This is a genomic window from Brachyspira alvinipulli ATCC 51933, assembly GCF_000518245.1.
Classification (GTDB): domain Bacteria; phylum Spirochaetota; class Brachyspiria; order Brachyspirales; family Brachyspiraceae; genus Brachyspira; species Brachyspira alvinipulli.
Window position 1 is genome coordinate 1 of sequence record NZ_KI912408.1, and the last position, 57671, is coordinate 57671.

At 25.6% G+C, this 57671-nt stretch carries 54 protein-coding genes, 1 tRNA gene and 1 pseudogene (1 of these 56 running past the window's edge); 41 read left to right on the plus strand and 15 right to left on the minus strand.

The features are described from left to right. Positions 1-202 precede the first annotated feature (202 nt). From T324_RS0115405 to T324_RS0115440, 8 genes and pseudogenes are all read left to right on the plus strand, one after another. Positions 203-2134, plus strand: a complete 1932-nt coding sequence (locus T324_RS0115405; protein ID WP_028331065.1) for a lysozyme inhibitor LprI family protein — start codon at positions 203-205, stop codon at positions 2132-2134. 124 nt (positions 2135-2258) lie between these two features. Next, positions 2259-3193: pseudogene (locus T324_RS17550) on the plus strand (Rpn family recombination-promoting nuclease/putative transposase). Between the two features lie 175 nt (positions 3194-3368). Then, entirely contained in the window at positions 3369-5072 is a 1704-nt protein-coding gene (locus T324_RS0115415; protein WP_028331066.1) for an ankyrin repeat domain-containing protein, read from the plus strand. Positions 5073-5211: 139 nt separating this feature from the next. Then, the gene (locus tag T324_RS0115420) at positions 5212-6414 is read left to right on the plus strand and encodes a hypothetical protein (RefSeq protein ID WP_028331067.1); all 1203 of its coding nucleotides are present in this window, start codon (positions 5212-5214) and stop codon (positions 6412-6414) included. A 35-nt stretch (positions 6415-6449) separates the two neighbouring features. Continuing rightward, positions 6450-7532 carry an ankyrin repeat domain-containing protein gene (locus tag T324_RS0115425; protein ID WP_028331068.1) on the plus strand — a complete coding sequence of 361 codons (1083 nt, stop codon included), beginning with the start codon at positions 6450-6452 and terminating at the stop codon, positions 7530-7532. A 113-nt stretch (positions 7533-7645) separates the two neighbouring features. Further along, the gene (locus T324_RS0115430; protein WP_028331069.1) at positions 7646-9574 is read left to right on the plus strand and encodes a lysozyme inhibitor LprI family protein; all 1929 of its coding nucleotides are present in this window, start codon (positions 7646-7648) and stop codon (positions 9572-9574) included. Between the two features lie 127 nt (positions 9575-9701). Continuing rightward, positions 9702-10802: an ankyrin repeat domain-containing protein gene (locus T324_RS0115435; RefSeq protein ID WP_028331070.1), complete on the plus strand. Its 1101-nt coding sequence runs from the start codon at positions 9702-9704 to the stop codon at positions 10800-10802. A gap of 138 nt (positions 10803-10940) precedes the next feature. Then, positions 10941-12893, plus strand: a complete 1953-nt coding sequence (locus tag T324_RS0115440) for a lysozyme inhibitor LprI family protein (RefSeq protein WP_028331071.1) — start codon at positions 10941-10943, stop codon at positions 12891-12893. Between the two features lie 66 nt (positions 12894-12959). Here the strand turns inward: T324_RS0115440 and arsS are convergent, their stop codons facing one another. From arsS to T324_RS0115460, 4 genes are all read right to left on the minus strand, one after another. Then, positions 12960-13913: an arsenosugar biosynthesis radical SAM (seleno)protein ArsS gene (arsS, locus tag T324_RS0115445; protein WP_028331072.1), complete on the minus strand. Its 954-nt coding sequence runs from the start codon at positions 13911-13913 to the stop codon at positions 12960-12962. A gap of 21 nt (positions 13914-13934) precedes the next feature. After that, entirely contained in the window at positions 13935-14849 is a 915-nt protein-coding gene (locus T324_RS0115450; RefSeq protein ID WP_028331073.1) for a hypothetical protein, read from the minus strand. Further along, positions 14846-16222 (minus strand): SLC5/6 family protein, encoded by a 1377-nt coding sequence (locus T324_RS0115455; RefSeq protein ID WP_028331074.1) that lies wholly within the window; start codon positions 16220-16222, stop codon positions 14846-14848. Before T324_RS0115455 ends, T324_RS0115450 begins: the two co-directional genes overlap by 4 nt. A 193-nt stretch (positions 16223-16415) precedes the next feature. After that, on the minus strand, positions 16416-16844 hold the full coding sequence (locus T324_RS0115460) for a rhodanese-like domain-containing protein (RefSeq protein WP_028331075.1): 429 nt from the start codon (positions 16842-16844) through the stop codon (positions 16416-16418). Positions 16845-17284: 440 nt separating this feature from the next. On the opposite strand from T324_RS0115460, the gene T324_RS0115465 reads away from it, so the two are divergent. From T324_RS0115465 to T324_RS0115505, 11 genes are all read left to right on the plus strand, one after another. Next, positions 17285-18046, plus strand: a complete 762-nt coding sequence (locus T324_RS0115465) for a TVP38/TMEM64 family protein (protein WP_028331076.1) — start codon at positions 17285-17287, stop codon at positions 18044-18046. Then, on the plus strand, positions 18030-18707 hold the full coding sequence (locus T324_RS0115470; protein WP_038375360.1) for a TVP38/TMEM64 family protein: 678 nt from the start codon (positions 18030-18032) through the stop codon (positions 18705-18707). Before T324_RS0115465 ends, T324_RS0115470 begins: the two co-directional genes overlap by 17 nt. A gap of 27 nt (positions 18708-18734) precedes the next feature. Then, complete coding sequence (locus tag T324_RS17555; RefSeq protein ID WP_051436871.1) at positions 18735-19454, plus strand: YdjY domain-containing protein; 720 nt, start codon at positions 18735-18737, stop codon at positions 19452-19454. Between the two features lie 33 nt (positions 19455-19487). Next, positions 19488-19817: a hypothetical protein gene (locus T324_RS18660; protein ID WP_245580745.1), complete on the plus strand. Its 330-nt coding sequence runs from the start codon at positions 19488-19490 to the stop codon at positions 19815-19817. Positions 19818-19852: 35 nt separating this feature from the next. Further along, positions 19853-19999 carry a hypothetical protein gene (locus tag T324_RS18665; protein ID WP_245580746.1) on the plus strand — a complete coding sequence of 49 codons (147 nt, stop codon included), beginning with the start codon at positions 19853-19855 and terminating at the stop codon, positions 19997-19999. Beyond that, the gene (locus tag T324_RS18670) at positions 19965-20180 is read left to right on the plus strand and encodes a hypothetical protein (RefSeq protein WP_425387444.1); all 216 of its coding nucleotides are present in this window, start codon (positions 19965-19967) and stop codon (positions 20178-20180) included. The genes T324_RS18665 and T324_RS18670 overlap by 35 nt, the downstream gene beginning before the upstream one ends. A 118-nt stretch (positions 20181-20298) precedes the next feature. Next, positions 20299-21000, plus strand: a complete 702-nt coding sequence (locus T324_RS0115485; protein ID WP_028331078.1) for a YdjY domain-containing protein — start codon at positions 20299-20301, stop codon at positions 20998-21000. A 20-nt stretch (positions 21001-21020) separates the two neighbouring features. Continuing rightward, entirely contained in the window at positions 21021-21422 is a 402-nt protein-coding gene (locus T324_RS0115490) for a hypothetical protein (protein ID WP_028331079.1), read from the plus strand. Between the two features lie 2 nt (positions 21423-21424). Further along, positions 21425-22087 (plus strand): TIGR04282 family arsenosugar biosynthesis glycosyltransferase, encoded by a 663-nt coding sequence (locus tag T324_RS0115495; RefSeq protein WP_028331080.1) that lies wholly within the window; start codon positions 21425-21427, stop codon positions 22085-22087. Position 22088: 1 nt separating this feature from the next. After that, positions 22089-22769: a TIGR04283 family arsenosugar biosynthesis glycosyltransferase gene (locus tag T324_RS0115500; protein WP_028331081.1), complete on the plus strand. Its 681-nt coding sequence runs from the start codon at positions 22089-22091 to the stop codon at positions 22767-22769. Positions 22770-22777: 8 nt separating this feature from the next. Beyond that, positions 22778-23779, plus strand: coding sequence for a heterodisulfide reductase-related iron-sulfur binding cluster (locus tag T324_RS0115505; protein ID WP_028331082.1), 1002 nt, complete (start codon positions 22778-22780; stop codon positions 23777-23779). A 1-nt stretch (position 23780) separates the two neighbouring features. Here T324_RS0115505 and T324_RS0115510 read toward each other — a convergent pair whose 3' ends face one another. Both T324_RS0115510 and T324_RS0115515 read right to left on the minus strand, forming a co-directional pair. Then, positions 23781-24104, minus strand: coding sequence for an STAS domain-containing protein (locus tag T324_RS0115510; RefSeq protein ID WP_028331083.1), 324 nt, complete (start codon positions 24102-24104; stop codon positions 23781-23783). Between the two features lie 41 nt (positions 24105-24145). After that, positions 24146-24228 (minus strand) — tRNA-Tyr (locus tag T324_RS0115515). A gap of 149 nt (positions 24229-24377) precedes the next feature. Here T324_RS0115515 and T324_RS17565 point away from each other — a divergent pair. The 3 genes from T324_RS17565 to T324_RS0115530 all read left to right on the plus strand — a co-directional run bounded on the left by T324_RS17565 (position 24378) and on the right by T324_RS0115530 (position 30029). Beyond that, positions 24378-26042, plus strand: coding sequence for a hypothetical protein (locus T324_RS17565; RefSeq protein WP_051436872.1), 1665 nt, complete (start codon positions 24378-24380; stop codon positions 26040-26042). 67 nt (positions 26043-26109) lie between these two features. Beyond that, entirely contained in the window at positions 26110-29388 is a 3279-nt protein-coding gene (locus tag T324_RS0115525; RefSeq protein ID WP_028331084.1) for an AsmA family protein, read from the plus strand. 29 nt (positions 29389-29417) lie between these two features. Then, positions 29418-30029: a YdbL family probable chaperone protein gene (locus T324_RS0115530; protein WP_028331085.1), complete on the plus strand. Its 612-nt coding sequence runs from the start codon at positions 29418-29420 to the stop codon at positions 30027-30029. A 65-nt stretch (positions 30030-30094) separates the two neighbouring features. Here the strand turns inward: T324_RS0115530 and T324_RS0115535 are convergent, their stop codons facing one another. Further along, entirely contained in the window at positions 30095-31684 is a 1590-nt protein-coding gene (locus T324_RS0115535) for a helix-turn-helix domain-containing protein (RefSeq protein ID WP_028331086.1), read from the minus strand. Positions 31685-32108: 424 nt separating this feature from the next. Here T324_RS0115535 and T324_RS17820 point away from each other — a divergent pair, with 424 nt between their 5' ends. The 6 genes from T324_RS17820 (at position 32109) to lysA (ending at position 37756) form a co-directional block, all read left to right on the plus strand. Further along, positions 32109-33245 (plus strand): HPr family phosphocarrier protein, encoded by a 1137-nt coding sequence (locus T324_RS17820; protein ID WP_051436873.1) that lies wholly within the window; start codon positions 32109-32111, stop codon positions 33243-33245. A gap of 120 nt (positions 33246-33365) precedes the next feature. After that, the gene (locus T324_RS0115545) at positions 33366-34538 is read left to right on the plus strand and encodes an HPr family phosphocarrier protein (RefSeq protein ID WP_028331087.1); all 1173 of its coding nucleotides are present in this window, start codon (positions 33366-33368) and stop codon (positions 34536-34538) included. After that, positions 34539-35234, plus strand: a complete 696-nt coding sequence (locus tag T324_RS0115550) for a metallophosphoesterase (protein ID WP_028331088.1) — start codon at positions 34539-34541, stop codon at positions 35232-35234. It begins immediately after the preceding gene. Positions 35235-35250: 16 nt separating this feature from the next. Next, entirely contained in the window at positions 35251-35532 is a 282-nt protein-coding gene (locus tag T324_RS0115555) for a hypothetical protein (RefSeq protein WP_028331089.1), read from the plus strand. A 58-nt stretch (positions 35533-35590) separates the two neighbouring features. Continuing rightward, positions 35591-36499, plus strand: coding sequence for a divergent polysaccharide deacetylase family protein (locus T324_RS0115560; protein WP_028331090.1), 909 nt, complete (start codon positions 35591-35593; stop codon positions 36497-36499). Between the two features lie 18 nt (positions 36500-36517). Then, entirely contained in the window at positions 36518-37756 is a 1239-nt protein-coding gene (gene lysA, locus T324_RS0115565; protein ID WP_028331091.1) for a diaminopimelate decarboxylase, read from the plus strand. 43 nt (positions 37757-37799) lie between these two features. Here the strand turns inward: lysA and T324_RS0115570 are convergent, their stop codons facing one another. Beyond that, positions 37800-38228, minus strand: coding sequence for a metal-dependent transcriptional regulator (locus tag T324_RS0115570; RefSeq protein ID WP_028331092.1), 429 nt, complete (start codon positions 38226-38228; stop codon positions 37800-37802). A 211-nt stretch (positions 38229-38439) separates the two neighbouring features. Between T324_RS0115570 and T324_RS0115575 the strand changes: the two genes are divergently transcribed. From T324_RS0115575 to T324_RS0115605, 7 genes are all read left to right on the plus strand, one after another. Continuing rightward, positions 38440-39123: a response regulator transcription factor gene (locus T324_RS0115575; RefSeq protein WP_028331093.1), complete on the plus strand. Its 684-nt coding sequence runs from the start codon at positions 38440-38442 to the stop codon at positions 39121-39123. Positions 39124-39139: 16 nt separating this feature from the next. Continuing rightward, positions 39140-40930, plus strand: a complete 1791-nt coding sequence (locus tag T324_RS0115580; RefSeq protein WP_028331094.1) for a sensor histidine kinase — start codon at positions 39140-39142, stop codon at positions 40928-40930. Between the two features lie 77 nt (positions 40931-41007). After that, positions 41008-41217, plus strand: a complete 210-nt coding sequence (locus T324_RS0115585; protein ID WP_028331095.1) for a heavy-metal-associated domain-containing protein — start codon at positions 41008-41010, stop codon at positions 41215-41217. A gap of 3 nt (positions 41218-41220) precedes the next feature. After that, positions 41221-41805, plus strand: coding sequence for a Holliday junction branch migration protein RuvA (gene ruvA, locus T324_RS0115590; RefSeq protein ID WP_028331096.1), 585 nt, complete (start codon positions 41221-41223; stop codon positions 41803-41805). A 95-nt stretch (positions 41806-41900) separates the two neighbouring features. Beyond that, the gene (locus tag T324_RS0115595; RefSeq protein ID WP_028331097.1) at positions 41901-42404 is read left to right on the plus strand and encodes a GNAT family N-acetyltransferase; all 504 of its coding nucleotides are present in this window, start codon (positions 41901-41903) and stop codon (positions 42402-42404) included. A gap of 69 nt (positions 42405-42473) precedes the next feature. Beyond that, complete coding sequence (locus T324_RS0115600) at positions 42474-42884, plus strand: rhodanese-like domain-containing protein (protein WP_028331098.1); 411 nt, start codon at positions 42474-42476, stop codon at positions 42882-42884. A gap of 96 nt (positions 42885-42980) precedes the next feature. Further along, positions 42981-43934, plus strand: coding sequence for a peptidylprolyl isomerase (locus T324_RS0115605; protein ID WP_028331099.1), 954 nt, complete (start codon positions 42981-42983; stop codon positions 43932-43934). Positions 43935-43999: 65 nt separating this feature from the next. Here T324_RS0115605 and T324_RS0115610 read toward each other — a convergent pair whose 3' ends face one another. The 3 genes from T324_RS0115610 to T324_RS0115615 form a co-directional block, all read right to left on the minus strand. Further along, a complete protein-coding gene (locus tag T324_RS0115610; RefSeq protein WP_028331100.1) occupies positions 44000-46228 on the minus strand; it encodes a glycoside hydrolase family 2 protein in 2229 nt (742 codons plus the stop codon). A gap of 82 nt (positions 46229-46310) precedes the next feature. Continuing rightward, positions 46311-46424: a tryptophan-rich sensory protein gene (locus T324_RS19010; RefSeq protein WP_156920184.1), complete on the minus strand. Its 114-nt coding sequence runs from the start codon at positions 46422-46424 to the stop codon at positions 46311-46313. Positions 46425-46695: 271 nt separating this feature from the next. Beyond that, entirely contained in the window at positions 46696-47124 is a 429-nt protein-coding gene (locus tag T324_RS0115615) for a hypothetical protein (protein ID WP_028331101.1), read from the minus strand. A gap of 212 nt (positions 47125-47336) precedes the next feature. On the opposite strand from T324_RS0115615, the gene T324_RS0115620 reads away from it, so the two are divergent. Continuing rightward, on the plus strand, positions 47337-48416 hold the full coding sequence (locus T324_RS0115620; protein WP_028331102.1) for an ankyrin repeat domain-containing protein: 1080 nt from the start codon (positions 47337-47339) through the stop codon (positions 48414-48416). Positions 48417-48454: 38 nt separating this feature from the next. On the opposite strand, the gene T324_RS0115625 is transcribed toward T324_RS0115620, so the two are convergent. Beyond that, positions 48455-49435, minus strand: a complete 981-nt coding sequence (locus T324_RS0115625) for a Gfo/Idh/MocA family protein (RefSeq protein ID WP_028331103.1) — start codon at positions 49433-49435, stop codon at positions 48455-48457. Positions 49436-49557: 122 nt separating this feature from the next. Between T324_RS0115625 and T324_RS0115630 the strand changes: the two genes are divergently transcribed. From T324_RS0115630 to T324_RS0115645, 4 genes are all read left to right on the plus strand, one after another. Continuing rightward, on the plus strand, positions 49558-50547 hold the full coding sequence (locus T324_RS0115630) for a segregation and condensation protein A (protein WP_028331104.1): 990 nt from the start codon (positions 49558-49560) through the stop codon (positions 50545-50547). Between the two features lie 22 nt (positions 50548-50569). Next, positions 50570-52936 (plus strand): BspA family leucine-rich repeat surface protein, encoded by a 2367-nt coding sequence (locus tag T324_RS0115635; RefSeq protein WP_028331105.1) that lies wholly within the window; start codon positions 50570-50572, stop codon positions 52934-52936. A gap of 21 nt (positions 52937-52957) precedes the next feature. Continuing rightward, on the plus strand, positions 52958-53458 hold the full coding sequence (locus tag T324_RS0115640; protein ID WP_028331106.1) for a BspA family leucine-rich repeat surface protein: 501 nt from the start codon (positions 52958-52960) through the stop codon (positions 53456-53458). Positions 53459-53553: 95 nt separating this feature from the next. Then, positions 53554-54357 (plus strand): Cof-type HAD-IIB family hydrolase, encoded by an 804-nt coding sequence (locus T324_RS0115645; RefSeq protein WP_028331107.1) that lies wholly within the window; start codon positions 53554-53556, stop codon positions 54355-54357. On the opposite strand, the gene T324_RS0115650 is transcribed toward T324_RS0115645, so the two are convergent. Then, the gene (locus tag T324_RS0115650) at positions 54352-55365 is read right to left on the minus strand and encodes a hypothetical protein (protein ID WP_028331108.1); all 1014 of its coding nucleotides are present in this window, start codon (positions 55363-55365) and stop codon (positions 54352-54354) included. The two genes, T324_RS0115645 and T324_RS0115650, sit on opposite strands and share 6 nt — an antisense overlap. Before the next feature lie 78 nt (positions 55366-55443). On the opposite strand from T324_RS0115650, the gene T324_RS0115655 reads away from it, so the two are divergent. Next, positions 55444-56658 (plus strand): M20 metallopeptidase family protein, encoded by a 1215-nt coding sequence (locus tag T324_RS0115655; RefSeq protein ID WP_028331109.1) that lies wholly within the window; start codon positions 55444-55446, stop codon positions 56656-56658. Between the two features lie 46 nt (positions 56659-56704). On the opposite strand, the gene T324_RS17825 is transcribed toward T324_RS0115655, so the two are convergent. After that, a complete protein-coding gene (locus tag T324_RS17825) occupies positions 56705-57190 on the minus strand; it encodes a prolyl oligopeptidase family serine peptidase (protein ID WP_084548686.1) in 486 nt (161 codons plus the stop codon). Continuing rightward, on the minus strand, positions 57184-57671 hold the 3' portion of the coding sequence (locus tag T324_RS17830) for an alpha/beta hydrolase family protein (protein WP_156920183.1). Its footprint extends 10 nt past the window's final position; only the last 488 of its 498 coding nucleotides appear in the window; its start codon lies off the right edge, out of view; it ends in the stop codon at positions 57184-57186. Before T324_RS17830 ends, T324_RS17825 begins: the two co-directional genes overlap by 7 nt.

The following is a 57671-nucleotide window of genomic DNA, read 5'->3' on the forward strand; positions in this document are numbered from 1 at the left end:
CTGACATTCGTTAGAATGGCAGGAGCTTATTAACGAACAAGTTTTTATAAATGATATAAAAACTATAGTAATAAAAATAAATAAAAAATATTGAAGTGCCAGCATTATATATGTATGTACTTTTTTTATTAATATTTTGTAATTGAAATTTTGATAATTTTAATTTATTATACAAAAATAAAATACTTATGGACGGTTTAATATGAAAAATGTTATTTCTATAATTGCATCATTTATTTTAATGATTGCTATAATTTCATGCGGCGGCGGAAACAAAGAAGCAAATCAAACATCACAAAATACCAACTCTCAAACTTCATCAGACAATCAAAGTAAACAAACAGATAATCAAAAAGAATTTTTTGATATGAAATATGTTTATAAAGGTGTTAGAGTAGATAAAGCTAAATTTGATGAAGAGCTTAAAAATTTAAGAGAAAATAATGAAAAAGCAAAAAGAAATTTTGATTTTCTTAATAGTAAATTTGCAAATGATGATGAAAGAAAAAAATATTCTATAGAGTTTATATCAAATGTTAATTATGATCCATTTAGTGAAACATTCAGCACTTGGGATAAATATAATGAAGATTTGACAGATTATTATGCTGATGAACATTTATATGTAGATCAGAATTTAGCATTAAAAAAAGCAAGAGAAGAATTATTAAAATTAAATAAAAAAGATGCTGATGTTTATTTAGCTTTGTTCTTATCTCATTTTGCTTGCGATTCGCTTTATTATTTTGAAGAAGAAAAAAAGTATTTAACAGAATGGAAAAAAGCAGGCGGAACTAATATATCTATGATGATAGCAAAGTATGATGATGATAATGCTTACAGCAATAAAATGAAATTAGTTGATTATATAATAGAAGCTCCTGATTCTTTAAGAGCAGAAAAATTAGTTGCTGATGCTTATAACAATGGTTTCTCTAGATATATTGCAAAAAATAATGGATATATAGATTTATTTAATGAAAATAATTATTCTTTAAGTTCAATTGAATTGGAAGGTACAGCTCATATAGCTGCAGTAAATATAGTACAGGAAATACTTAATACGAATATAATAAATAAATATTTAAAAACCTATGTTATAAATAGACTCAGCAATGATAAATTATATTTTGATGATGCGGAGTATTTTAGAAATTATTACGGAATTGATTTGATGGAGTATTATGACGGATGGAATGGACTTAGTTTTCTTCAGTTTAAGAAAAATACATTCTTAATTGAATCAAGAGTAAATATGCATTATTATAATCCTGAGTTTATGAATGATCATATATACGCTTCATTTGAAGAAGTAAAAACTTATAATTTCAGACTTGGAGATATAGATAAAGTAGAATCTGCTGAAATTAATTCAATTTCTACAAATGATTTGAAAGATTATACTAAAAGCTCTAAATTTATAAGTTTCGGTAAATTTGATGGAGAAAAATATTTGGAGTATATAGATGAAACAATGGGTTGGCGTATATATTTTCCATCTTTCTTTTTATGCGACATAAATAATGACGGCAAAGAAGAATTAATGCTTTCAGGGGATTATGATTATGGCGGAGGAAGAGGCGGTACAGTGAATTTTACTTTACTTTTGAAAGAGAATTTGGAAGTAGATTTTGATTCAGAAATAGGACAGCTTATTAATAATAATGATTTTCAAAATTTAAACTGTATTCAAAAAATATATACTGAAGACGGTAAAAATAAAATGTTTTTATTAGATAAATCTTATAATAAAGCACTTGATATATTCATTGATAATAATGAAATAAAGAATGCAGAAGTTTTTAATTATATTACATATAGTTATCAGCCAAAATTGAAATGGAAAGGAAGTATACTTGACGGAGTACCTGAAGGAGCTTTAAAAACTGATGCCAGCTTTGATATGTCTAAAGCAGAAAATTCATCAGATAAAGCAATAGTTTCAGACAGAACTTTGAGAATGGCTGACAGACTTATAAGCGATGCATATTTTGCTAAAAAAGAAACTTTGGATAAACAAGGTCAGGAAGAATTGTTGGAGCAAAGAAGAGCAGAAATCAAAACTATTCAGGAAGCAAAAGGCGATATTAAAGCAATAGAATCTGAAATGCTTAAGATTTTGAATATACAATAATTTTTTGTAAGAAATATATTTAATAAAAAGTGTATGCATTATATATGTGTACACTTTTTTATTGTAAAAAATATCAAAATTTAATGAACTTTACTTTTATAATTATTTTTTGTATAATAATATTATGAGAGATTTTGATAAATTAAGACAAATATTAAATGAACCTGTTACAGTTGAAAATTTAAATAGAATTAATGATTATTTTGTACGCTATTTGTTTTCGCATGCTGGCAATGAAAATATAGCTTTAAATTTTATTAATGCCGTATTTAAAGATTTAGACTTTGAAACTTTTAAGAAAATAGAAATATTGAATCCATCGCCGAAGGCGGGCAGTCGCCTTAATATAGCAGAAAATTATGATGAAAAAGAATCTATAGTGGATATTAAGGCTACTACAGAAACAGGAATAACTGTTTTAATAGAAATACAATCCAGAGGCAATGAAGATTTTATAAAAAGAGCTTTATATTATTGGGCTTATAATTATAGTTCTAGTTTAAATAGAGGTTCTTTTTATGATGAGTTAAAACCTGCGGTAAGTATAAATATTACTAATTTTATATTAACTGATGAGGATAAAGTACATACTTGTTATATTTTAAAAGAATTAACTAATAATAAAATTCTAACAGATCATTGTCAATTACATTTTGCACCGGAGGTGGGCTGTGCCTAGAGCTTCCTAAATTCAATTTAAAAAATATTTCTGAAATAGAAAGTTTAGATAATATACATAAAGAATTTATTTCTTGGGTCAAGTTTTTTAAGGGGGAAGATATGTCTATCTTAATGAAAGAAAATACTATATTTGAAGAAGTAGAAAAGAAATGCCGTACTTTTGTTAATGATAGTCCTGTAATGGATAAGTATAAAAAACGAGAAGTAGATACATATTTCTTTAATAAAAGTATGGAGTTAGATATAAAAAAGGCTAAAGAAGAAGGTATTAAAGAAAATCAAATATTGACAGCTAAAAATATGAAAAATAAAAATATGGATATTAAACTTATTAGTGAATTAACAGGATTAAGTATAAAAGAAATAGAAGAATTATAATAAAAATTATGAGTGTATTTTAATTTTACTTAAAATACTATAAAAAATAATTTTTTATAAAAGTGCATGCATTATATATGTATGCACTTTTTTTATTATAGTAATATTCCATAATTGAAATTTTGATTATTCTAATTTATAATGCGAAAACAACAATACATACAGAGGGTTTACTATGAAAAATTTTATTTCTATAATTGCATCATTTATTTTAATTACTGCTATAATTTCCTGCGGCGGAAACAAAGAAACAAATCAATCAGAACAAAATACTCAAACTAATCAAACTCAAACAAATGAACAAGTATATATCAATCCAACAACTACAAATAATAATAATAATAATACAGATATTGATATCAATATTAATGAAAATAATGATATTAATAAAACTAAATATACTAATGAATATATTCAAGGTACAGAAATGGATCCTATACCTACAGGATATAAAAAAATAGATGAAATACTCAATGAACATAAATATAAAGCACCAATATACGAAATATCAGAATTATTGTCAGAGGAAGGACTAGAAGGAAAAATCACTGAATATACAAATTTTAGTGATAAATATATATTTAAAGATTCTACTCCTTTGTTTTTGGCAGTACAATTCGGATACAATGATTTAGCAAAAGAGCTTATAAAAGAAGGTGCTGATGTTAATGCCAGAGTAGATGATATGGAAACAGAAGGCGGTATTGATATGCTTTATCATGCTGTTAGAAACAATAATGTTGAAATGAGTAAAATATTAATTGATGAAGGAGTTGATGCAGGCAGAGAATATGGTTATGAATATCCTTATTATTTAACAGATATTGCTATTAGAAACAATAATCTTGATATGCTTAAAATACTTCTACAAAGCGGAGATATTGATTTGGAATCAAGCTTAATTCCTGATGCCATAGAAGAAAATAATATAGAAATGGTTAAATATTTAATATCTATAGGACAAGATGTAAATGCTCAAATATTTGCAGATGGATTTTGGATTAACTCTCCTATGAAAGTAGCAGCTCAAAATGGCAATATAGAAATAGCTAAGCTTTTAATTGATGAAGGCGCCAATTTAAACTCAAGCGATGATTATATAGGTTCAGCTATTGATTATGGTAATTATGATATAGCTAAATTATTAATAGATAATGATGTTTTTAATCTTAATACTAATACAACTATAGAGCAAGCTATAGAATTAGCAAAGGAGAAAAAATATTATGAAATAGAAAAATTATTATCAAGCGAAGATTCAAACAATATAGCTGGATATGATGAATTAATGAATGCTGTATCAAAAGGAGATATGAAAGCATTAGAAAAACTTATAAAAGATGATACTGATTTAAATAAACAATATGATAAGATTACGCCTCTTAATTTAGCTGCTGCTAGAAATGATAAAGAAATGGTTAAATTCCTAGTAGAAAAAGGTGCTGATATAAATTTAGAAGATGGATACGGATATACTCCTTTAATAATAGCAATTAAGTATCGTAATATAGGTTTAGCTAAAAATATTATTGATTTGAAGCCTGATTTAAATGCTATATGTTCAGCAACAGGAGATACTCCTTTAACATATTTGGTAAATGCCAAGAAGTACGGCGGCGTAGCGTATCTTTGTTATTATATGATAAAAAATGGTGCTGATATAAATAAAAAGAATAAGGAAGGAAATACTCCATTAATGATTGCAGCTGCAAGTTATAATTATGCTATTGTTGGAGTTCTTGTAAATATGGGTGCCGATTATAATATTAAAAACAAAGAAGGACAAACAGCCATTGATATTGCTTCAGCTAGAGATGATAGTTCAGCGCTTCATCACATGACTAATCCAAGCGATTTAGAACATTATCTTAGTTATTAATAAATAATAAAAAAGTGTATGCATTATATATGTATGCACTTTTTATATAATCATTTTAACTATATACTTTACAATTTATAATTATAAGTTATAATTCATTTTCAAATATTTATAAAATACCTATAAGGGGTTATGAAAGATGTCTGAAAACAAGTTAATGAATTGGAGCAGTAAAAAAATAATATATTTTATATTAGTACTTGTATTAATGCTAATTTCTTCTATTCCTGCTAATATATATGTATTATTATTTGATACTGAATATAATGCTGAAAGATTAATTTACAATATGATTTTCAATAGTTTTTATTTTCAACTTTTTTTATTTTTTTGTTATTCATTTTTATTCAGCATAAACAGCAATTTTGAAAATGTTAATAAAAGAACAATACTAATAACATTTTTGTCATTTTTACTTTTATTTTTGCTTAGCATATTTACTTCATCGCCTTTAAAAAATGAAATACCTGATATGCTTGAATTTTTTAAATCTAATATAATGATTAATAAAAGTATATTATCCTATATAATGTTTTTTATTATAATACTTTTAGCTGATAATAATTTTAATATAAAAAACAATACATATAATAGTTTTACTAAGCTAGGAGATATAATTTTCTTTTCTATAATAGCTGCAATTATTGCATTTATATTTTGGATATTTATTGTTTTTTTATGTGATAAATTTATTTTTAGAACTAATATAGCAGGTGATTTAGAACCTTTAATTGAAAAGCTTATTTTTATGTCTATTATATTTGTTCTTTCTATAATACCTTTTATATTTTTCTTTGTGCAAAAGAGATTTAAAACTGTTTTATCAATATATATTTCTCGAGGATTATTATTTTTATATTCATTTTTAATATTCGCTTTATTTTTTGCCTTACTATATGAACCTATAAGACCATTTGAAAATACGAAGTCTTTTATAATTTATAATGTATTATTAATTTTATCCATTTTTACTTTATACTTTATAAGAGCTGACTATAAAGCTGGAGTCATAACAAAAGCAATGTATATAATATTTCCAATACTGGCATTTTTATTTAATATATTAGTGTTAAGTGCAAGCGTATATAGAGTGATTATTTCAGAAGTAAAAATAAATGAAATTTCTATTGCAGTTCTTAATATAATAATAGCTGTTAATTTAATATATATAATAGTACAAAATATAAAGTCTATATTAAAAATATTAAAGAACAATATCAATATAAATGAGGCAGTTATTGGAAATAATAAAATATATAGCTTCATTTATATTTATGGTATTTATTCATTTATTTTTTCTTTTATAGCTCCTATTGTAATGGTATTTTTATTAAAAAAATAAATAAAAGTTTAATAATTTAAAGAGGTTTATGAATTATGAAAAAATTAATATTTATTTTATTTTTATTTAGTCTGTACTTATACAGTCAAACTGATAATAAAATTAAAGCTTATGAAAAATTAAGAGAATATGTGAATGAAGGCAATGTTAAAGAAGCTGAGAATATTCTTAAGAAATATAATGTCAATATAAATGATCTTGATTATGAAGATTTTACATTATTATCACATGCAGTTATGGATAATAATATAGAAATGGCTAAACTTCTTCTAAAATATAAAGCGGATGTTAATACTGTAGTAAATGATGGCGATACTGCATTGATACTTGCAGTTGATAATAATAATATGGAAATGGTTAAACTACTTTTAAGTCATGCTGCTGATATTGATTATCAAGGCTTTAGAGGAAGAACAGCATTATTTTGTGCTTTAGAATATAATAGAAAAGAAAATATTGAAATGGTAAAACTCTTAATCAAAAATAAAGCAGATGTTAATATAGCTTATGATGGAGATTATGAGAATGAAGAAACACCTTTAATGTATGCTGTTATGAAAGGCTATAAAGAAACGGTAAAAATTTTGATTGCAAATAAAGCCGATATAAACAGGAGAAATAGAAATAATGCAAATGCTTTGATTTATGCTTATATGTTCGGCCATGAGGATATAGCAGATATTTTACTTCAAAATGGTTCTGATTCTTTGGATAAAAGTTTGAAAGTTTGTGATCTTAATCAATCAACTTTGCTTAATCTTAATGTTCCATTGATAAATGCTGCACACTATTCTACCAATGAAGTTTTTTTACAAAAGCTAATTGATAGTGGTGCATATAAAGATTATGATTATGATACTGCATTGAGAGAAGCCGCTTCTTATAATAATATTAATGCTGTAAAAGTGCTTATTAAAAATAATGCAGATGTTAATGTTCAAAATAGAGGCGGTATGACAGCATTGATGTCGGCTTGTCGTAACGGAAATTTAGAGATGACAAAAATGCTTTTAGATGCTGGTGCTGATAAAAGTATAAAAAGAGGTAATTATGATGCATTGTATTATGCCAGAGAATACGGAAAAAATGAAGATATAATAAAATTACTCACAAAATAGTTATAGTATTTATAAAAAGCGTATGCACTTTTTTATTGTTAAAATATTTCTAATTGAAATTTAAATTATTCTAATTTATAATGCAAAACAACAATACATATATTGGGTACAATATGAAAAATTTTATTTCTATAATTGCAGCATTTATTTTAATGATTGCTGTAATTTCATGCGTCAGCGGAAACAAAGAAGCAAATCAAACAGAACAAAATACTAATTCTAAAACTTCATCAGACAATCAAAAAGAATTCTTTGATATGAAATATGTTTATAAAGGTGTTAGAGTAGATAAAGCTAAATTTGATGAGAGGCTTAAAAATTTAAGGGAAAATAATGAAAAGGCAAAAAGAAATTTTGATTTTCTTAATAGGAAATTTGCAAATGATGATGAAAGAAAAAAATATTCTATAGAGTTTATATCAAATGTTAATTATGCTACATTAAATCTAAAATTCTTAATAAGCTGGGGTAACTTGGGTATATATAGTGAAGTTGAAGATTATTATGCTGTTGGATATTTATATGTTGATCAAAATTTAGCATTAAAAAAAGCAAGAGAAGAATTATTAAAATTAAATAAAAAAGATGCTGATGTTTATTTAGCTTTGTTCTTATCACATTTTGCTTGCGATTCGCTTTATTATTTTGAAGAAGAAAAAAAATATTTAACAGAATGGAAAAAAGCAGGCGGAACTAATATATCTATGATGATAGCAAAGTATGATGATGATAATGATTACAGCAATAAAATGAAATTAGTTAATTATATAATAGAAGTTCCTGATTCTTTAAGAGCAGAAAAATTAGTTGCTGATGCTTATAAAGATAATTTCTATAGATACATTGTAAAAGATAATGGATATATAGATTTATTCAATGAAAATAATTATTTTTTAACTTCAATTGAATTGGAAGGTACAGCCCGTTTATCTTCAATAAAGATAGCAGAAGAAATAGGCAATACAAATATAATGAACAAATATATAAAAACTTATATAAATAATAGATTAGCTAATGATGATATAGAGGACTATTTAGAATATTATCAAAATTATTACAATATTAATGCCGTTTATTGTTATGACGGTTGGAACAGCCTTAATTTACTTGAATTTAAAAAGAATACATTTTTAATTGAAAGCACTATGAAAGGATTAGTAAATATGCATTATTATAATCCTGAGTTCATAAAAGATAATTTATATGCTTCATTTAAAGAGATAAAAAATTATAATTTCAGACTTGGAGATATAGATAAAGTAAAATCTGCTGAAATTAATTCAATTTCTACAAATGATTTGAAAGATTATACTAAAGACTCTCAATTTATAGATTCAGGCAACTTTGATATGGAACAATATTCATCTTATATAGCTAGCAACATGTATTATCCTTTACATGAAGTATCTTTCTTCTTATATGATATCAATAATGACGGCAAAGAAGAATTAATGCTTTCAGGAGAATATACTAGTTCTGCAGGAAGAGGCGGTATAGCACATTATACTTTACTTTTAAAAGATAATTTGGAAATAGATTTTGATTCAGAAAAAGGACAGTTTATTAATTATCGAGATTTTCAAGATTTGGGATGTACTCAAAAAATATACACAGAAAATGGTAAAAATAAAATGTTTTTATTGGATACTCTTAATAATGAAGCATATGATATATTCATTGATAATAATGAAATAAAGAATGCAGAAGTTTTTGATTATATTACATATAGTTATCAGCCAAAATTGGAATGGAAAGGAAGCATACTTAATGGAGTACCTGAAGGAGCTTTAAAAACTGATGCAAGTTTTGATATGTCTAAAGCAGAGAATGCATCAGATAAGGCAATAGTATCAGACAGAACTTTGAGAATGGCTGACAAGCTTATAAGCGATGCATATTTTGCTAAAAAAGCTGCTTTAGATAAACAAGGTCAGGAAGAATTATTAGAACAAAGAAGAGCAGAAATCAAAACTATTCAGGAAGCAAAAGGCGACATTAAAGCGATAGAAGCTGAAATGCTTAAAATTTTGAATATACAATAATTTTAATAGTTTCAATAAAAGTGTATGCATTATATGTATACACTTTTTTATTAATATTTTATAATTGAAATTTTAATTATTATAATTTATTATATTTAAAAATAACAATACTTATGGATGGTACTTTATGAAGAAATTGCTTATATTATTTAGTATGTTTTTATTTAGCCTATGCTTATACAGTCAAACTGCTGATGAAAGTGAAGTTTATAAACAATTAAAAGATTATGTAAACAAAGGCAATATCAAAGAAACTGAAAATATTATAAAAAAATATAATGTTGATTTAAATCATTATTATGATGAAAATTATACATTATTAGCGTATGCAGTTACGAATGATAATATGGCAATGGCTAAGCTCCTTTTGAAATATAAAGCAGATGTTAATGCTCCGTCATACGAAGGAATGAGTGCGTTAATACTATCAGTTATTTATCATAAGAATATAGAAATGGTTAAACTTCTTTTAAGTTATGGTGCTGATATTAATCAAAAATGCGATTTAGAAGGTAATGCATTATTTTATGCTTTAGATTATTATACTAAAGAAAATATTGAAATGGTAAAATTTTTAATTGCAAATAAAGCTGATGTTAATATATTATATCATGGATTCGATGGAAATGAAGAAACACCTTTAATGTATGCTGCTATGAAAGGCTATAAAGAAACGGTAAAAATTTTGATTGCAAATAAAGCTGAAGTTAATAAAAGAAATAGAAATAATGCTAATGCTTTGCTTTATGCTTATATGTTCGGGCATAAAGATATAGTAGATATTTTACTTCAAAATGGTTCTGATTCTTTAGATAAAACTTTGGAAAGCTGCGATCTTAATCAAAGAACTTTCCTTAGTATGAATATTCCATTAGTTACTGCAATAATGCATTTAGATGATGATGCGTTTTTACAGAAGTTAATTGACAATGGTGCAGATGTAAATTGCAGAGCTTCTGATGACAATACTGCATTAATGATGGCAGCTTCACTTAATGATGCAGGTGCTGTAAAAGTGCTTCTCAAAAATAATGCTGATGTGAATCTGCAAAATAGATATGGTCTAACTGCATTGATGAATGCTTGTATGAACGGAAATTTAGAAATAGCAAAAATGCTTTTAGATGCTGGTGCTAATAAAAGAATAAAAAGTAATGAGAAAAAAGATGCATTATACTATGCCAAAATAAGAGGAAAAAACATAGAGCTAATAAGACTTCTTGAATAATAGTTAGAATCTTAATTCTAAAAAGTGTATGCATTATATATGTATGCACTTTTTTTATTGTCAAAATATTTTATAATTGAAATTTTGCTAATTTTAATTTATGATACGAAAAACGATAATACGTATATAGGGTTTAATATGAAAAATATTATTTCTATAATTACAGCATTTACTTTAATGATTACTATAATTTCATGCGGCGGCAGCAAGGAAACAAATCAAACAGAACAATCACAAAAAATTAATACTCAAACTAATATATCAACATCAGATAATCAAAAAACAGAAACTAAAAAAGAATTCTTTGATATGAAATATGTTTATAAAGGTGTTAGAGTAGATAAATCTAAATTTTATGAAGAACTTAAAAATGCAAGAGAAAATAATGAAGAGGCAAAAAGAAATTTTAATTTTCTTAATATAAAATTTGCAAATGATGATGAAAGAAAAAAATATTCTATAGAGTTTATATCAAATGTTAATTATGCTCTATTTAATGAAACATTCAGCAGTTGGGATAGATATAATGAAGATTTGACAGATTATTATGCTGATGAACATTTGTATGTTGATCAAAATTTAGCATTAAAAAAAGCAAGAGAAGAATTATTAAAATTAAATAAAAAAGATGCTGATGTTTATTTAGCTTTGTTCTTATCACATTTTGCTACAGATTCTCTTTACTATTTTGAAGAAGAAAAAAAGTATTTAACAGAATGGAAAAAAGCAGGCGGAACTAATATAGCTATGATGATATCAAAGTATGATGATGATAATGCTTACAGCAATAAAATGAAATTAGTTGATTATATAATAGAAGCAGATGATTCTTTAAGAGCAGAAAAATTAGTTATTGATGCTTATAATAATAATTTCTATGGATATATTGTAAAAAATACTGGATATATAGATGTATTTAATGAAAATAATTATTCTTTAACTTCAATTGGATATGACGGTACGGCTAGTATAGCTTATTTAATATATGTACCAGAAATAGTTAATACAAATATAATAAACAAATATATAAAAACTTATATAAAAAATAGATTAAGCGATGATAATATAAATGAGTATTTAGCGTATTATGAAAATTATTACAATCTTGAAACTGATGATGCATATAATGGATGGAACAATCTTAATTTACTTGAGTTTAAAAAAAATACATTTTTAATTGAAAGCACTATACGCGGACCGGTAAATATGCATTATTATAACCCTGAGTTTATAAGAGATAATTTATATGCTTCATTTGAAGAAATAAAAACTTATAATTTCAGACTTGGAGATATAGATAAAGTAAAATATGCTGAAATTAACTTAATCTCTACAAATAATTTGAAAGATTATACCAAAGATTCTAAATTTATAAGTTTTGATAAATTTAATAAAGAGGAATATTCAGATTATGTAATGGAAGCAATAAATTCTCGTTGGCCTTTAAATTACCTGTCTTTCTTTTTATGTGATATTAATAATGACGAAAAAAAAGAATTAATGGTTTCAAGCGAGTATCACTATGCAGGAGGAAGAGGCGGTGTAGTACATTATACTTTACTTTTGAAAGATAATTTGGAAATAGATTTTGATTCAGAAATAGGACAGCTTATTAATAATAATGATTTTCAAAATTTAAACTGTATTCAAAAAATATATACTGAAGACGGTAAAAATAAAATGTTTTTGTTAAATGAAACTGCTAATGAAGCTTTGGATATATTCGTTGATAATAATGAAATAAAGAATGCTAAACATTTTAATTATATTACATATAGTTATCATCCTAAATTGGAGTGGAAAGGAAGTATACTTGACGGAGTACCTGAAGGAGCTTTAAAAACTGATGCAAGTTTTGATATGTATAAGGCAGAAAATGCATCAGATAAAGCAATAGTGTCAGACAGAACTTTAAGAATGGCTGATAAACTTATAAGTGATACATATTTTGCTAAAAAAGCTACTTTGGATAAACAAGGTCAGGAAGAATTATTGGAGCAAAGAAGATCAGAAATAAAAGCTATTCAGGAAGCAAAAGGCGATATTAAATCAATAGAAACAGAAATGCTTAAGATATTAAATATAAAATAATTAAAAAGTTCTTCTATAAATAAAACAATTATAAAAGAAAACAATTATAGAAGAACTTTTCTATAATTATTGCAAATTTCCTTGACAGCTGCTGCCCTCACCTGCCGTACATCCGTAGCAATAATCTTCTACTACTATATTATTATTCTTAAAATCATCAATAGTTAAATCTTTTATATATGAAGACTTACCATTTAAAGATGTTAAATTTTTCATTTGATTAAAATCACAGTCATATACTTTACCGTCATAGCCTATATTAATAGTATTTAAACACATAACTTTATAAGCATTGGAAGCATTAAAATTATCCTCAAGAAGCTGCATATAATTTTCATACTTATTATTTTTTTTAAGTTTTTCCTCAAATCTCCCTATAGGTATATTTGTAATAGTATATAAATTATTAAATACTATATTATGTTCATTTTTTAAATGTTCTTTATAATCTTTTTCTAATTCCATTTGAGATGCTGGCAAATAATCATCAAGCGGATTATATACCAAATTTATAATTAAATCTTTATCAACACCATATCCTACAGAGTTTAAATATTTAAGCATATCTATACATTTTTCATAAGTTCCGTTTCCTCTTTGCTCATCTACATTTTCTTTTGTATAGCAAGGAAGAGAAGCAACCAACTCTACCCTATTGTTTTTAAAAATATCTATAAGCTCTTTTTTATCCTCCAAAATGGTTAAATTAGTTCTTAATATGATTCTATTAACATTTTGTAATTTTCTAATATCTTCTATAAAATCAGATAAAAAATCACAATTTTCAGGAGCTCCTCCTGTAATATCCACATCTATTTCTTTATTGCAGTTTTTTATGAATTTAATACAATCATCAAGAACTTCTTTACTTATAGATTCATTTCTATTTTTACCCGCATCCACATGACAATGAGAGCAATGCAAATTACAATTATATCCTGTATTAATTTGTACAGTCTCTATATCCTTCTTTTTTAATTCTATATTATATTTTTTTAAAGTTTCTGAAAAATGTGTCATATTTATATACTCCTTAATTTTTTATAATATTTCAAAACCTTTTATTAATGCTTTTTCTATTCCATATTCAGTTCCGTTTACTATTCTATCTCTGTATGATAAAGATGCCTCGCTTTCTAAAGGCCATACATCATCAAACCATTTTAAAAATTTATCATTATCATATATTACAGGAACAGCCTCCGCATACAAATTATTTATCTTATCTCTATAAATAGCATTTTTATTTATAAAACTTGATATTCTTGTTATCAACCCGTAAATTTTTCCTTTAAAATTAGGCATGCCAGCTGCCCCATTATTTATTACTATACCATTTTTAAGCTTAACAGCAGCAGGAAAACAAGTATGAGTTGATGCTAAAATATTTATATTATTCTCTATAAACCAGTTTTCAAGTTCCTCCTGTCTTTCCTCTTTCTCTAAATATTCAGCAGAACATTCCCATCCGCTTAACGATTTTTCATCTCCATGAGTTACAGCTATCCTTTGTCCCATCATTTCTAATACAATATCTTTATTTCTCTTTGATAAAATATTTTTATACTGAGGCAAATAATCCATAACCTTTTTGAGTTTTTCATGTATAATATTGGATCTATTAACTATATCATCGGAAACATAACTCGGATATGAACATCCGCACCCCATATTTCCCTCTCTAAAAAGCTCTCTTTCAACATTTCCTAATAACTTCTGAGAATTTTCTGACATATCTTCTACCGCTTGAAAGTCTTCTGCTCTAATATCAAACCAATGCATATCCCCGTTAAATACAAGAAGAACATCTTTTTCAGCTTTAGTCATATTATTTATTTCTTTTAAAGACTCTATGTTTCCATAAAGCCCTCCAATAATATATATTACAGGACTTTCTATAAATAATGAATTTTGAAATGAACTTTTGCTTAAATAATAATCAGACGGGCATGTCATACTCTATCCTTTTTCACAATTATGCTCGGTATAATATAAGCCAGAAAGCATAATATAGTTCCGTACAAATTTACGCCTAATAATAAAGCACTTTTTCCTTCTCCTATGCTAAATATTTTTGGAATTATTCCTATTGTATAAGCTATTCCTAATAAAATACCTATCCAAAAACTTAAATGAAATCCTATTTTAGTAGGCTTAAAAACACCATGCAGTAAAAATATAGGCGAAAGCCCTATTACCATAGTACCGCTTATGGTTGTTGCAGCAAGTATATTAGTTCCAGCTATCATAGGCAAATTTCCTACAATAGCGAACAATACCATAACAATCATACCTGCAGCTCTGGCTTTATCCCCTAAATCTATACCCTTTATATTCGGCAAATCCTGAGCCGCTAATTTAGACAAACTTGAAAATGTAGAATCTAAAGTTGAACCTGCCGCAAATATCATTAGCACTGCCATTAAAAGAAATGCAAATACGGACATGTTTTTAGCAACATCAGCAGGTACATTGCCGCTTAAAACTATATTTTCTAGTTTTGCATGTATTCCTATAAAGCTGAATATAAGTATAACAATAAAACCTAATATTCCAGATACTGCAAATGCTTTTAACATATCTTTCTCATCGGATATAAATCCCCTGTCTGTCAATACTGGATCATGAAACGGATAGCTGAATATTTGTATAAATGTTACAAGAAGCAAATCCACTCCCCCAGCTAAAGTCCAGCTTCCTGATGATATATATTGATTCAAAGAATGCTTAGGTATTATCCAAACAGCAATAAAAATAAATATTATAACAAACAAAACAGTCTGTATAGTGTCTGTAATAATAGAACTTAATAATCCTCCTTTCATTGAGTATATTAAAGTTATTATTGTAAATATTGAAGCAGCTATTATAAAATTTGTGCTCCCGCCTGCTCCATAATAGCCACCTATAACAGAAGAATTGCTCCAAATTTCGTTAAATAGTCTAATAAGTATTGCTGCAGAAAATGATAAAGCAGCTGCATTTCCATAATTATCTTTCAAAAAACTGACAAGGCCTTTAGCATTATATTTTTTTCTTAATCTATATATAGCAAAACCTGATATCGGTATGCATAACCAGTATAATGCATATGCCGCACCGCCTACAATGCCGTAAGCAGCGCCTAAATTTGCTGCATTCGTAACAGATTTTGCGAATATCCAGCTTATAAAAATACTTGACGTTAATATAAATGCAGAAGGTTTATTGCCGTATTTATCCTCGCCGTTGAAAAAACTCTTAATAGTTAAAGCTTTCGGAGATAAAAGCGTCATTGTGACTCCGTATAAGCCTAGAAATCCCCAAAAAAATACAGATGTTAATTCCATAAATAATTACCTTTATTAAAATCAGCATAAATCTATACTAAATTGATAGATTTATGCCAGTTTATAAATTAATTGATTTGTTATTAAAGTTATTAAAATTATAGATTCACGATCTAATTAGAATTAAATAAGAGGGATTTTATCCTTATAAAAAATTAAAAGAATGTATTTCATAATTAAATTCTGATTTTTATTATTGAGCCAAAGCTTTAGAAAACTCATCATATCCTGCATTATTAAGGTTATTTATATTAGTAAAACCCAAATCAGCCATTATTTGAGAAGCCTGTCCTGAACGGTTGCCTGATCTGCAGAATATTATATATTCTCTGCTTTTATCTAATGAAGATACATTTTCTTTGAAGTCGGGTGCTTTAAAATCTATATTGGTAGCGCCTTCTATAGCACCTGTTTCTTTAATCTCATCTGGAGTTCTAACATCTATTAATATGATGTCAGGATTTGATTTCCATAAAGTTACTACTTCATCCACGGTTAAATTCTTATAGCTTGCAGCACTTTCTTTAGTTTCTGTCTGCTGCTGAGACGATGAAGATGAATTACTGCAGCTTATTATTAGTGAAAGCAAAACTATAAAAGAAATTATAATATTTTTTTTCATAATAAAAAATTCTCCTTTTTTAATAAAATAAAAATTTTCATCTATAATAACATACAAAGAATTATAGTCAATAAAAAATTATTTCAAATAATGACAGCAAAATACTTTTAAATTAGTATTTTTCAATTTTTATAAATAAAAGTATTAAATGTAAAAATTCATACTATAAAAGAAATATATTTTTCATACAATACTTGATATTTTTATTTTTTTTGTTAATGTTCTTGATATTTTTATTTTTTATTGTTAATATTACGGTATTAACTTATTATTGGACCGCATATGTTAAAAATATATTCCAAAATAAAATTTAATACTTTCTTTAACAAACATAAATTCCCTCTCAAATAATTTATTATAGTCCGTGAGACTTATATTTACAAATTCAATAAAAATTATAAAACCTAAATAAAATTTTTTATAAACTCAGGAGTTTATTTATGAAGCAATTCATAGTTGAAAATAAAAAATCGATAATAAAAAAAGTTGTTTTATTATTAATAATTGCATTATGTATATTATCATACTTTTTTATACCAGCAGTAAACAGGCAGCTTAATACAATATTCAAAATGTTTGCTACAGGCGATTTTAATGTTGTAAAAGAATTCGTGGCATCTTACGGGCATTATGCAATGGCTGTTTCATTTATACTTATGGTTCTTCAATCTGTAGTAGCTCCATTACCTGCATTTTTACTTACATTTGCAAATGCTAATTTATTCGGCTGGAAAGCTGGGGCATTATTATCTTGGTCCAGTGCTATGGCCGGCGCTGCGGTATGTTTTTATATAGCTAGAATACTTGGAAGGGATTTTGTTGAAAAACTTACAAGCAAAACAGGGTTAAAACAAATAGATGAATTCTTTGCAAAATACGGAAAACAAAGCGTTCTTATAGCAAGACTTCTTCCTTTCATCTCTTTTGATATAGTAAGCTATGCTGCAGGATTAACTTCTATGAATTTTTTAAGTTTTTTTATAGCAACTGGCATAGGACAGCTTCCTGCTACAATAGTTTATTCATATGTAGGAGGGATGCTCACAGGCGGAGCTAAACTATTTGTTACAGCTCTTTTAATATTATTTGCTTTATCTGCATTGATAATTCTATTAAGACAAATATATAAAAGCAGAAAAGATAAAGCTAATCTTGCAAATAATTTAGAAAAAAATATAGACAGCAATGAAATTGAAAACTAAATACATTAAATTAATAATATTTATAATAGCTATTATTGCTATTGTTATAGTTAATCATCATTATAAATTACATGATAAAATTCATAATTTTGATGATTTTAGATATATGATAGGCGATAATATTGTTAAAGCATCTATAGTATATATTGTCATAACTGCTATTGGAAGTTCTGTATTAGCATTGCCTGGCATTACTTTTGCATTATTTTCTGGTATATTATTCGGTCCTATACTTGGGATTATATTATGCTCAATATCCTCTACATTAGCTGCTATAATATCTTTTTTAATCTCAAGATTTTTCCTAAAAGATACAATAAAACCTCTTGTAGAAAAGAATAAATATTTAAATAAACTTTTATTTGAGGACGGAAATAAAAATGCAATGCTGCTTTTAATGATTACAAGATTAGTTCCATTATTTCCGTATAATATACAAAATTTTGCTTACGGTATAACGGATGTCAGTTTTATGCAGTATTCTATATACACATTTTTATTTATGCTCCCTGGAATATCTTTATTTACTATAGCATCTGTTGGAATAGTCTCTGAAAATAATAAATATTTATATTTTTCAATTGCCGCAATAATATTGGTGCTGGTATTGATTATATCATATTTTTTAAAAAGAAAATATGTGAATAATAAATCTATTTAGTATATTAACATATTATGGAGTTATATTATGAATAACAAAATTATTTTATTTCTATTATCTATACTTATGCTAATATCATGTAATAAACAATCAGCAGAGGAAAGTAAATACAATAACGGAAAATTAACTAATTCTATGGGAAGTGTAATATTAAGAGATGAAGGGGCTGTTCCTGCTGTTATAAATAATGATAAAAAAGAAGTAACAATAGAAGCTTTAGTTAATGGAAAATATTTTAATACCCCATCAAGACATCATGGAATAGTATTTAAAGGCGGCAAATATGGGGACAGAGGCTTATTGATAGGACTTACAGATGAAAGAGAATTTTATCAGGCATTAAAAGATATAGGATGTGTTGAAGGAAACAATTTAACTATAGAAGATATGAAGTTATCCAAAGCGGTTAAAGGCGAACCATTTAATGTATTTGTTACTTGGGAAGGATTAGGTAAAGAAATACCTTTTGAGGATATAATAAAATCTTCTGAAAATAGAATGATGATAGTAAGATTCGGAGGAAATTTTGAGGCTGCTAAAGCAAGCAGAACTGGATGTATATTATGTCTTGACAGCTGTCCTATTGCTATAACAAGTGACTCTTCATTTACTACAGCTGAACTTGAAAATAAAAAGATCGATAAATATTTGAGGGAAGATATAATGCCTGCTGACGGCAGTAAAGTATATGTTATATTTAGGATGAAGCAATTAGACTGCTGTTCAGTAGCAATAAATAATGATTAAAATATATTTATTTTATTTAAATGGAGTAAACATATGAATAAAAAACTTATTTTAACTTTATTATTTATATCCATATTGGCATCATGTAATAAACAATCTTCTTCCTCACAATCAGAAAACACTGCAGTTAATGAAATCAAAGAAGAATTAACCAATTCTATGGGAAGCATAATATTAAGAGATGAAGGTGCTGAGCCTGTTGTAATAGATATAGAAAAGAAAGAAATTATAGTTCCTGCAGAAGTTAATGGACAATATTTTAACTCTCCTACAAGACATGGGTTTGCATTTTATAAAGGACTTGTGGGCAATAAAGCTGTTTTAAGAGTTTTTCAGATGAAAGAGAATTTTATCAGGCATTAATAGATATAGGAGCAGTACCCGGCAACAATTTAACTATGGAAGACATGAAATTAGAAAAAACAGTTGATGGTCAAAAATTAGATGTATTTATTACTTGGGATGGTTTGGGAAAAGAAATACCTTTCTCTGATATAATAAGATCAGATGATGAAAAGACCTATGGAGATAAGATTCGGAGGTAATTTTGAAGCTGCCAAAGCTAAAAGGACAGGCGGAATATTATGCCTTGATAGCTGCGCTATGGCTATAACAAGCGATGTTGCTTATGAGGCTGGGGTGCTGTTAATAGGAAGATACGGCAGAGAGGACGTACTTCCTGCAGACGGTACTAGAGTTTCTGTTATATTCAGAATAGCTGAATAAAAATTATATAGTTAGAATTTAAATTAATATTTTAAAATAAAAATTACGAGCACCATTCTTTAGAATGGTAGGTATTTATAAGCGGGTAATTTTTATGAATATATAAAGGAGCAAAAGTATGAACAAAAAACTTATTTCAATTTTATCAGCATGCTTATTATTCATATTTATGTTAATATCATGCAGTAATCAATCATCATCAAACACTTCTTCTGCCAATACAGAATTAACTAACTCTATGGGAAGTGTAATATTAAGAGATGAAGGAGCTGAACCTATTGTAATAGATATAGAGAAAAAAGAGGTTATAGTTCCAGCAGAAGTAAATGGTAAATATTTTAATTCACCAACAAGACATGGTGTTGTATTTGATAGAGGTTCTAACGGCGACAAATCTGTTTTAAGAGGATTAGCTGATGAAAGAGAATTCTATCAAGCATTAATTGATATAGGAGCAGTGCCAGGCAACAATTTAACTATGGAAGATATGAAATTAGAAAAAACTGTTGATGGTCAAAAACTTGATGTATTTGTTACTTGGGATGGTTTAGGTAAAGAAATTCCTTTCGCTAATATAATAAGATCTGATGATGAAAGACCTATGGATATTAGATTCGGCGGAAATTTAGAGAATGCTAAGGATAAAAGAACAGGATGTATACTATGTCTTGATAGCTGTGCAGTTGGTATAACTAGCGATGCTGCTTATGAAACTGGTGCTGTTGAAATCAAAAAAATAGGCAGATACGGAAGAGAAGATGTATTGCCTGCAGATGGTACTAGAGTTTCTGTTATATTCAGAATAGCTACAAATAATTAATAAAATAAAAGGATTGATAAGTGAAATATTTTGTTGCGTTATATAATACTTTTTTATGGGCTATGCTTATTGCTTTTATTATGTTTAAAAATGTATGGCTTGAAATGCGTGTTAATATAGGATTATGTTTTTTTGTAATATGGGCTTTATTATTTATAATATTTTCTTTTATTAATAATAAAAAACATATTTTTAAAAAATATTTAATATTTTCACTTATCAATCTAGTTTTATGTTTCATATTAACTTTAATAATATTATCTCCATCAGCCATAGCATATACTCCATCTTCAATTGTAAGAGATGGTTTATTCATTTTTAGATCATTAAGGCTAAATTTAATAAATATTATATTGTCTATATTTATAATAGCAGGTATATTAATTATATCTGTTTCATCATTAATAAAGAAAAGATCATAGCAATGAAATCCAATGCTTTAATAATATTTACAAGAATACCAATCGCAGGTAAAACCAAAACTAGACTGCAAACAAAATTACTGCCGGAAGAATGTGCTGATATACACAAATGTTTTCTAAAAGATATATATAAAAAAATGAAAGAACTAAAACATAATGACATTGATATTATTATATCTTATAATCCGGATGGAGATTTAAATATATTAAAAGAAATATTTTATGATGAAAAAATGTATATAAAACAGGCAGTAAATACTCCTAATGAAAATGATAAAATTTATAATTCTATGAAAGAAATATTTTCTTTAGGTTATAAAAAATCTATATTAATAGGAACTGATATACCGGAAATAAGCAAAGAAAATATAATTGATTCTTTCAATTTATTGGATAATAATGATTTTGTATTCGGTCCTAGCTATGACGGAGGATACTATTTAGTTGGAATGAAAGAATACAATGATGTAATAGTTAAAACTAATAGCGGTACGCTTAATAATATTTTGAATGCTATAGAAAATATTAACTTGAAATATTCAATAATAGAAAAAAGATATGATATTGATGAATATAATGATTTAATTGAATTGAATAATAGAATAAATAATAATAAAATAGAGTTAGAAAATACAAAGAACTTTTTTAAAAACATAGGATTGTAGGGTGTCTGTTTCTATAATTATACCTATATTAAATGAAGAAAATATAATAGAGAGATTAATTAAAAATTTGAATGATTTAGAAGGAGAATTTGAGGTAATATTTTCTGACGGCGGAAGCAGAGATAAAACAGTTAATATAATAAAAAATATTAGTAATTATAAAATAGTTAATTCTAATAAAGGCAGAGCTAAACAATTAAATGCAGGGGCTAAAGAAAGTAAATACGATATACTTTTGTTTCTGCATGCTGATAGTATTATAGAAAAAGATATACTAACAAAGATAGAAAATTTCATTAAAAATAATAACAAAGCAGGATGTTTAAAAATCAAATTTGACAGCAATAAAATATTAATGCGTATATGCGGATTTTTATCTAATCTAAGAGTAAGGTTAAGACATATAGCATTCGGGGATCAGGGAATATTTATAGAAAGAAAATTATTTTTTGATATAGGAATGTTTGATGATATACCTCTTATGGAAGATTATAAATTATCAATAAAATTAAAGAAAATATCCCCTATTATAAATATTAATTCATATATAATTTCATCTTCAAGGCGTTTTGAAAAAAATGGAATTATAAAAACTATGATATATATGCAGAAACTTCAGTATATGTTTAGAAATGGTGAAGATATAGAAAAAATAGCTAATATATATAATAATATGAAATGAGGATTTTTATGGAAATGCCTGATAATGTCAAAGACTGTATTCATTGTAATAGATGCGTAAAAAACTGCAGTTTTCTAACTAAATATAATATGGATTTAGAAGAGTATTCTAAGAGAGATGATTTAGCTTACAATTGTTTTTTATGTAATGATTGTAAAATTGTTTGTCCTAAAGATATAGACGGGCATAAAATATCCTTATCATTAAGAAGCAGTAAGGCTGATAAAGATATAGAAAAAAGAAAAGAAATTGAGCAAAAATATAAATTCTTATTGCTTGAAAAAAAAGACTATATTTTTAAAAACTATAATAATATAATCGGCAAATCTGTAATATTTCCAGGATGCAATTTTTCATCGTTTTATCCTGATGCATTAAAAAATATACTATATAAATTTAAGAAAGAATATAATATTGGTGTTATATTTGACTGCTGCGGTAAGCCTATAGCTGAATTGGGTATAACAAATTATGAAAATGATATAATAAACAAATTAGAAAAAAACATGGCATTAAATGGAATAAAAGAAATAATAACATTATGCCCTAATTGTTATTATTTTTTAAAACCTAGAATTAATATAAAAATTATAACCATATATGAAAAATTATATGAATTAGGATTAAAATTTAAGTTAAATAATAATGATGAACAAATAAATCTTTTTATACCTTGCCCTGATAAAGAATCAAAATATATAAAAAATTCTATATTAAATATTATTGATTTAGATAAAAATAAAATTAAAGATATAAATGATATTAATTGCTGCGGACTTGGAGGTTGCGCTATCGTTAATGAAAAAGAATTAGCGCAAGGATTTATAGAAAAATTGAAAAACAAAAATTTAGAAAATATATATGTTTACTGTGCCACATGTGCTGGTAATTTTAACAGGAATAATATAAAAAATATTCATCATATTTTGCTTGATATATTTAGTATGGATAATTATAATATAAAAAATAAAACTTCTTTATTAAGCAGAGCTATGTTTAAATTTTTTTAAATTATAGTAGGAAATCTTTAGGATCATCAAAATACTTGATTAAGCTAAATATCATAAGACTTTTTAAGATAGGAGTAACAGATTCATGTAAATTAATCATAAATAGTTTTACTTTTAATGATTGCAGATTTTTATACAGTTTAAGTATTTTAGCAATACCAGCACTATTTATTTCTCTTACATTTTTCATATCAAGAACAACTACAGGCATTCTAATATTACATGCTTCATTGGAATCTTCAACAAATTTTTCTATTTCTTCAGAGGAGCTTAAATTAGCTTCCATAACTATGGATATGTATTCATTATAAAATTCTATAGCCAAAATACAATCCTTTATTAAAAAGTATTGCGTAAAAAAGAATGTGGGCAGGGAGGGATTCGCACCCCCGTAGACTCACGTCGGCAGATTTACAGTCTGCTGCCATTGACTGCTCGGCCACCTACCCATATTAATTTGAAAACGTAAAAGCATAATAACATATTATAAATAAAATGTCAATACATAACTTAAATTTTTTAAAACTTATTTTATATCTTTTTATTTAATAATGATGTATAATAATAAGATAAGTTTATAATTTTTAGGTGATAAAAAATGAAAAAAAATATAGTTATTGTATTTGTATTTGCTATCTTAATTCTATCATGCAAAGGCGGAAAATATAAGCTGGAAAATAAATCAGCAAAAAATAATACTTTTGAAACTGCACAGTATATAAATAAAGATGGTATAATAGGACAAACAGAAGGTACTAATATAGATTATTACTACTTTACTGTTGATGATAACACGCAGATAATAGATTTTTATATTTCTAATTCAACATACACCCCTCTTACAATGACTTTATATGATTCTCAAACTAATATAATAAAAGTTATAAATGAACCGGAAATTATTGCTGATACTAATAGTACACCAGATTATACAAATGAAACAGAGGAAAAAATAAACCCTGATGATGTTAACGATATAAGTGATTTAACTAAAGATGACAATGAAAATATAAATGCTATACATTCTACCCAAATAATGAAAGGCATATACTTTGAAAATACTAATAATAGTGAAAATAAATACTATATTTCAATATCTATAAAAGAAAATGTTAAAGAAAATATCGATTATATACTGATACTTCAAAAAAGAGATTATAAAGAAAGTGATGAAAAAGAACCTAATGATAAAATATCATCTTCTCAAATTATAGATGTTAATAGCGAAAACAGATTGTATACTATAGATGGATATTATAGTCAAACATATAACCCTTCAATAAAAAGCGGTGATTTAAAAAATATAGAAATAGATTCATATAAAATAACAAACAGTTCTTTTAATACGTATTCTATATCCATAGAACTTTCCGGAGTGCCGTCAGTAGATGCAAGTATAAGACTATATGATCAAAAAGGAAATTGGATAACTATAAAAGACATTAATAATACAGGAGATGGAGAAACTGTAGATAAGCTTATACTATATCCTTATATGTCATATTATTTCATATTAACTTCAAGCAATGCTGTTGTTAATATACCATATAGAGTAAGCATCATAGCAAAACCTTATGATAAATACACAGAACATGAACCTAATAATAAGCCATCTGAAGCACAAACTATAGAATTTAATCAGACATATAAAGGTGCAATAGATTATTCTTATGATAAGGATTATTATAATTTTAATATACCTATAAGATCAAGTGTTAAATTATCATATTTTTTAATAGATTCTCAGGCTATTAACATAAGTATATCAAATGAAATGTTAGGAAAGATTATAACTATGCCTCAAACGGATGATGAACAGATTGTAAGTTTAGATCAGGGAAGATATTATCTTATATTTGAAAGAGATTTAACTAAGGAAAAATGGCAGAAAGGAATATCTAAGGCTAGAAATTATGAATTTAATATGAGTATATCAAATGAAATAAGCGGCGATTATAATTATGGATATTATAATGATTCTAATACTTATGAAATGGATTATTATAATTACAGTAATAATTATTTGAATACGGAAGATAATAATACTCAGGAAGAAGAATTTGAAGAAAATCTTGAAAGCAACTTCAATAATACCAATAATGTTATTATAATAAGACCGGAAGATTATAATTCCGAATACTACTATTATAATAATGATAATGAAGAGAATTACAGCAATAATCAGGAAAATATATACAGATTTGATGAAAATAATGGAAATAATGGAGAAAATAACAATGAATATTATTATTATAATGAATAAAACTATTGATAAAGAAAATATTCTATAATATACTACTTTATGTAAATATATTTGGTTTTATATAGTTATGAAGAAGTTTTTTAACAAATTGTTTAATAAAAAAGAAAAAAATATTCCTGAGTCTATATCAGATAATACTCAAAACAGTAAAGAAGAAAAGAAAAAAAGAAAATTTAAAAAAAGATATATACCCTTAATAATTCTTTTTGTTTTAATTGTAGGTGTTATAGGGGCAAGAATATATTTTAACAATGAAAGAGTAAAAAATCTTATTCAAGATATAGTATACTCTTCTATGAATAGGAAATTAGAAATTGAAGATTTTAGTTACGGCTTACTATTTCCTAAAGTAGAAATGAGTAATGTAATACTTTATAATTCTTCAAATTTCAACAATGAAGAGAATATAAAAATAGATAATTTCAGATTAAGATTTTCATTATTTTCTCTATTCTTTTTAAAATTGCATGTACAAGAACTGTCAATTGATAATCTATATGTATATATGTTTACAGATGAAAGCGGTAATTGGAATCTTCCAGACTTGCCTCCATCGGAACCAAAAATAGAAGATACAAATAAAAAACCATTTGATATAAAAAAGCTAGATTTTCTTAAAATAAAAGCAGATATAGAAAATATAAGAATAAATAATTTAGCATTCAAAGCTGACAGCAAATCATTTTTAACTAATGTTCCTAATAATGGACTCATAGCAAGTTTGAGTAATTATAATCTTCATTTGGATTTGCACAGTAAAAGATTTTCTCTTTCAAAAGTAATGGGAGTAAGAGCTCCTGAAGTTTTGAAAGATATTTATTTGAAAAGTTTTATAAGCAATAGTTTGGCTTACAATGACAGAAGTATTTTATTCAATGATAATCCATTATTCAATTTAGATGTATCATATCCTAAAAAAGAGGAAGGATACGATAAAGATGAAATAATTGTAACATTTGATTTTGAAATAGATGATCCTTATTTCAGCTATAATGAAAAAAAGAGAGACGATATACAAGTAGCAGCACATCTGCTTGCAAGATATAATGTAAAAACTCAAAGCTTATCTATAGAAAATATGTCTTCAGAACTTTTAAATGATGAAATTTTAAAAGTTATTGCATCTGCCAATAATATATTCAGTGAGAATATAGGTATTAATTTAGATACTTTATATGCAAGACTTGATTTAAATAAAATAAATACTTTAATACCTATGTTTGTACCTACTTTAGGGTTAAATGTAAGCGGTATGGTAAATGTTGATGCAGATAAAACAAGCGGCAACATTAACAATTTAACTAATACTATTAATATTGCTTTAGATAAAATAAATGTATCTATGGGAAATATTGTAGCTGTAAATAATTTAAACTCAAAAACTAAAGTTGGATTTGCTTTTAATCCTAATAATATGTCCAGAGAAGATATAAAACTAGATCATAAAACTACCATTGACAGAATAACTGCTTTAAAGAAATACAGATTCACTAATACAGATGTATCCTTTAGAGCTTTATCATCTTTAAATGGTGCTTTGGCAGTGGCTCCAGCTATAACTGATCCTAATAAAAAAAGTGATACAGTACTTTATATAGATAATGTATCAACAAAATATATTAATTCTGATATAATTGTTAATGGTGCTGTAAAATTTGATGATCCTACAGATGTGAACATAAAAGTAAAATCTTTACCTATTGCTAATTTCTCAGGAGGATTGGCAAGAGGTTCGCTTAATTTGGATGTTAATGTCTTCGGAGAAATGATAAATGATATAAAGACAACAGTTAATGGTGTTATAAATAATTTTTCTTACAATTTATCCGGAGAGGTATCATCAACAGCTACAGCAAAACTAAATGTACTTGCTAATGCTAATTTACTATCTCAGGAAATAGATATTTCAGAACTAAATTTAGATTTAAACAACTTCTTAAATTTCAGATCTAATCTTGATTTGGAAGGAATGGGATTAAAAGGCGGTTTTGTTAATATATCTACTTTAAGAATAGCTCCTTATGCTATGAAGAATTGGCTTTCTCCAAAATTTGCTGAGGCTTTGGAAAGTTTGCCTTTTGAAGATGATGTAAAAATAACAAGTGCTTTAGGATACACTTTAGATTTAGGCAATACATTTGCAACTGTAACTAATTTCAGTACATTTTACGTAACAGAAAAGCAATACAAACTTCAAGATGTTACTATGAAAGTTGATGCGGATGTTAATTTCGGAGAAAATCTTTATGCTAATATAAGAGAATTTAATTTACAAAGCCCTGCTAATAAATTAAAAGTATATGTTGATGGATATTTCACTCCTGAAATAAAAAACGCTGATTTAAACTACGATGTAGGCTTGGATACAGAGAATTTATATCTTCCATTTGGTATAGAAATAGGAGGATTATTCAATGTAAACGGAAATCTAAAAAACAATATAGCTGACGGAATATTCAAAACGGATGATTTTTTTGCTAATATGGATTCACCTGACAAAATGTCCATAGTATTAAAAGGACTTACTTCTAATATAGATTACCGTTTTGATTTAACACCTACAAAAAATGAAACAGTTACAACAGCTGCAAGATATACACCTCTTATAAGTCAAGTTCCAAATATGTATTTCAAACAGCTTAGAGTGTACTTAAAAATACCTCCATTTGTTGATGACAGCATAAGAATAATGGATTTCTATTCTTCTGTAAAAATACAGGGACATGGACTTACCATACAAGATTTAAAATCATCCCTCTATATAGGCGGAGAAAAGTTTGATGATAATTTATTCCTAGCATCTATATCAAACAATACAGCTCCTAGAAGAGGTGCTATACATTTACCTTGGGTTAATGTTGATTTAGGAAGTTTTAATACAAGTACTATAAAATATGATATGAGAGTTTTGGCTAGTGATATTAACTTTAAATATCTATTAAGCCCAGAAAATAGAGAAAAGATTAATGATGAAAAATTGTTAGTTAATCTTACTGCTGATATTGCAGGTGTCGGAGTTAGTCCTTTAAACAATATAAGACCTACTACTTTCTTTGTTGGTATAAGCAAAATGTCTACAGAATTTTCTAAATTCTTAATAGAGATGATAAGACCTATTAACCCTGGAATATCAACTGTAGAAAATATAGTTCAATTTGGATATGATCCTAACTCTGTGGAATTTAGTATATCTGCTAATAAAGTATACACTACTTTCTACTTTAGAGATCAAAATTTAGATAAACCAAGCCAGCAGAAACAGCAGTTAATAGCATTTGAAGGTGATAAATTCGGACTTGAACCTATGCCTTTTTCTGATGTAATATCATATTTGGAAGGTAATTGATAATATATAATATTAGGAGAATAACATAAATGAAATTTTATAATATAATATTTATTTCTATTTTTGTGATATTATTTACAAGCTGTTCTAAACTTATACTTGTGCAGGAACCAGAAATGCGTGTTTTGGGAGGAAAAACATTAATAGAAGCACAAGTTCTTGGAAGATACAGACAGATAGATGAAAGTGCTTATCAAATTTCAACATTGTCAAGCGAACAGGATTTAAATCTTATTATGGTTAGTACAAATGTGTCAGATGAATTAGCACAAGAGTATAGAGAAGCATTAATAAGAAGTATGTTTAATCAGGATGAAATAAATTTATATAAAACTAATTATTATATAGGTGAAAATAATAGCGGTTATTTATCATATATAGCCTTTGATGTATCAAAACCTAAAACACAATACAGCGATGAAAGAGTAAAATATATAAAAGGTATAATGGAAAAAGAAAATACTGATAGAAGAACCATAGCAGAATATCTTATACTTTCAGATCCTAAACTTACTATGGCAAATATTAAAGAAGTAGAAAGTGCTTTGTATAGAAGAAATGTTCAAAGATTAGTTGAAAATAGTTATTATCAATTACCAGATAATAGTTGGTTAGTTTACACTAATAGTACTAATAACTAATAATAAATAAAAAAGAAAATATAAAATTATTTTTTATATTTTCTTTATTCATTTATAAAGTATTTTTATTTTTCAATATTATTTGAAATATTTGCAAGTATTGTTTTTATATTTTTATAAAGCTTAGCATCATCTTGATATTTTAAGAACTCTATTCTCTTTTGCTCTATTTCTTTCACATTTACCATATAGTTATTAAAATATTCATCTATAAACTTATTATATTTAGATATTACATTCTCTTCTTCATAAGCCTTTATAACTTTTTTAGATAAAGTCTTCTTCCAATTACCTGAAAATGACATAAATCCAGAAAGTATAAAAACTATACTAGGTAGAAAATATAAAGATGCTCCTATGATATTTACCTGTTTTATTCCGCTTGACTTTAACAAATCAAATGAAGGCACAATACCAATTGTAGCTGATGCTAAACATATTTTATTAGCATTTTTTGAAAGTGCAGATTTGTTTGTCTCTTTATTAGAAAAATCATCTTCTACTATAGCTAAAGTATTATATAATTTAGTATCTAATTCCAAATTAATACTATTGCATAATACTTTTATATCATCTTTCTTTCTATATACATTATGTTCATCAATAGCTTTAATAATATTATCTATATTCAAAGTATTTTTATATATATCATTGAATATTTCTTTAGCACTATTTTTTAATTTTTGTATATTAGTTTCTATTTTGTCATTATCTTGGAATTCATTTTTATCATTTATAATTTCAATATAGAAATTAATATTAGTTAATAATCTATGATAGTATGTATATTTAAGACTCTCTACAAATTTACTTTTTATCTCTTTCACAAAATTCGTATTATTAATAGAAAATGGGAAAAATCTAGTTCTTAAATATTCATAATCTATCTTGTTTATATTTTCACTTGAAGATATAAAGTTTTTAAGTATTTCAAATTTTTTATTTATAACACCATCAAGTTCATCTTCATCAAAAATATTTGCTTTTGAGAATATTACAAATATATTTGAAAAATCGTCTACAAAATTAATAAGTCCATTTATATTTGTAACATCTTCTTGTGAAAAAGCATTTATATCACAAAGATAAATAAACATATTTTTATTACTATACTTCTTTGTATCAAGAACATTATCTTTATACTCAACAATTCTAAATTGCTTAGAATCATCTTGAAGATAATATTCTTCGCTATCCGTATCTTCAGAATATGGATTAGTATCTATATTCTTATCAAAAATAGCATTTATAAAAGATGTTTTTCCAGAACTATATCTTCCATAAACTATTATATCAAGTGTATCATTTACTTGACTATAAATATCAGACATAAGCTCATTAATCTTATCGCTATTTTTCTTATCTACGGAATTAATCTCTTCTGATATTTTATCTAGTATTTTTTGTACATCGATAAAATTATCATACAAATCCAAACTTTCATTCTCAAATGAATTTTTTCTATATTTAGTTAATTCATCAATACTAAGCCCTGTATTTTCCGCAAGTTTATCAAGCAAATCAAGGGTTATATTATTAGCATTTCTTTCAAGTCTGGAAATATAATCCTGACGCACGCCCAACATTTTGGCAAACTGACTTTGAGTCAATTTTAATATTTTTTCTCTAATATCTTTTAAATTAAAATCAATCATATTTCTTTTTGTTCATAATTTTTTTTGTTTTCCTATATATTATATAATAATAGAAAAATTTTTTCAAGATTTTTTATGTAACATATGTAGTATTATATATTTATTATTTATCTTTAAAATGAATATAGCATTTTTAATTAAATTTTTAAGTTTAAATATTATAAAATATATAATTCTTTAAATTGATATTATTTACTTGTGTACAGAATTAATTTATTATCATATTATACATATAAACATTTTTACATACATAATAATCCCTTATTTTTTTTATTATTAATAACAATACATGATAAGTAAGACAATAATGTTTTATATAATAAAATTTTGTTTATTTATAATCATAATAATTTTAATATAATATTGATTGATTTATACTGATATTTTTGTATAATATTCCTTATTTTTTTAAGGAAATTAATTAATGATAGATAATGATTTTTTATCAAAAGAATTTATATACAAAAAGAATCCTTCTGTTATAAACTCTATAGTAGATTTTATAAAAAATAATATAGAAGATAAAATTGAAATTGGAGATAGTACTTCAGACAAAAGAGCAAATGCCAAATCTCTTTTAAAAGTTATGGCTTTACTATCTAAAAATAATGGTAATATTACTATATATTGTTATGGAGATAAAAAAGAATATAATTTAAACATAATAGAAAATTTTTTATATGAAAATGAATTTTGTTCTTTAGATGAAGAAATTATAAAACATAAAAAAATATATGATTATGACAAAGAACTTGAAAAAGAAATATTATCTTTAACACCAAATACTAAAAAAGAAAATATACAAAATAAAATAACACTATTAAAAAGAAAAAGGGAAACTAAACATACAGAATATACAGATAGTAAAAATATACTTTATATAAAAAATAATAATAAAACAGAGATATTTAATTTTATTGATAGTGATATTTTACAAATGATAAAAAATATAGCTTTATTTTATGAAATAACTATTGATAATAATTATGTAGAAAATATTAAAAACTACATAATAAACACTTTAAAATTAGAAGATATTAAGTATTTTTATAAAGATATATTCTTTAATAGTATACAAAAATACTTTATTAATAATTTTGATAAAGCCTATATAAAAAAGATAATGGATGAGGAATATATAAAAGATACTGAATATGATGTTGAATGCATCAATAAAATTATAAAAGATTCAATTAAAACATTTGAATACATATTAAAAAACAAAAGAGAAATATCATTTAATATTCCTGATATATATTTAAAAAATTTGAACTATTCAAATATAAAAAGCAATATAATAAGCATAGTTACTAATTTGTTTATAATATATGAAATAGAATACAAACTAATCAATGAAGACTTAATATCATTTGCCTCAAAAATAACTCAATTTATAGGAGAGAATCTTTTATCCGGAATGGGAAGCAGCAGTAATATACTAATAGAAAATATAGTAAATTATTTCCAAAAACAATTTGAATACGCTTATATATCTTCTATAATAGGAGAAGATTCTTCGGTTATAGAGTATGATTTTAATTATATAAAAAGATTTATATAATTAAAAAAATAAATATGTTTATACACATAAAATATTGATTTAATGCAATATATATATTATATTTATAATAAGAATATTTTGTAAAATAAACAGTTTATTAATAAAAAATAAGGGTAATTTATGGAAGAGTTTATATCTAAAGAATTTGAATGCAGAAACCGTTTAGCTTCTGATAATAAAATAATTAATTCTATCGTTGATTTTCTAAGAACTATAGAAGATAAAATAGAAATAGAAAATAAAAATGGAAAAAGAGTTAATGCTAAATCTTTTGTAAAAATGATGGGACTTGATATAGAATACGGATATAAATTTACATTGTATATCTACGGAAACGATAGAGAAAATAATTTAAAAAGAATAGAAGAAGTATTAGAAAAAAAAGAATTTTACAGTTTAGAAAAAATTGAAAAATTAGAAAAAGAAGAAGAATCAGAGGGAAATAAATTATTAGAAGAAGAAATACTGCACTTTACTTCAGAAGATAAAAAAGAAATCATAAAAAATGATATAGAAAATAAAATAAAATTATTAAAAGAAAAAAGAGACACTATTCATTTAGAACCTTTGAATTTAGATAATAATATTATTTATATAAAAAATAATGATAAAACAGCAATTATAGATGTTGTTAATGATAATATATACAATTCAATAAAAAAACTTTCTTCACATTATGAAATTCCTATAAATGAAACAGAATTAAAAAAATTTATATCCAAATTAATCAATATAATAGAAGAAAAAGAAATGAAATACTTTTATATTTATTTATTTTCAAGCAATGTAAAAAAATATTTTTATAATCAATTCGATACTATTTTTATAAAAAAACTTGCAGAAGTGGAATGTCTACCTCAAACAGATTACAATATTGAAATTAATAATAATTTTGTAGAGGAATCTATAAAAAGTTTAGACTATGTTCTTGAAGATAAAAGAAAGTCAGCAGACTATTCTATAGATATTTACATGATTGCTAATACTTCTAATATTACTATGGATCTATTTAGAATTATAAATATCGTTCAGAATATAGGAAAAATTTATGAAATCAAATCGAGCATTACTGACAATATTATTGACAGAATAAGATTAAGCTATGAAGATAAAAAGAAAACAAATATTGATGATCCTTTTCATAATGAAGAATATTTAGATAATATAAAAGAGTTTAAAGATTATTTCCAAAAAGAGTTTGAAGAACTTTATGTATCTAATATACTTGAGAATAACGATAAAAAATTAAATATTGATTACAAGTATGTAAACAAACTTATAAGGAGGTTTTAAATGAAAATTGCCATTATAGGTGATTTACATGGAAAAAACTGCTGGAAAAAATTGCTTGAAGGTAAATTTGATAGTTTTGATAAGATTGTATTTATGGGTGATTACAGCGATGACAGCTGGGTTACTTTCAGTGATGATGAAATAATAGACAATTTAAATGAAGTAATAGAATTCAAAAAAAATCATACTGATAATGTTGAGCTATTAGTAGGAAATCATGACTTTCAATATATAGTAGGCTACCCTACTGCAAGCAGATACAGAAAAAGTTATGCCAAAGAGATGCATAAGATATTTAATGATAATACAGATATATTTAAAATTATACATATAGAAAATGATCATATATTTACACATGCAGGCATCACAAACGGATGGATTAATTATATAAAAAATAAGTATGAAATAAAAGATATAAATATTAATAATGTTTATGATGTTGTAAATATAGTTTATAAAAATGATAAAGACGACTGCAATATTGCTTCATTCAGACGAGGCGGTATAAACGAATTTGCAGGCATATTATGGTCAGATACTCAAGATTTGCTTGATGATGCTTGGATTGGTTATAATCAGGTTGTAGGACATAATAGAATAAAACCAGGAAGCGTAATAAAAAAAGATAATTATATTATTTATATGAGCGACCATTTTGATACGGATCAAAACAAATTATTAGTTTTAGATATATAATTTTTAAGGAGTTTGTATGTTTCCAGATAAAGCACCTTTTCACTATAAATGCCAAAACTGCGGATATTTTTTTACTTCTGATAAAAAATTAAATGCTCCTTCAGGTCTTTCATCCGTTTCATTAGATTTTGACAATAAAATTGAAACAGATGAAAATGGTAATGAAATATATAAAATTGAATCAAATAATAAAAAAGAATCATTTTTTGATAAAATATTTAAAAAATTATCATACCCTAAATGTCCGAAATGCAATGAACATGCTGTTGTAAGCGTTGACTATATGGTTCATAAATAATTGACTTTTATTATTATTTGTAATATCATTAAACATCTTTATTAAGAATGATTTTTTTATGAAAAATATATTTATTTTTATACTTTCTATTATTATAATTGCAGTATTCTCATTTACTTTTATTAAAGTTAAAAATAATTATAATATTAGTTTTGAATATACTGACAATAAAAATACTTCAAGCAACAATATAAATATAACCAAAAAACAGCTCGCAGAAAACGATATATTTCACTTGGCAGATGTCAATTCCCCTAATATAGTAGAACCTGTATTAAATAATATAAATAAATCAATAGAAATGAGCAACTGGATTAGTATTATAATAGATGATAGCGGTAATACATTGGATTATATTGATAGATTTTTTTATTTGGCTAATGAATATGATATAACATTCGCGGTTTTGCCAGATTCATCTCATAGTATAGATTTTTCACATTATGCATATAGCAACAATGTTAATGTAATACTTCATATACCTATGGAAGGAAGCGACTATTTTGGAGAGCAAACATTAATAAGAGTAAATATGAATAAAGATGAAATATTCAGATTACTTGACCATTCATATTCAAGAGTGCCTTATGCAAATGGAATGAATAATCATACAGGTTCTGTTGCAAGCAAGGACCGAGATGTAGTTTCATATATGCTTGAATATGCTATGGCTAATAATAAATATTTTGTCGATTCTTACACAGTTGCTGGAAGTCTTATATATGATATGGCTGTTGAATATGGGGTAAAAACTGCAAAAAGATCCGTATTTCTTGATAATGAAAGAGATTATGATTCTATAGTTAAACAATGGAGAGAATTAATAAGATTATCAAAAGAACATGGCGGAGCAATTGGTATAGGACATTATCAAAGTATAGAGACATTAAATATGCTTGAGAACAACTTGCCTATGCTTGAAGAAGAAGGTATAGTAAGCATAAATATAAATGAAATATTAAATTAAAATTTAGAGGGATTATTTATGATTGATTACAAAGACAATATCCTTATGTGCGAGGATATAAAATTAACTGATATTACTAATAAATACAAAACACCTTTTTACATTTATTCAAAAAATAATATTCTTGAGAAAATAAAAACTTTTAAAGAAGTTTTTTCTGATATAGATGATTTATTAATAGCTTATGCCGTTAAAGCAGAAAATAATTTATCAATACTTAAATTAATGGCTCAGGAAGGCATAGGAGCGGATGTAGTATCTATAGGAGAGATTTTAAAATATGTAAAAGCTGGAGGAAATGCTAAAAATGTAGTATTTTCAGGTGTTGGAAAAACAGAAGAAGAAATAAAAAAAGCAATAGAATTAGAAATAAGACGCTTTAATATAGAATCAATACCGGAAGCTGTAAGAATAAATACTATAGCCAAAGAACTTAAAAAAACAGTTAAATGTTCTATAAGAATTAATCCTAATGTTGATGCTCATACACATGAAAAGATTACAACAGGTGTTCATGGAAATAAATTTGGAATAAGTATAAAAACAATAAAAGAGAATGCAGATTTTTTAAAAGGATTAAATAATATAGAAATAGATTCTCTTTCAATGCATATAGGCTCTCAAATACTAGATCCTGCCCCATTAAATAAAGCTATAACAGTAATGAAAGGACTTATAGAAGAAGTTAAAAATATTGGTTTTAATATAAAAGCTGTTGATATAGGCGGAGGATATGGAGTAAGATATGATAAAAGCTCCAATGGATTTGATTTTGAAAAGTTTAAAAAAGAAAGCATAAATTTATTAAAAGACATGAAATTAAGTATTACAACAGAACCCGGACGATATTTTATTGCAGAGGCTGGTGCTTTGATAATGAAAGTTGAATATGTTAAAGAAGAATGGGGTAAAAAATATATAATATTAAATGGCGGCATGAATGATTATATAAGAGCTGCTATGTATGATGCTTATAATGAAATACTGCCTCTTATAAAAAGAGATGGTAAGGAAAAATATCAATTTGTAGGTCCTATATGCGAAAGTTCTGATGTTTTTGCAAATGACAGAGAATGCACTACTATAGAAGCTGGAGATTATGTTGCTTTGATTGATTCAGGTGCTTATGGATTTAGTATGGCAAGCAATTATAATTCAAGAACTTTAATATCTCAGGTAATGATAGATAAAGATAATCATTATTTAATAAGAAAAGCACAGACATTTGAAGAAATGATATCTCATGAAATTATTTAATATTTGATAATAAAACTAAATAGAATTTTAATATAAATTCTATTTAGTTTTTTGCTTCTTTTTCTCTGTTAAAAATATTTTCTTTTTTACAGTAACCGCATAAGAATTCTTTAAATTTATGTACGGTATCTTTACTCATAGCATGTTCTATTAAACAAGCTTCCTCATCTGCCACTTTCTCATCCACATTTAATACTTTTGTTAAGAAATAATAGAATATCGCATGCCTTTCAGCTATATCTTTCCCTATTGCTCTGCCTGATTCTGTAAGTTCTATATCTCCATAATGCTCATGTTTTATATGTCCTAATTTTGAAAGGCTCTTAATTGCTGTATTAACACTAGCTTTAGAACGTCCCACTAAATCGGCAATATCTGTTATTCTTATAGCTTCTTTAAAATTCTTTTCTACTTCTAAATTGTAGATAGTTTCTAAATAATTTTCTAATATAGGTGTTATTTCTTGTTTCATAGTAGTGATTTTAATATAAAAATATTATAAGTCAATATTTAAATTAAATATTTTTACTTAATTTGAATTAAATTAGTTAATAAAATATTATTGATATTATATTTTGACAAAATATTAATTTTTATTATATTTATGATAAATAGTTGTATATTCGTAAAAAAAATATATAATTTGTATCAATAAAAATATATTATCCTTGGTGGTTTTGATTATGGAAAAAGAACTTATTTACTCTGTAGAAGATGATGATAATATAAGAGATCTCATCAAATACACAGTTGAAGAAGCAGGATATACTATAGAATGTTTCTCAAATGGTAATGATATGCTTACTGCATTAAAAACAGCCACTCCAAATTTAGTATTACTTGATATTATGCTTCCTGATATAGAAGGAACAGAAATATTAAAAGTAATAAGAACAGATTACGCTCATCTTCCTATTAAAGTTATAATGCTTACAGCAAAGGCTAGTGAAATTAATATAGTTACAGGTCTTAATTTAGGTGCTGATGATTATATTCCTAAACCTTTCTCTGTATTAGAACTTCTTGCCAGAATAAAAGCAAATTTAAGAAAAAAAGATGTAAGACTTGATGCTGAAGAATTGAATTTTGGAGAAATAAAATTAATAGTAAAGAAAAGAAGTGTATTTGTTGGAGAAAGACAAGTTATATTAACTCAAAAAGAATTTGACCTTTTAAAGCTTTTAATGGAAAATGCCAATAATGTAGTTGATAGAGATACCATGCTTGAAGAAGTATGGGGTGTAGACCATTCTATGGAAACTAGAACTATTGATATGCATATAAAATCTATTAGACAGAAGTTGGATTTACAAAAAGAAAATATCATAACTGTCAGAGGCATGGGCTATAAATTAACAGAAATATAATAATATTTAAGAAACTATGATTAAGAATATATTTTATAAATCATTATTGATACTTATATTATCAAGTGCTTTAATGTTTATAGGTATATTATTTACTGTACAATATAATAATATCATGTACAGCCAAGTAATGATAGTTAATATTATGGAAATGCTTGAAAAAGAAATAGATTTATATGATATACAAACAGAAGATGCCTTCAGAAAGTTTGTACTTCAATCTGACAAGGAAGAATTAAGAATAAGTGTTATCTCTACCAATGGCGTAGTAGTTGCAGATACACTTGCGGATACTTCAAAAAACCTTATGGGAAATCATACAAATAGAAGCGATGTTATAGAGGCATTGCATAGTGTAGAAAATGCTCCCGTCTTCTCTATAACTACTTCTATTAGTCAAAAAACTCCATACATATATGCTTCAAAAAAAATAAAAGCCGATGACAGCAGAGATTATATATTAAGAGTATCAATACCTATAGATTCTGTTAATAAATATTTAATAAGTTTCTTATTTACAGCTGTTATGGTTATAGGTGTTGTTATTATAATTATGGCTTTAGTTCTCCCTTTAATGAGCAGAAATATAATGATTCCTTTCTATATTATAAAAGAAACTTTAGATAATATTTATAATAACAAATCAACCAAACCTAAAAATCTCACAGGGTATAATGACATTAATACAATACTCTATGATATTAATGAACTTGCTGTAAGTCTAAACGAAAATATAATAGGATATCAAACAGAAAAAGAAAAACTTAATTATGTATTAGAAAATATTGCTCAAGGTATTATTGCCGTAAATAAGAATAAGGATATATTTTTTATAAATCAATATACTATGGATCTATTAGAAATATCTGATTCTAATGTAAAAAACCTAAGTGAAGTTATCAAAGATAATGAAGTTATGGAAAGAATTAATAATGCAATAGAATTAAAAAGATTTTCTAAATTTGATATAAAAGAGCATACAATAGATATAGAAATAAGCATCATACCTATACTTGATAATGAAAATATATCTGCCTTAATAAAGTTTGAAGACGTTACTGATATAAGAAAAGTAGAAATAGAAAAACAGGATTTTTTCATAAATGCATCTCATGAATTAAAAACACCTCTTACATCAATACTAGGATACTCTGAACTTTTAATGGCTACAGGAGGCGGTAAAAATTTAGCTGATTTTATAAAAAGAATAAATAATGAAGCTTTAAGAATGAAAGATCTTGTCATAGATATGCTCACATTAAGCCGAATAGAAGCTAATTGGAAGGAAACTGTTGATGAGAAACTTGATATAAAAGAAATTATACTAAGCGTATTTGAAAGCAACAGAATAAAAGCTGAACAGAGAAATATGAGTATAGATTTAGATATAGAATCTGCTATTATAATGGCTAATAAAGAAAAAATTACAGAAGTGGTTAATAATTTAGTTGACAATGCAATTAAATATACAGATGACGGAGGAATTGTAAAAATATCTCTTAAAAAGAAAGATTCTAAAGCTATATTTACAGTAAAAGATACAGGATGCGGTATTGCTCCTCAATATTTAAATAGAATATTTGAAAGATTTTTTAGGGTAAAGAATAATAAATATTTAAAAGTTCAAGGTACAGGATTAGGATTAACAATAGTAAAGAATATTTGTAATTATTATAATGCTGACATACACATAACAAGTGAAGAAAATGTAGGAACTGAAATGACAGTTGTTTTTAATTTATATAAAGATATTGAAAAATTAGAAAATAAAGAAAAAACAGAAAATATAGAAACTAAAGAAAAATAAAAAATCATTTTATATTATTGAAAAATACCCCAATATGCTATATAATTGTTAGATAATTATAACAAAGGAGTATTAAAATGAAAAACGTAACTATAAAAATAAATGGAATGGGTTGTCAGAATTGCGTAAAAGCGGTTACTGAAGAATTAAGTTCTATAGAAGGAATAAGCAAAGTTAATGTAAGTTTAGAAAATGCATGTGCTGAAGTTGAATACGATGAATCAAAGGTTAATACTGATAAAATGATTTCTGCTATAAAAGAATTAGAATATGAGGCTAGTTTATAATATATGTTTGCTTTTATAGAAGGTAAAGTACAAATAATATCAGAAGGTATCATAGCTCTTCTTTGTAATGGTGTTGGTTATGAAATTATAGTATCTAGAAAACTAAATGTTCAAAATGATGATAATATAAGACTATATACTCAGCTTATACATAAAGAAGATGCCATGATACTTTATGGTTTCAGCAGCAGAGAAGAGAAAAAAATGTTTTCTACATTAATGTCTACATCAGGGGTTGGTCCTAAACTTACTATGGAAATACTTTCTACATACTCAATAGATGAAATAATGCATATACTATTTAACAAAGATATTAATATGCTTAAAAAAGTTCAAGGAATGGGATTAAAAAAGGCTGAAAAACTTTTATTTGAACTTAGAGATAAAATAGAAAAAATAGATATAAATATTTCATCCTCTTCTATTAAAAACTATAATGATAATGAAAGCGATGTAATAAAAGCTTTAATATCATTAGGTTTTTCTAATAATGAGGCTATTAAATCACTTGCTTCAATAGAAAATAAAGAAAATATGAGTACAGAAGATTTAATAAGTCATGCTTTAAGAAATTTAAGCTCTATATAGATATTCATTTTTTATAAAAATTCTTGAAAATAAGCAATTATTGATATATAATTTTATCATTTAATAATCATTATCATTATTGAGGTATAATAAAAATGGATATAGTTATAAAAAAAGCAGAAATTAAAGATGTATTTGATATTAGTAAATTGCATGCTATATGCTGGAAAGATGCCTATAAAAATATTATACCTGATTCATATTTAAAGAAAATATATTTAGATGATTGGTGCGAAGAGTTTGAAGAAGGAATAAATAATAAAACCAGAGAAGCACATATTGCATATATAGATGATAAACCAATAGCTGTTATTTCACATGGCCAAAGCAGATGCAATATGGAAAATTACGGAGAAATAATATCATTATATGTTCATCCTATATATCAGGGTTCTGGAATAGGCAGTATGCTGCTTAAACATGCTGTAGAATATATAAAAGAATCTGGATATAATAATATATGCCTTTGTGTTTTTGATAAAAATGAAAAAGCAAAAAAGTTTTATGAAAAAAACGGATTTAAAAATTCTGGTAAAAAAAATACTCTAAAAATAAATGATGAAGATATAGAAGAAACAGTTTATATTTACAGTATATAAAATTAAAATACCAATTATTGAAATTTCTATCTTTGCATGATATGATATACACATAGAGGGTATATTTATATGAATAATACAATGACTTTAATAATAGGCTTAATACTTACTTTTATAATATTAAGCAGTGTAAGAAGAATAATTTTCAATATAAAAAGCAGAGGAAAATTCAAAAATATAAATGTAAATGAAGCTGTTTCATTATATAAAAATAATAAAAATATTGTTTTGATAGATGTAAGAAGTTATATGGAAGTTCAGCAAAGCGAATATATAGTAAATAGTATAAATATTGCTTTGGATGATTCTAAATTTGAAGAAAAAATGTCAAAATTAGATAAAAATAAAGAGTATATAGTTTACTGTGCAAGCGGAAATCGTTCTGGTGCTGCATGTTTTCGTATGCACAAAATGGGATTTACTAACATTAATAACCTTACACGTGCTGGTTATTTTCAGCTTTCATCTGCTTTAAATTAATTTATTTATACAGCTAATTCTACTTGCATATAAATTGTTTTAATGATATTGTATATTTAAGGTTTTATATATAACAATAACAAGGATAAGGCTTTAATGAAAAAAACAATATTTTTTATATTATCTATATTTTTAATTCAATATAATCTTTTATTTAATGATGTTGTTAATAGTATTGTAGGTATAGTCGGTTCTATGCCTATAACTTATGAAGACTTTATAAGCAGAAAGACTTTTTTAACACTACAGGCTAGGTCTATAGGACAAAAAGTAAATGATGACATGGTTTATAAAGATTTAGTAGAAGAGAGAATAATGTATTTAAAACTCAAAGAATACAATTATGTTATAGAAGATACAGATGTAAGCAGAAGATTGGAAAATATTGCCAAACAATACAATATGACATTGGACCAATTTGCTAAACAGCTTAGAGCAGAAGGTATATCTTATGAAGAATATAGAAATTCTATAAAAAAGCAAATAGCTATGGAAAATTTATATGGTCTTGTAATCAATAATAATGAAATAACAGATGCTGAAGCAGATGAGTTTTATAATAATGCTAAAGATAAATCAGTATTTGAAGTAGATACATTAGTTAAGCTTTCATGGATATTTTTCAAAGCAACTACATTTACAGAAAAGGGAGAAAAACAGGAATTAGCAGGAAAAGTTAGAGGAATGGCTGCCAGAGGTCAGGATTTTGCCGAACTTGCTGCAAAATACAGCGATGATGAAGCTACCAAAAATAATGGAGGAGATTTAGGATATAATCTTTTATATGATGCTGGAAAAAGATCTTTACCAGCACAAGTAAATGCCGGATTAACTTTAGCTAAAAGAGGATATAAAGTAGGTACTGTAAGCAGTGTACGTGAATTAGTTGGAAAAGGTTTTTATATTGTTAAAATAGTTGGAATTGAAAAAGATATGGAAAGTATAAGAACTAGAGTTAAAAATTATCTAGGCGAATCACGTATGAGAGAATCATTTATTAAATGGCTTGATGAAGAAACTAAAAGAGTATCAGTACAATTATATAAATAAATTATAATAGTATAAAAAACGGGCTTATTCCTTATAAAGAGTAAGTCCGTTTTTATTATCAAAAATTATTTTACTTTTATTTCTATAGTTTTTGTTTCAACTCTTTTATTTTGTACTGTAACTTTTATAGTTCCTTTTCTAATTCCAGATTTAACCCAAAAAGAATAATAACCGCCTTCTAATACAGGATTATCATTTCCTATAAGCTCCCCTACACCTTCAACAGTTATTTTTACAGACTCATTAATATAAGGAAGCCTGTTACCTATGGCATCTACTGCCTTTATAGTAACTCTAGTACAATCCCAAGCAGAACCATTATTTATAGAATTTATTTCATTATCATCAGATTTTACTTCCAATTCTTTAAAAGTAGGATTTTTTAGATAATTTTTTTCTATAACAGCTTTTCCATCTATATACCCTATTACTTTGGCATCTTCCCAATTCATAGAACTTACACCCGGAACATTTCTTTCCATTTGTATTATAACAGGGGGATGTTCTAAACCTTGATATTTTCCGGAAGCAGGATACTCTTTAGCTAAAAGCTCACCTTTATAATAAAACTCTACATAATCGCAGTTAGTAGAAACTATTAAAGGTGCAACACCTCCTATAGACCTCTCCCCTCTTGCATATATGGTTATAGGTTCTAATACTATTTCACATTCTTTATCCATTTGAGATGAATAAACGCTGGCTGCCAATTTAGGATTTCTAAACATATCATAAACACCATGATAACATATTCTATCCCCAGAACCAAAATCATAATGTGTATGATAATCAAATGCACACCATCCTGTTGAACCTGCTATATTTTTATCTATAGCAACAGCATTAATTACATCATAATGCCTTTTAGTATGCTCTATTAATCTCTCTTCACAGTCCTGCATTTTAGTTGGGAACATGTGTCCGTTATATTCTGTTATCATATAAGGAACATTCTTATCTAATTTAGTAACAAACTTTTGTGCTCTTATAGGATCAGCAATTCCATCACAATTAAAATCATTCATAGTGTAAACATCTTCTAAAAGCTCGCTTCCCATTATATATCTTACGCCGCCTGTTGCTCTAGTTTTATCAAGTTTATGAGCTGTTTTATTGGTTTCTTTATAAAAACTATGATTATCCTGACTTTCATTTATTCTTACCCCCCATATAATTATAGAAGGATGATGAAAATCTCTTTCTATCATATCTTTTACATTTTCTATTGAAACTTTCTGCCAATTCTTATCGCCTATATGCTGCCATCCAGGTATCTCTTCAAAAACCATTAATCCTATTTCATCGCATCTGTCTAAAAAATGTCTTGAAGCAGGGTAATGAGAAGAACGCACTATATTTAATCCCATATCAAATTTTAATATATCAGCATCTTTTTTCTGTATTCTTTCAGGCATAGCATAACCAACATAAGGGAAACTTTGATGTCTGTTTAATCCTCTTAATTTGATTTTCTCTCCATTCAAGAAAAAACCATTGTCTTTGAACTCTGCATCTCTGAATCCTATCTTTATAGAAACTATATCATCATTAGAAAGTGAAGCATCTAATTTATAAAGTCTTGGATTATCTATACTCCAAACTTCTATTCTATCAGAATTTATGTGCTCATTAATTTCAATATCAGTAAATAATTCATCTTTTTTTAATGATACTTCTTTTTTTATCTCGCATATATGATATTCTCTATTATAGAGATTAATACTAATAGTTTCTTTTACAGCCTCTTTTTTAGTATTTCTTATTCTAATCTTTCCAGTTAAAGTTTGATTTGCAAGTCCTGTAAGCATTACATTTTCTATAGAAATATCATCAACTATTATTATTTGAACCTCTCTGTATATTCCGCCGTAACATAAATAATCTATTTCATTACCAAAAGGAGGTATATCTTCACGTTCTACACTGTCAAGTTTTACAGATATAATATTATCTCCGTCTTTCAGATGATCTGTTATATCATATACAAAAGGCAAATATCCGCCTTTATGTTCACCAAAACTTTCACCATTAACAAATACTTCGCATGCCGCCATAGCACCTTCAAAATTAATCAATACTCTTTTATTTAATAAATTCTGTTTATTATATTTAAAAACATTCTGATATCCTGAAATTAACCAAGTATCTGATTCATCAAAATAATGAAGAGGTATTTCATGTACTGTATGAGGCAATGTTACTTTTTCACCGTTCACATTAATATCTGTTTTAATATTATTATCCCATTCTTTAAAAAACTTCCAATTAGTATTGAAATTGATTATTTCTCTCATTTTTTATACATACTCCATAGTTTTATTATGAAATATTTTATATTTAAAATAATAAAAATCAATTAAACTTTTATAATAATTTTTAATTGAATATTACTATATAAAATGTGAAATAACTTGCAAATAAACACCACAATAAATAAGGCACAAACAATACATATGATAATTTATAATCATTATGTAAAAAAATAATGATTTATATTAAAACGAATAATAGATATTTTAACCCAAAGAAAATATAACACCGCAAAGATTTTAATATTAATTGTATAATAAAAATTATAACAGCTTTTTATCTAAAGTTTTTGATTGAAACTGATACAGTAAAATTTAACGTAGATTTATTCCCTTCAAACCTATTAGCAAACATACTGCTATTTAAATTATTAATATAATTATATTTACAACACATTAAAATTTTATAATAAATATTATATAGTTTGAAATTTAACTAATAAAAAAGATTTTTAAGCGTAAGTATCTACATTATTGCCTTTATTTGAGGAACTTGCTATAGCTGCTCTAGTAACTCCACCTGAAACATAAACTCTCTTACATTCCGGACATATATTAGTTTTTAAAGTTACATTTTGAAATATAACCTCTCCTCCGCTTCTTTCTGCTGATCTTTCATTATTAGCAACATGTTCCTGTTCATGTGAAGCCACAAGAGAAGGTGCACTTGAAGGATCTATACGAGTAGGACTTTTAAATGATACACCTATATCATTAGAACCATCCTGATATGTTCTTGAGGCACAAGTTTTACATACTCCTACTTCGCTTATAGGTGTTTTTTCTCTAGCTTCCTGAATAATATTAGCTATATTATTGCTGCTGTTTCTATTTCCTATACTATTGCTGTAAGGAGCATTATTACGAATAGCTATTTCCATAATTTTATACCTCTTAAATTATATTTAATTCTACCCCTATATCAAAATTATAAACCTATAAAAATAAATATCAACTTATTTTATGTTTATATATGTTGTTATGTTTACTAATTAGTAAAATTTATTGATTATTTTGCAAATTTTTTTATTTTATAATCATAGTTTTATTATTTCCGACAATAGAAACGGTATTTTATAATTTGGATTTTATAATGAAAAATATAATTATTTTCTTATGTATTATAATATTTAATATGTCCTTTTTATTTGCTCAAAACGATGAGTTAATGGAAAGCATAAAGAATAATGATATAGATAAAGTAAAAACATTATTAAGAGACGGTGTTAATTTAGATATATACAATATTCAATACGGAATGACTCCTTTAATGTATGCTACGGAACTTGGAAATATTGATATAGTAAATGAATTATTAGATTTCGGAGCTAAAGATTTTGATTTTGCTTTTTATGTTGCATGTTCTGAAGGGAATTGGGATATAGCAGAAAGTATAATGAAGGCAGGAGCAAGTAATTATAATGTTGCTTTATCCTATGCAGCAATAGGCGGACAATTAGATATAGTTCAAAAACTTATAGATTTAGGGGCAAAAGATATTAATCCGGCATTAGTATCAGCATGTGAGGGCAATAGTTTAGAGGTTGTTCAATATTTAATAGAAGCAGGGGCCAATGTAAATACTAGAGCATATATAGAATCCTACAGAAATTATAAAGGTGCCGAGAGAAAATCCCCTTTAACTGCAGCTACAAATATTGATATAATAAGAGAATTAGTAAATGCTGGTGCAAGCAACTTGAATGAAGCTATTATATATAATGCAGAAACTATATCTACAAATTTTGATAGTACATATACAACAGAAATATTAAATGAATATATAAATCTAGGTGCTGATGTAAATGCATCAAGCATGAATGATGGAAAAACATTATTAATGTATTTAATAGAAAAAAGACAATTAGATTTTGAATTAATAAAAAAAGTTATAGAATTAGGCGCTGATGTAAATGCAAGAGATAGAAACGGTAATACTGTTTTAATACGTGCTGTAATGTATGAATATGAAGCTCCTGTAGAGGACACTAATTTAAATAAAAAAGTATATAGAACTATTGGAACACCTATAAATATAATTAATGAACTTTTAAAAGCAGGTGCTAATCCTACAGATAGAAACAGCTATGGAAATACAGCATACAGAATAGCTGCTAAAAAGAAAAGAGATGATATAATTAGACTTTTTGATGAAAATAAAAAATTACCATAATAAAAATAACAATATTTTCTATTATGGTAATATATAGATTATTTTTCAAAAGGATATTTTATTTTCCAGCTTCTGCGTAATGTATCCATTATATTCATTACTCTTAAAATATCTTCATGAGGCATTTCTTTACATTCTAATTTTCCAGCGTTGATAGCCTCTACACAAGAAAGTATTTGATATTCATAACCGCTTATCTGTTTTGGAACTTTTATTGTTTTTACAACTTTTCTGTCTAATGAATAAACAGTTATACTCTCAGGATTATTAATATTTTTTACTACAATATAGCCCTTATCTCCATTTATGACACCCTCTCTATTAGTTAAAGCGGACATCGTACTATTTAATACAGCCATTTTTCCATCATCAAATGTTAATGTTATTGAGTTTTGTTCATCTACACCTTTGCTAGTTTTTACGCATGATGAATCTATCTTCTTTATTTTATTTCCAAAAACCATTAATGCAAAATTGATAGTATAAACTCCAACATCAAGCAAAGCTCCTCCTGCTAATTCAGGTTCTATCAATCTAGGAACTTTATTAATTACATATCCCAAATTGGCAGTAAGAGAAGTTACCTTACCTATTATTCCACTTTTTACAGTATCATTAATAATTTGTCTACTTGGCATATATCTAGTCCAAATTGCTTCTGCAAGAAGAAGTTTTTTCTTTTTAGCTAGTACCAATACTTCTCTTGCCTGTTTAGTATTAACTGTAAAAGCCTTTTCACATATAACATGCTTATTGTTATTTAAACATAATTTTATATGTTCATAATGGTGAGAATGAGGAGTTGCTATATAAACTAAGTCAACTTTTTCATCTTTAAGCATTTCTTCATAAGAACCGTAAAATTTTTTAAATCCATATTTTTTAGCAAATGATTTACTTCTTTTTAAATCTCTGGCACTTACAGCATAAGATTCTACTTCTTTAATTTTAGAAATAGTTTGAGCCATTTTTTCTGCAATATGTCCTGCTCCTATAAACCCTATATTTATTTTGTTCATTTATTACCCCTTATAAAATAAATTTTATACACTAGATAATATTAAAATTTACTTTATTGTCAATATTATTAAAAACTATATACTTGAATTTTTATGTTTTTAATAATATATTATATTCCATTATGGAAGAAAATATAAACGAAACGCAACAAGAAAATAATAATGCAGATTCCCTAAATGCAGATAATTCAAAAAAAGAAGAAATTTCAGATAATAAACCTGATTATAGGGAATTTACTGTTTCATTATCCAGTATAGATTACGAGGGCCCTCTTTCTATACTTTTTGATATGCTTAAAAGAAGCGAAAAAAACATATACGAAGTTTCTATATTAGAAATTATAGATCAATTTGTAGAGTATTTAAAAGCACAGGCTGCATTAAATTTAGATTCTACAGGAGATTTTTTAGTAGTAGCTTCTGAGTTTCATTTATATAAATCTAAAATGCTTCTTCCTCATGATATGGATGATGATAAATTTACAGACAGGCTTAAATTTGAAATAGTAGAACAGATGCTTGAATTCCAAAGATACAAAATGGTTTCAGAAGAGCTTGACAGACTTCAGGATGTATCAGATTCTATATTTGAACGTAAAGATACAGAAAGGGTTAAATTCTTTCAAAATATAGAATCTATTGAAGACAATGAGGTTGCTTGGAAAGATATTACCCTTTATGATTTAGTTTATGCTTTTACAAAAGTGCAGTTTGTTCCGGAAACAGATTTAGCGGTACTTTCAGGTATGTCAAATTTCCATATAGATAATGCAATCGATATGATACGTATAAAACTTTCGGAAAGTGCATTTTTTCCTTTTATTGTGTTATTTAAAGACGGTGTTACTAAAAGACAGCTTGTTACATTCTTTTTGGCTATGTTAGAGCTAGTTAAAGAAAAAGAAATTCTGCTTAAACAAGAGATGAGATTCAAAGAAATATATGTATTTAAAAGAGATGAAACTCTTATGCCTAAATCAGAAGAAACAACAAAAGAAGAAAATAATAATAATGAGACAAATAATGCTCAATCAGAAAATAATGAAGAAAATAATAATAGTATAGAAACTAACAAAAATATTGAAAATAATAATTCAGATAATCAAAATTAATAATTTTTTTAATATTTAAATTATGTACAAATATAAACCCAAAGATAAAGAAGAATTAAAAGCATTAATAGCAGATAATAATATATATTTAGGAGATATTGATACTTCATTAATAACAGACATGTCGCATTTATTTTCAAAAACTAATAGAAAAGATTATTCAGGAATAGAAAATTGGAATACAGAAAATGTTATTAATATGGAATCTACCTTTAGTATATTTAATAACGATTTTGACATCAATATAAATAATTGGAATGTTTCTAAAGTTGAAAATATGAAAAGAATGTTTTCAGGCTGCACTAGATTCAATCAGCCTTTAGACAAGTGGGATACTTCAAAAGTAAATAACATGGAAGGAATGTTTTTTACTTGTATTAAATTTAATCAGGATATTAATAATTGGAATGTATCTAATGTTAAAAATATGAGTAATATGTTTTATCAATGTAAAAATTTTAATCAGCCTTTAAATAAATGGAATGTTTCTAAAGTTGAAAATATGACAGTTATGTTTGCAGGTGCTTATAATTTTAATAAGTCTTTAAATGATTGGGATATTTCTAACGTAAAATATATGGGTTCCATGTTTTATAATGCAAAAAGTTTTAACAATCCTTTAGATAAATGGAATACTATAAAATTAGAAAATATTTCTAGTATGTTTTATAAGGCATTGATGTTTAATCAAGATTTATCTTCTTGGAATTTATCTAATGTATTGAATGCAGATTCAGTATTTGAAAAATCTTTATTAGAAAAAAATAATAAAATCCCTATACAATTTATAGTTGCTGAATATGTAACAGCAAAGAAAAAATCATCAAAGATTGAACAGCTTGAAATAATAAAAAATAATGTAAAAGAAGCATATAAAAGCATCATTAATTATAATAATAAAATATACACTGATTTTAAAATAATGCTTGAAAATGAATTTTATACAGAATTAGCAGAATTAAAAACTAATAATGATGATGCAGTAACGTTTAATAACATAGAGGATATAGAAAATTTTGTAAATAATCACTATGATAAAAAGAATAATACAAAATTAAAATTTATTGGTGATATAATCAAAGAAAAAGAAATAAAAGTTTTTGATAAAGATAAATCAAAAATTATAAGTGGTAAAATAATAAAGTATATTTATTTACAATATTTTAATTTGAAAAAATATATTTATAAAATACAAACACTTGATAATATTATTAATTTTCTTGATGAAACAAGTTTTAAAAATTGTATAAGAGAAATATATATTAATTTAAAAAAAGATGTTTCTATTATAGTTGCTGGTGTATATGCTGATGATAATATATTAATTGAAATGTATAATAGAGAAAATAGTTCATTATTATTTATGAAGATTTTAGCATTGCATACTGATAGTAAATTTGCTTTAAGTTTATTATATAATGTTTTTGCTAGAAATAAAAAATCTTCAATTAAAAAAGAGTCTATCAGCTTATTAAATTCTATTGCCGAAAAAATGAATTTAGAATTATATGAATTAGGTTTCAAGGTAGTATATGATTTTGGATTTAATAAAAGAGGAGAAAAAATCATAGAGGTAAATGATAATAAATATAAAATCTCTCTTAAGAACAATAACACTGTAGAATTATTTGATATTAATAATAAAAAACAATTAAAATCCACTCCCAAATACTTTCCAGAAAATGTAAAAGAAGAGATAAAACATATTAGAAAGGAGATTCCTAATATATTAAAAAGTCAGAATTATAATTTAATAAAAATTTTAATAAGCGGTAAAAAATATAATTATAAATTCTGGAAAGAAATTTTTATTGATAATCCTATAATGAATAAATATGCCTATAGTTTAATTTGGAATCTGTATGACGAAAATTTAATCTTCAAAACTTCTTTCAGATATTTAGGAGACAGCAGTTATACTGATTGTGATGATAATAATGTTGTAATAGATGAAAATTGTTATATTAATTTATCCAGTGTATTTGACTTAAGCAAAGAAGATATTACAAAATGGAAAATGCATTTAAATGATTATGAGATATCACAGCCTATAAATCAATTTCCAATCATTAATATTGAAAATTTAGACAAGTCAATAAAAAAACTTCAAAATATGGAAATAGTTTATTCAAGTTTAAAAGCATTTACAAACAGATATTCTATGAATGCTATTTATGAATTTTCAGAGAGTATATTTTATTTTGAAGATTTTAAAAAAGATAAATTTACTATTAAAATAGAGTTTGATGAATATATTAGTAATGGAGATATTGTTAAAATTGATATATCATTTACTAATAGTGAAAATAAAATGGTTGAAAATAGATTTATATACTATTGGCTTGTTTTGATGATAATTGATTTCAAAAAAGAAGAACTTTTTTATTAATCAAATATTAGGATTTTAATTGTGTATACACCAAAAAATAAAATAGAATTAAGAAGTTTAATAGAAAATAATAATATTTATCTAGGAGATATTGATACTTCATTAATAACCGACATGTCTATGCTTTTTGATAAGCCTAATTTTGCATGTTTTGAAGGTTCTTACAATGAATATGAGAATTACAATGTAAGAATATATTTTTCAGGAATAGAGAAATGGGATACCTCTAATGTTATCACAATGAAATCAATGTTTCATAATATAAAAAATTTCAATATAAATATTAATGACTGGGATGTTTCAAATGTAATGGATATGAGCTATATGTTTTACGGAGCTGGGAGTTTTAATCAGCCTTTAGATAAATGGAATGTAAGCAGTGTAAAATCTATGCTTTGTATGTTTAAAAACGCTGTAAATTTCAATCAGGATTTAAATGTTTGGAAAATAAATAATGATACAGATATTAAAGATATGTTTATAAATACTTCTATTGAAAAATATCCATTATGGTATAGTTAATATAAATTTGTCAAATAAATATAAAGGATTATAATTTTATATTTTACAATATTCAGTATTCAAAAATTATAATTTTTATGATATGATTATATATTATGGATACTTTAAAAAACAAAATCAAATTAATAGCTACAGATTTAGACGGAACATTGCTAAATAATAATAAAGAAATCAGCGAGTATAATAAAAAAATATTATTAGAGCTTATTAATAATCATAATGTAGAGCTTATATTATCAAGCGGAAGGCCATTTGAAGGATTAAAAAATTATAATAAACTTCTTCAAAATAATAATTATTCAATAATATTTAATGGTGCCTCTATAGCTGATAATGAAGGGAATATCATATACAGAAAAACACTTGAAGAAAATGTTTCAAAAACAGTTATAGAATTATCAAAAAATTATAATGTATGTATTCATGTATATGACAATGGAAAATACATCATTTCAAAAGAAGATTTTTATATAAAATCCTATGTTCAAATAGAAAAAACTGTTAATGTAGTATACGGATTAGAAAATATAAATGATTATAACTTTGATAAAATGCTCATTTTAGGTGAAAGAAATATTTTGGATAAACTTAAAAAAGAAATAGATTCTAATATTAATGTTAATTCTTGCTTTTCTGGAGATAAATTCTTAGAAATAATATCTAAAGAAGCTAATAAAGGAAATGCTTTAAAATGGCTTTGTGAAAAAAAAGGAATATCTATAAAAAATGCTGCTGCTTTTGGAGATAATTTTAACGATATAGAAATGATAGAGTATGCAGGAACTGGTGTTGCTATGGGTAATGCCGAAGAAAGAGTTAAACAAAAAGCTGATTATATAGCACTTTCAAATAATGAAGATGGTGTAGGAATATTTTTAAAAGAAGCATTTGAATTATAATAAATAATCATTAATATTTATCTCTTTTATAATATTATTTTCATGATAATATACTATTCCAAAATTATCATTAAAAAAACAATTATTGTTATATAATGTTGATATATTTTTTAATGCCCCATTTTCAATATTATAGCAATTAATATTCATACAATTATCCTGAAAATCTAAAGCTATTAAATTATTTTTATAGCAATATAATTTTCCATGTACTTCATTATTTTTATCTACACTAAATAAATTTGCCTCTATACTTTCATAGCTTTCTAAATATTTATATTCATTATCATCATCTGTTTTTATATCATCTATATTATAAAACATTAATTTATAATAAATGAAATTTTCATCATCAAAATTTGTATTATCACAAGCCAAAACAAATTTTTTATTATCTATAAAAGTTAAAGGTCTGTCCCAATTATAACCGCTTATATATTCATTAACAACATCTACTTTGCATTTTTCATACTTTTTCAAAAACTCATCAACATTAAAACAACTAATAGCATCTATAGGATTCCATACCCAGCCGTTAGATAAAAAATGTTTATAATCTTTTGATACTAATAAATTACTGTGAAAATAATCTATACCAAATTGTTTTTCATCTCTGTTTATATTTGTTATCATCTCTTTAGTTTTTAAATACATTATATTAATCATATTCCATTTTGTTTGGGTAATAAGATGTATTTCATTATTAATAATACAAAATTCATTTGAATAGCTTGACACCTCAGAATGATAATCTTCTCTTGTTAGATAAATAGTATCTAATGTTTCTATATTTACAACTGCAGAATTTAATCCTTTCTCCTCAGTTAGACATATATAGGGATACATTAATTTTAAAACTATAGTTTCTTTATTGGCATTTATATTTTTTATTTTTATTAATTGCTTATATTCATTAGCTTTTTTATTATAAACAATTAAAAAAGAATCATTTGTAAATAAAAAATATTCATCTGCATTATTATCATTTAATATAATAGATTCAATCAAGATTTACCCCATTTAATTAAATACTATAAATCTATAGTATATATTGAAGTTAATATTTAACAATATATAATAAATTTCATGGAAGAATTAAATTTAATAAAAAGTAAAATAAAAGATATAAAACAAGAACTTATAAATATACGAAGAGATATACATTCAAATCCAGAATTATCATCTGAAGAATTTAGAACAATGGATATAATATCTAAGTATTTGAATTATCACAATATAAAACATAAAACAAATATTGCAGGCACAGGAATAATAGCAGACATATATGGAAAAGATAAAAGTTTTACAGTAGGCTTTAGATCTGATATGGATGCGTTACCTATAAATGATTTAAAGCATTGCGATTACGCTTCAAAAAATAAAGGTGTATGTCATGCATGCGGACATGATGTTCATACTGCAATTAATATGGGAATAGCTAATATATTTTCAAATAATAATGATAAAATAATTCCGCCATGTAATATTAGACTGATATTTCAGCCGGCAGAAGAAACTGTAGGCGGAGCCTTGCAGATGATAAAAGAAAATGCATTAGAAAATGTAAATGTTATATATTCCCTTCATGTCTCTTCAAATATAGATACAGGATATATTCAAATAAATGATAGTATTGTAAATGCGGAATGTTTAGATTTCAAAATAAAAGTTTATGGTAAAAGTTCTCATGGAGCCAATCCTGCAGGCGGTGTTGATGCTATTATAATATCATCAAAAATAATAAATGATTTACAAACTATAATAAGCAGAAATATTCAAGCAGAAGACAGCGCTGTTATTACTATAGGAACAATAAATGGAGGCAATGCTTCTAATATAATATGCGATTATGTAGAGATGACTGGAACTATAAGAGCATTAAAAGAAACAACCATGCAAAGAATAAAAAATAGAATAAAAAAGGTAATAAAATGCATATCAAATTCTTTTGACGGCGATGCTGAATTTATAGAACTTGTTTATTATCCAAGCCTTATTAATTGGAAAGATGCTTCTAATATTATAAAAGAAAATGCAGTAAAATTACTTGGTGATAATAAAGTATTGGAATTAAAACCCTCATTAGGTTCTGAAGATTTCTCTTATTTTATACAAAATAAGCCCGGAGCATTTTTCAATATAGGTTCAAGAAATGAAAAAAAAGGTATAACACATAAAGCCCATCATGGATTATTTGATGTTGATGAAGATTGTATAGAAATAGGACTTACTTTGCAAATAATGAATCTTTACAGCAGTTATTTAAATAAAGACTTATTTTGGATAGGAAAAGAAAGGTAATATTAAAGCCCAATGAAATAGTTATTCCATTGGGCATAAAAATTATTTATTTTATAATTTCTTTTTTTAACCAAGAATCTAAATCATATAAGAAATCTTCTTTATATTTAAAGTCATTCATACCAAATCCATGACCTCCCTCCGGATATATATGTAAAGCTGTTTTAACATTATTTTTAAGAAGGGAATTAAAATACCATATACTATGTTCTAATGGTACAACTTTATCATCAAATGCTGCTACTATAAAAGTAGGAGGAGTATTAGAAGATACATGTTTTTCAAGACTATATTGTATTTCTAAAGGATGTCCATTCTCTAAATCACCTATTAAATTTTTTCTTGATGATATAACATTTGCAATTTGCATATCAAAAGAAATTGCAGGATATAATAGTATAGCAAAAGCAGGTACTCCTTCATTCTTAGAATATATAGAATAACTTGCTGCTAAATGTCCTCCAGCTGAACTTCCAAATACACCTACTTTGGAAATATCAAGTCCGTATTCACCAGCTAATTCTTTTATAATACATAACTGCGTTCTACATCTTCAAGAGGAATTTGATGAACTTTGTTAGGCATTCTATATTTAAGTACAAAAGCACTAACTCCTCTATCATTAAACCATTTTGCTACATCAAATCCTTCTCTTTGCATAGCAACACCATAATATCCTCCGCCAGGTAATATTATAACACCATATCCATTTGGTGAAGAAGCTTTAAATGCATACAAAATAGGTTTAGTTACATCTCTTACTAAACCCTCTTTTTCATCATAAATCTCTTCATGTTCAATACCGCTTGTATATTCAGGCTGCACATCCTTATACAATTCTATAATTGTAGGATACTGTTCATTAGAATATGCTGTATCGAAATCTTTAGTATAAGTTATAGTCTGATGAGTACTTTCTGCTGCTGTATTACTAGATGTATCAGCAGTATTAGAACTGCATGATGCTATTAATATGCATGACAAAACAGCTATAACAAATTTAGAAAACATCG

What these genes read in the sequence shown, in the direction of transcription:
- T324_RS0115405 (WP_028331065.1), top strand. Translation starts at nt 203, where the DNA reads ATGAAAAATGTTATTTCTATAATTGCATCATTTATTTTAATGATTGCT.
- T324_RS0115415 (WP_028331066.1), top strand. Translation starts at nt 3,369, where the DNA reads ATGAAAAATTTTATTTCTATAATTGCATCATTTATTTTAATTACTGCT.
- T324_RS0115420 (WP_028331067.1), top strand. Translation starts at nt 5,212, where the DNA reads ATGTCTGAAAACAAGTTAATGAATTGGAGCAGTAAAAAAATAATATAT.
- T324_RS0115425 (WP_028331068.1), top strand. Translation starts at nt 6,450, where the DNA reads ATGAAAAAATTAATATTTATTTTATTTTTATTTAGTCTGTACTTATAC.
- T324_RS0115430 (WP_028331069.1), top strand. Translation starts at nt 7,646, where the DNA reads ATGAAAAATTTTATTTCTATAATTGCAGCATTTATTTTAATGATTGCT.
- T324_RS0115435 (WP_028331070.1), top strand. Translation starts at nt 9,702, where the DNA reads ATGAAGAAATTGCTTATATTATTTAGTATGTTTTTATTTAGCCTATGC.
- T324_RS0115440 (WP_028331071.1), top strand. Translation starts at nt 10,941, where the DNA reads ATGAAAAATATTATTTCTATAATTACAGCATTTACTTTAATGATTACT.
- arsS (WP_028331072.1), bottom strand. Translation starts at nt 13,913, where the DNA reads ATGACACATTTTTCAGAAACTTTAAAAAAATATAATATAGAATTAAAA.
- T324_RS0115450 (WP_028331073.1), bottom strand. Translation starts at nt 14,849, where the DNA reads ATGACATGCCCGTCTGATTATTATTTAAGCAAAAGTTCATTTCAAAAT.
- T324_RS0115455 (WP_028331074.1), bottom strand. Translation starts at nt 16,222, where the DNA reads ATGGAATTAACATCTGTATTTTTTTGGGGATTTCTAGGCTTATACGGA.
- T324_RS0115460 (WP_028331075.1), bottom strand. Translation starts at nt 16,844, where the DNA reads ATGAAAAAAAATATTATAATTTCTTTTATAGTTTTGCTTTCACTAATA.
- T324_RS0115465 (WP_028331076.1), top strand. Translation starts at nt 17,285, where the DNA reads ATGAAGCAATTCATAGTTGAAAATAAAAAATCGATAATAAAAAAAGTT.
- T324_RS0115470 (WP_038375360.1), top strand. Translation starts at nt 18,030, where the DNA reads ATGAAATTGAAAACTAAATACATTAAATTAATAATATTTATAATAGCT.
- T324_RS17555 (WP_051436871.1), top strand. Translation starts at nt 18,735, where the DNA reads ATGAATAACAAAATTATTTTATTTCTATTATCTATACTTATGCTAATA.
- T324_RS18660 (WP_245580745.1), top strand. Translation starts at nt 19,488, where the DNA reads ATGAATAAAAAACTTATTTTAACTTTATTATTTATATCCATATTGGCA.
- T324_RS18665 (WP_245580746.1), top strand. Translation starts at nt 19,853, where the DNA reads ATGGAAGACATGAAATTAGAAAAAACAGTTGATGGTCAAAAATTAGAT.
- T324_RS18670 (WP_425387444.1), top strand. Translation starts at nt 19,965, where the DNA reads ATGAAAAGACCTATGGAGATAAGATTCGGAGGTAATTTTGAAGCTGCC.
- T324_RS0115485 (WP_028331078.1), top strand. Translation starts at nt 20,299, where the DNA reads ATGAACAAAAAACTTATTTCAATTTTATCAGCATGCTTATTATTCATA.
- T324_RS0115495 (WP_028331080.1), top strand. Translation starts at nt 21,425, where the DNA reads ATGAAATCCAATGCTTTAATAATATTTACAAGAATACCAATCGCAGGT.
- T324_RS0115505 (WP_028331082.1), top strand. Translation starts at nt 22,778, where the DNA reads ATGGAAATGCCTGATAATGTCAAAGACTGTATTCATTGTAATAGATGC.
- T324_RS17565 (WP_051436872.1), top strand. Translation starts at nt 24,378, where the DNA reads ATGAAAAAAAATATAGTTATTGTATTTGTATTTGCTATCTTAATTCTA.
- T324_RS0115525 (WP_028331084.1), top strand. Translation starts at nt 26,110, where the DNA reads ATGAAGAAGTTTTTTAACAAATTGTTTAATAAAAAAGAAAAAAATATT.
- T324_RS0115530 (WP_028331085.1), top strand. Translation starts at nt 29,418, where the DNA reads ATGAAATTTTATAATATAATATTTATTTCTATTTTTGTGATATTATTT.
- T324_RS0115535 (WP_028331086.1), bottom strand. Translation starts at nt 31,684, where the DNA reads ATGATTGATTTTAATTTAAAAGATATTAGAGAAAAAATATTAAAATTG.
- T324_RS17820 (WP_051436873.1), top strand. Translation starts at nt 32,109, where the DNA reads ATGATAGATAATGATTTTTTATCAAAAGAATTTATATACAAAAAGAAT.
- T324_RS0115545 (WP_028331087.1), top strand. Translation starts at nt 33,366, where the DNA reads ATGGAAGAGTTTATATCTAAAGAATTTGAATGCAGAAACCGTTTAGCT.
- T324_RS0115550 (WP_028331088.1), top strand. Translation starts at nt 34,539, where the DNA reads ATGAAAATTGCCATTATAGGTGATTTACATGGAAAAAACTGCTGGAAA.
- T324_RS0115555 (WP_028331089.1), top strand. Translation starts at nt 35,251, where the DNA reads ATGTTTCCAGATAAAGCACCTTTTCACTATAAATGCCAAAACTGCGGA.
- T324_RS0115560 (WP_028331090.1), top strand. Translation starts at nt 35,591, where the DNA reads ATGAAAAATATATTTATTTTTATACTTTCTATTATTATAATTGCAGTA.
- lysA (WP_028331091.1), top strand. Translation starts at nt 36,518, where the DNA reads ATGATTGATTACAAAGACAATATCCTTATGTGCGAGGATATAAAATTA.
- T324_RS0115570 (WP_028331092.1), bottom strand. Translation starts at nt 38,228, where the DNA reads ATGAAACAAGAAATAACACCTATATTAGAAAATTATTTAGAAACTATC.
- T324_RS0115575 (WP_028331093.1), top strand. Translation starts at nt 38,440, where the DNA reads ATGGAAAAAGAACTTATTTACTCTGTAGAAGATGATGATAATATAAGA.
- T324_RS0115580 (WP_028331094.1), top strand. Translation starts at nt 39,140, where the DNA reads ATGATTAAGAATATATTTTATAAATCATTATTGATACTTATATTATCA.
- T324_RS0115585 (WP_028331095.1), top strand. Translation starts at nt 41,008, where the DNA reads ATGAAAAACGTAACTATAAAAATAAATGGAATGGGTTGTCAGAATTGC.
- ruvA (WP_028331096.1), top strand. Translation starts at nt 41,221, where the DNA reads ATGTTTGCTTTTATAGAAGGTAAAGTACAAATAATATCAGAAGGTATC.
- T324_RS0115595 (WP_028331097.1), top strand. Translation starts at nt 41,901, where the DNA reads ATGGATATAGTTATAAAAAAAGCAGAAATTAAAGATGTATTTGATATT.
- T324_RS0115600 (WP_028331098.1), top strand. Translation starts at nt 42,474, where the DNA reads ATGAATAATACAATGACTTTAATAATAGGCTTAATACTTACTTTTATA.
- T324_RS0115605 (WP_028331099.1), top strand. Translation starts at nt 42,981, where the DNA reads ATGAAAAAAACAATATTTTTTATATTATCTATATTTTTAATTCAATAT.
- T324_RS0115610 (WP_028331100.1), bottom strand. Translation starts at nt 46,228, where the DNA reads ATGAGAGAAATAATCAATTTCAATACTAATTGGAAGTTTTTTAAAGAA.
- T324_RS0115615 (WP_028331101.1), bottom strand. Translation starts at nt 47,124, where the DNA reads ATGGAAATAGCTATTCGTAATAATGCTCCTTACAGCAATAGTATAGGA.
- T324_RS0115620 (WP_028331102.1), top strand. Translation starts at nt 47,337, where the DNA reads ATGAAAAATATAATTATTTTCTTATGTATTATAATATTTAATATGTCC.
- T324_RS0115625 (WP_028331103.1), bottom strand. Translation starts at nt 49,435, where the DNA reads ATGAACAAAATAAATATAGGGTTTATAGGAGCAGGACATATTGCAGAA.
- T324_RS0115630 (WP_028331104.1), top strand. Translation starts at nt 49,558, where the DNA reads ATGGAAGAAAATATAAACGAAACGCAACAAGAAAATAATAATGCAGAT.
- T324_RS0115635 (WP_028331105.1), top strand. Translation starts at nt 50,570, where the DNA reads ATGTACAAATATAAACCCAAAGATAAAGAAGAATTAAAAGCATTAATA.
- T324_RS0115645 (WP_028331107.1), top strand. Translation starts at nt 53,554, where the DNA reads ATGGATACTTTAAAAAACAAAATCAAATTAATAGCTACAGATTTAGAC.
- T324_RS0115655 (WP_028331109.1), top strand. Translation starts at nt 55,444, where the DNA reads ATGGAAGAATTAAATTTAATAAAAAGTAAAATAAAAGATATAAAACAA.